Source organism: Burkholderia sp. BCC1644 (assembly GCF_902833225.1).
Taxonomy (GTDB): domain Bacteria; phylum Pseudomonadota; class Gammaproteobacteria; order Burkholderiales; family Burkholderiaceae; genus Burkholderia.
This window is the reverse complement of the sequence record NZ_CADFEI010000025.1, coordinates 1-57671: the sequence shown is the minus strand read 5'-3', so window position 1 is coordinate 57671 and position 57671 is coordinate 1. Positions and strand designations below refer to the sequence as shown.

Below are 57671 nucleotides of genomic sequence, written 5' to 3'. Positions count from 1 at the left end.
CCGGTCACGACGCCGGTCGGCACCGTGCTCGATACGGTCGCCAACGGCCTGACGGCCGCCGGCACGACGATCGGCTCGACGCTGTCGTCGGGTGCCGTCCAGCAGGTCACGCAACCGATCAGCTCGGCGATCACGCCGCTCGTGATCACGGCCGGCCAGGTCACGCAACAGGTCGGCACGACGACCGGTCTCGGCCAGCCCGTCTCCGGCCTGCTCGGCCAGATCGGCGGCGCAATCAGCTCGGCGGGCAAGCAGGTCGGCGGCACGTCGAGCCAGCCGCTCGTCGGCGACGTCGGTCAACTCGTGACCGCGGTCGGCAACACCGTGACCAACGCAGGCGGCCTCGTCAACCCGAACGGCCCGAACGGCGCAGCACCGATCCCCGGCCTGATCACGAGCCTCGTCGGCGGCTCGACGGCGACCGTCCAGAGCGGCACGTCGTCGGGTTCCGGCTCGACGAACCCACTCGGCGGCCTGCTGTCCGGTCTCGGTTCGACGCCGCTCGGCTCGCTCACGGGTGCACTCGGCGGTGCAACGGGCGGCTCGGGCAGCGGCCCGCTCGCTCCGGTCACGGGCCTGGTGTCGACGGTCACGGGCGCACTGAGCGGCGCGGCAGGCGGCAGCGGCGGCCCGCTCGCCCCCGTCACGAATCTCGTGTCGACGGTCACGGGCACGCTCGGTGGCGCAACGGGCGGCGCAGGCAGTGCAAACCCTCTCGCGCCCGTCACCGGTTTGCTGAATACTGTCACCGGAGCAGTGGGCGGTGCAGCGGGATCGGGGGGCGCGAGCCCGCTCGCGCCGGTCACCTCGCTGGTCGGCAGTGTCACGGGTACGGCCTCGTCGGGTAGCGGCTCGTCGGGCCTGCTGGCACCGGTAACCGGGTTGCTGGGCACGCTGGGTAGCGTTGGCAAGTAAGGAGGACGGTCGCACCATCGCAGCCGGAGCGAATGGCGCGGCCGTACAAACACAACCGGCATGGCGGCACGCGACGCGCGACACTTTGGTGTCGCGCGTCGGCATTACAAAGAAGACGAAAAGCAAGGCCTACGAGGAAGAACAATGAAATCCAGACTCGACAGATGGATGATGCTGCTCGCGATCGCGGCAGCAAGCACGGCACATGCACAATCGCGCGTCGGCGGTAACCCGCTCGACTCCCTTCCCCAGATCAACGCACCGAAAACCGGCCCGAACGTTACCGTGCAGGTCGCACCGCAAGCGCCGCAGTTGCAGGAACTGCTGTCGCGACACCTGACACCGTCGACGTTTCAGGTCGAAGGCGTGAAGTCGGTGCCGTTCGAGGAAATCTCGCGCCGCTTCACCCCCCTCGTCGGCAAGGAGATCACGATCGGCGACCTGATCGAAACCGCCAACGGCGTGACGAAGCTGTACCAGGAGCGCGGCTACGCGCTGTCGTTCGCGTTCGTTCCCGCGCAGACGTTCGAGAACGGCGTCGTGCGCATCACGGTTGTCGAAGGCTATGTGTCGGACGTCAAAGTCACCGGCAAGCCCGGTGCGATGGAACCGAAGATCCGCGCGATCGCTGCGCACATCACGGCCGATCGCCCGCTGCGCCGCGCGACGTTCGAACGTTACGTGAACACGTTCGGCCTGCTGCCCGGCCTCACGGTGAAGGCGAATGTCCCGCCGCCGCAAACCACCGACGGCGCCACGACGCTCGAACTTGCGGTCGACCGCAAGGCGTTCAACGTCAGCACCGGCATCGACTTCAACCACCCGGGCGTCCAGGGCCTCATCACCGCGACCGAAAACGGCCTCACGCGGTTCGGCGAGCAGCTGAGCATCTCGGCGCTCGCGCCGCCGGGACGTGACAAGCAGACCTACTTCGCATTCAGCGGCGCGGTGCCCGTCGGCAGCAGCGGCCTGATCACGCGCCTCGACGCAAGCACGTATCGCGGCAAGCCGACCGACAACCCGGGGCTGCCGTCAACCGTTCAGCGCACTGTGAAGAACGAGAAGCTCGGTCTTTCGGCATCCTACCCAATCCTGCTGAACAACCAGCGCAGCTTGCTCGGCACGGTATCGGGCTACGCAGCGCATAACGAAGACCGCTATCAGAGTCAGCTCAACGGCAATACGCTCGACAACCGGTCTCAAGTGCGCGTGCTGCAACTGCAACTCGACTACACCAGTGTCGAACCGAAACAGGTGCGAAAACTGAGCGTCAACGTGGCCAAGGCGTTCGACATCCTCGGCGCATCGAAATCACAGACCGGCCTGGTTAATGGCGTGGGGGTCACCTACGCAGATCCGATTTCGCTCACCTTCGTTCGCACCGGCGCGACTGTCACGCAAACCAACGAGTGGCCGTTCCGGATCGGCACGTCGGTTTCGCTGACCGGCCAATACAGCCCCGACTCGCTGCCGACGTCCGAACAGATCTCGTTCGGCTCGACCCGCTACGCGCTCGGCTACCAGCCTGGCGAGGCATCGGGCGACTCTGGCTGGGGGATGTCGCTTGAGGTCAATCGCGGCTTCACACCGGGCTGGACGTATCTGAAATCGATCACGCCGTACGTCGCGTACGACATGGCGCGCGTCTACCTGCACTCGGGCACGCCGTCACCGAACCGCATGTCGTCGGTCGGCATCGGTGTGCGGTTTACCGACAGCCGCTTCTACAGTCTCGACCTGAACGTCGCGAAGCCGATCGGCGACGCACCCGTCGAAAGCGCATCGCGCAGCCCGCGCATCAACGCCGCATTCTCGTATCAGCTCAACTGATCGGACACCAAACAGCCCGCATCACGCGGGCTGTTTCGATTAGAGTCCCCTCTATCAAACGTGGCGCACGGTTTCACGTATTCTGGCGAAGCTCGCAACATGCCCGCCCCATGCAGACGGTCGTGCGGGCGAATCGAACACGACATGCAAAACAAGGAGGACGACAATGATTCAACTGACCCGCCCGTTGCGTGCAATCGCCGTTGCCGGCGCACTGCTCGCCTGCGCAGCCCCCACGTTCGCACAAGCCGACAATCCCGTCGGCATGTGGCAGACGATCGATGACAACACCCATCAACCGAAGGCACTCGTGCAGATCGCCGAGGACGGCGACGGTGCGCTGACGGGCAAGGTCGTCAAGGGCCTCGGCGCGAACGATACGCCCGACCGCCGCTGCTCCGCCTGCACGGACGAGCGCAAGGATCAGCTCATCAAGGGCATGACGATCATCAAGGCAATGAAGAAGGAAGGCGACCACTGGGACGGCGGCAACATTCTCGACCCGGAGAACGGCAAGGTCTACAAGTGCAAGATGACGCTCGAAGACGGCGGCCAGAAACTCGTGGTGCGCGGTTACATCGGCGTATCGCTGCTCGGCCGGTCGCAGACCTGGGTTCGCCAGCAATAACGCAGCTCGCGCGCCGACGCGCGGCTCAATGAAAAATCGGCCTGCGACGAAGTCGTCAGGCCGATTTTCTTTGGGTGCGGGCGCAACAGAAATGGATCGGCATCACGCTGCATGCTTCAGCGAGTCGGGCGCATAGCCGCCCGGTGTGCGATACGCGGGTACCGCGTTGCTACGCGCCTCCGCCGCCTTCGATTGCGTGTGCTTGCGCATCCGTGCGGACAATTCGTTGCACAGATTCACGCCCGAGTCGCCATAGAGTTCACGCATCACGCTCAACAGCGTGCCCGTCTCGTGCCAGACCTTGAAGCGGCGATGGCAAGTTTGATACGACGGGTAACGGCGCGGCATGGCGGACCACGTTGCGCCGCTGTAGATCACCCAGAGCACGCCGTTCAGGACGGCCCGCGTATTGGCTAACGGACGGCCGCGCAACTCGGTGCGCGGCTGCATTTCGGGCAGAAGTGGCACAACGCTGCGCCACTCGTGGTCGGTCAGATCGCGATACGGTGTCATGGACATCTCCAGCCTTGGTAACCATGACACAACGATATCGGCTCACCTCAACAATGAATATAAGACAAATCCGAAAATACCCCGAGATTGCGCGGATTTGACCGGAATTGACGTTTGAATCTCGTCAATTACCGGACAAGGCAATCAGGTCAGCGACGTATCGACGATGCGGCGCGGCGTTTCGAGGTACTCCTTCGACTGCATCTCGACGATTCGCGACACCGTGCGCGCGAATTCGTTGGCCATCGGGCCTTCGACGTACAACTGCTCCGCCGGCACCGCTGCCGACATCAGCAGCTTGACCTTGTGATCGTACAGCACGTCGATGAGCCACGTGAAGCGGCGCGCCTCGGACGCCATCCGCGGCGACATCTGCGGTACCTCGGACAGCACGATCGCATGGAAGCGGCTCGCCAGCTCGAGGTAGTCGTTCTGCGAACGCGGGCCGCCGCACAGCGTCGCGAAGTCGAACCAGACGACACCGTCCGCCTTGCGCAGCGCCTTCAACTCGCGCTTCTCGATATGCAGGATCGGGCTTTCGTCGGGTACCGCCGCGAGCTTGCCGAACGCATGGCGCAGTTCGCGATCGGCGTCCGCGCCGAGCGGCGTGTGATACATCTTCACCTGCGCGAGCGTGCGCTGGCGATAATCGACGCCCGCGTCGACGTTCAGCACGTCGAGCCTGTCCTTGATCAGCGCGATCGCCGGCAGCATGCGGTCGCGATGCAGACCATCCGGATACAGGTCGTCGGGATCGTAGTTGGACGTCATCACGAACTGCACGCCGTTGTTGAACAGGCGGTCGAGCAGACGGTACAGGATCATCGCGTCCGCAATGTCCGACACGTGGAATTCGTCGAAGCAGATCAGCCGGTAGCGCTTCGCAATCCGCCGCGCGAGTTCGTCGAGCGGATCGGCCTGCCCTTTCAGTTCCTCGAGTTCGCGATGTACTTCGCGCATGAATTCGTGGAAATGCAGGCGCGTCTTGCGCTGCACGGGCACGACCGCATAGAAGCTGTCCATCAGGAAGCTCTTGCCGCGACCGACGCCGCCCCACATGTAGACGCCGCGCGGGAGGTCGGGATGATTGATGAGCTTCTTGAATGCGTTCGAGCGGCGCGCCTTGTACTCGACCCACTCGTCGAAACATTGCTGCAGGCGATCGACGGCCGCGCGCTGCGCGGGATCGGACTGATAGCCGCGCGTGGTCAGTTCGCGCGTGTAGTATTCGGTGACGTTCATCGGGCAAACCGGAAAGAACGAAGGCGAGCGGGAAACCCCGCCCGCCTTCGTCATGAGACGGTTGCGCCGGCCGATTGCCGGCAGGCGCTATACCGTGCTCAGCTGTTCAGCGAGCGCTTGTCGACGGCGAGCGCCGCTTCGCGCATCACTTCCGACATCGACGGGTGCGGATGGCAGATGCGGGCGATGTCTTCCGACGCCGCCTTGAATTCCATCGCCACCACGGCTTCCGCGATCAGGTCCGACGCGTTCGCGGCGATCACGTGCACGCCGAGCAGTTCGTCGGTCTTCGCATCCGCGATCATCTTCACGAAGCCGTCCGGCGCATTCATGCCGAGCGCGCGGCCGTTGATCGAGAACGGGAACTTGCCCGACTTGATCTCGCGGCCTTCCGCCTTCAGCTGCTGCTCCGTCTTGCCGACCCATGCGATTTCCGGGTACGTGTAGATCACCCACGGAATGCAGTTGTAGTCGATGTGCGGCTTCTGGCCGTCGATCACTTCCGCGACCAGCACGCCTTCGTCTTCCGCCTTGTGCGCGAGCATCGGGCCGCGCACCACGTCGCCGATCGCGTACACGTTCGGCACCGCCGTACGGCAATGATCGTCGACGTCGATGAAGCCGCGCTCGTTCGCCTTCAGGCCGATTGCCTCGAGGCCGAGGTTGTCGGTGTTCGGCACGCGGCCGACCGACACGATCAGGCGGTCGGCGTCGAGCGTCTGCGCGTTGCCGTCCTTGTCCGTGTAGGCGATCGACACGCCGTCGGCGGTCGCCTTCACTTCACCGATCTTCACGCCGAGATTGATGTCGAGGCCCTGCTTCTTGAACAGCTTGGCCGCTTCCTTGGCGAGCGCTTCGTCGGCTGCGCCGAGGAATGCCGGCAGCGCTTCGAGCACCGTCACTTCGGCACCCAGGCGGCGCCACACCGAGCCGAGCTCGAGGCCGATCACGCCGGCGCCGATCACGGCGAGCTTCTTCGGCACCGCGTCGAACGTCAGCGCACCTTCGTTGTCCGACACGATCTTGTTGTCGACCGGGATGCCCGGCAGGTGACGCGCCTTCGAGCCCGTCGCGATGATCACGTTCTTCGCGGTGACGACTTCGGTTTCACCTTCGCCGCTCACTTCGATCTGCACGCCGGCGTCGGTCTTGCCGGTGAACTTGCCATGGCCCTTCAGCCAGGTGATCTTGTTCTTCTTGAACAGGAATTCGATCCCGCTCGTCATTTTCTCGACGATCGCATCCTTGCGGCCGAGCATCTTCGCGACGTCGATCTTCACGCCGTCGACCGTGATGCCGTGGTCGGCCAGGTGATGCGACGTGTTCTCGAATTCTTCCGACGACGCGAGCAGCGCCTTCGACGGGATGCAGCCGACGTTCAGGCACGTGCCGCCGAGCTTCAGCGCGCCGGCCGGGTTCTTCCACTTCTCGATACAGGCAACGGTCTTGCCGAGCTGCGCGGCGCGAATCGCGGCGATGTAGCCGCCGGGGCCGGCGCCGATCACGACGACGTCAAATTCCTTGGACATGACAATCCTTTCTACTTGTACGCCCGCGGGTTCGCGCGTGTGCGCGAACCCGCGGAGCGGGTCGATGCAGTGAGACTCGGCTTACAGGTCGAGCAGCAGGCGGGCCGGATCTTCCAGCGCATCCTTCATCGCGACGAGCGACAGCACGGCTTCGCGGCCGTCGATGATGCGGTGGTCGTACGACAGCGCGAGATAGTTGATCGGACGGATCACGATCTGGCCGTTTTCGACAACCGGGCGCTCCTTCGTCGCGTGCACGCCGAGGATGGCCGACTGCGGCGGGTTGATGATCGGGGTCGACAGCATCGAACCGAACACGCCGCCGTTCGAGATCGAGAACGTACCGCCCGTCATTTCCTCGATCGACAGCTTGCCGTCCTTCGCCTTCTGGCCGAATTCGGCGATCTTCTTTTCGATCTCGGCGAGGCTCAGCTGATCCGCGTTGCGCAGGATCGGCACGACGAGGCCGCGCGGCGAGCCGACAGCGATACCGATGTCGAAGTAGCCGTGGTAGACGATGTCGTTACCGTCGATCGACGCATTCACGAGCGGGAACTTCTTCAGCGCGTGCACGGCCGCCTTCACGAAGAACGACATGAAGCCGAGCTTCACGCCGTGTTCCTTCTCGAACTTGTCCTTGTACTTGTTGCGCAGTTCCATGACCGGAGCCATGTTGACTTCGTTGAACGTCGTCAGGATCGCGTTGGTCTGCTGCGATTCGAGCAGACGCTCGGCGATACGCGCACGCAGGCGCGACATCGGCACACGCTGTTCCGGACGATCGTTCAGCCAGGTCGTCGCCGATGCCGGCACCTTCACTTCCGGCAGCGACGGCTTCGCCGCGGTCTTTGCCGGTGCAGCAGCCGGAGCCGCCTTCGGTGCGCTGCCAGCGGCCAGCGCGTCGCCCTTCGTAACGCGGCCGTCGCGGCCCGAACCTGCGACGTCGCCTGCCGACAGGCCCTTCTCGGCCAGCAGCTTCGATGCGGCCGGCGATGCCGTCGCCGAGCTCGATGCCGTTGCAGCGGCCGGCTGTGCAACCGGCGCGGCTGCGGCAGGCGCTGCTGCCGGCTTGACTTCGGCGGCGCCCGCCGCTGCTTCGGCAGCACCTGCCTTCGCTTCGGTGTCGATCGTCGCGATCAGCTGATCGGCAACGACCGTGTCACCGTCGTTCTGCAGCACTTGCGCGAGCACGCCCGCTGCCGGTGCCGGCACTTCGAGCACGACCTTGTCGGTCTCGAGTTCGATCAGGATTTCGTCCTGCGCAACTGCGTCGCCCGGCTTCTTCTTCCACTGCAGCATGGTCGCTTCCGAAACCGACTCCGAAAGCTGGGGGACTTTGACTTCTACGATAGCCATGTGATTTTCCTGGATGCTTAATCTGGGTAATGACGAGGTTCGTGCGATTCCTTCGGCCGGTGCGGCGCGCCACGCGCCAGGCAGGCCAAAAGAGACGGGAAAGCGCCGCGCGCCTTCCCGTTTCGCTTCCGTCGGTTATTTCGCGATCGATCCGCTCTTCAGGCGGCCGAAAGCACCTTCGATCAGGGCCTTCTGCTGCTCGTAGTGCTTCGCGTAGTAGCCAACCGCCGGCGAGGCCGAAGCCGGACGGCCGCTGTATGCCAGCTTCTGCCCTTCCTTCATGCCTTCCTTCAGATGGTGCTCGACGTAGAACCAGGGGCCCTGGTTCTGCGGCTCGTCCTGCACCCAGACCACTTCAGTCGCGTTCTCGTACTTCTTCATTTCGGCTTCGAACTGCTTGTGCGCGAACGGATACAGCTGCTCGATACGGATGATCGCGACGTCGTTCGCCTTCGCTTCGCGGCGATGCGCAACGAGGTCGTAATACACACGGCCCGAGCAGGCCAGCACGCGCTTGACCTTCTTCGCGTCGATGCCGCCGTCGGTTTCGCCCAGCACCGGCTGGAACGAACCCTTCGCCAGTTCCGACAGGTCCGACACCGCTTCCTTGTGACGCAGCAGCGACTTCGGCGTTGCGATGATCAGCGGCTTGCGGAACAGGCGGATCATCTGGCGGCGCAGCAGGTGGAAAATCTGCGCCGGCGTCGTCGGCTGAACGACCTGCATGTTGTGATCTGCACACAGCTGCAGGAAACGCTCGATACGCGTCGACGAGTGTTCCGGACCTTGCCCTTCGTAGCCGTGCGGCAGCAGCATCGTGAGACCCGACACGCGGCCCCACTTCACTTCGCCCGACGAGATGAACTGGTCGATCACGACCTGTGCGCCGTTGACGAAGTCGCCGAACTGCGCTTCCCACAGCACGAGCGTGTTCGGCTCGGCGGTCGAGTAACCGTATTCGAAGCCCAGCACCGCTTCTTCAGACAGCACCGAGTCGATCACCGTGAACTTCGCCTGGCCTTCGGCGATGTTCTGCAGCGGCACGTACGTACCGTCGTTCCAGCGCTCGCGGTTCTGGTCGTGCAGCACCGCGTGGCGGTGCGTGAACGTGCCGCGGCCCGAGTCCTGGCCCGTCAGGCGCACCGAGTAGCCCGATGCGACGAGCGACGCGAATGCGAGGTGTTCGCCCATGCCCCAGTCGAGCGGCTGGTCGCCACGCGCCATGTTGCGGCGGTCGTTGATCACGCGCTCGACGAGCGGGTGGACCTTGAAGTTTTCCGGGACCGTCGTGATGCGTTCGCCGAGGCGCTTCAGTTCGGCGAGCGGCACGGCCGTGTCGGCTGCATCCGTCCACTTGCGGTTCAGGAACGGAACCCAGTCGACCGCGTACTTGCTCTTGTAGTTCGACAGGACCGGGTCGACCGTGTGGTGACCGTCGTCCATCGCCTTGCGGTACGCCTTCACGTAGCCGTCGGCGTCTTCCGCGGTGATCACGCCCTGCTGCACGAGCTTCTCGGCGTACAGCGCACGGGTGCCCGGGTGCTGCGCGATCTTCTTGTACATCAGGGGCTGCGTGACGGCCGGCGTGTCCTGCTCGTTGTGACCCAGCTTGCGGAAGCAGACGATGTCGATCACGACATCCTTGTGGAACTGCATCCGGTAGTCGATCGCGATCTGCGTCGCGAGGATCACGGCTTCCGGATCGTCGCCGTTCACGTGCAGCACCGGCGCCTCGATCATCTTGACGACGTCGGTACAGTACAGCGTCGAGCGCGCGTCGCGCGGGTCGGACGTCGTGAAGCCGATCTGGTTGTTGATGACGATGTGCAGCGTGCCGTGCGTGCCGTAACCGCGCGTCTGCGCAAGGTTCAGCGTTTCCATCACGACGCCCTGGCCAGCGAAGGCCGCGTCGCCGTGGATCTGCACCGGCAGCACTTGCAGGCCGTCTTCGTCGCCGCGACGGTCCATCCGTGCCTTCGCGGAACCTTCGACCACCGGGTTCACGATTTCGAGGTGCGACGGGTTGAACGCGAGCGACAGGTGGACCGGGCCGCCTTCCGTCGACACGTCCGACGAGAAGCCCTTGTGGTACTTCACGTCGCCTGCCGGCAGGTCGTCGACGTGCTTGCCTTCGAATTCGGCGAACAGGTCGGCAGGCATCTTGCCCAGCGTGTTGACCAGCACGTTCAGACGGCCGCGGTGGGCCATGCCGATGATGATTTCCTGCACGCCGCTCTTGCCTGCGTGCTGGACGACTTCGTCCATCGCCGCGATGAAGCTTTCGCCGCCTTCGAGCGAGAAGCGCTTCTGGCCGACGTACTTGGTGTGCAGGTAGCGCTCGAGGCCTTCAGCGGCCGTCAGGCGATTCAGGATGTGCTTCTTCTCGTCCGTCGAGAAGTTCGGCGTCGCGCGAGTCGATTCCAGGCGCTCCTGCCACCAGCGCTTCTGTTCCGGGTCGCTGATGTACATGTATTCGGCGCCGATCGTGCCGCAGTACGTGTCACGCAGGCCCTTGACGATGTCGCGCAGCGAAGCCTGGTCGAAACCGAAATACAGGTTGCTGGCACTGTACGTCTGGTCGAGGTCGCCTTCGGAGAAGTCGTAGAACGCGGGTTCGAGTTCGGGAATGGCGGGACGTTCGCGACGCTTCAGCGGATCGAGATTGGCCCATTGCGAGCCAAGGAAGCGATAAGCGCTGATGAGGGACTGCACGTGAACTTGCTTGCGCGCTGCAGCAAGGTTGGTGCTGCTTTCGCGCGGGATGAAGGCATTGGCCTTCGCACGCTCGGCGAACGATTCGACGATCGGAAAATGAGCGACGTCATTGGCACTCGAGCCGTCCGTTGCAGGCACGTTCTGCAGCGCGTCGAAATACTCTCGCCAGTTCTCCGGCACCGACGCCGGATTGTTGAGGTATGCATCGTACAGTTCTTCAACGTACGAAGCATTGCCGCCGAACAGATAGGAGTTCAGCTGAAACTGCTTCATTACATCTGACATTTTACGCTCACCTTTCTTCGAGCTTCTCGAGAAATAGCGGGTTACTCAACCTTCCGCGACACGGCCTGACCGTTTAGCGGATTGCGAATCAAGTCTTGCTTGGAAGGACCTAAAACTTGCGTGCGCGCAGCATATCACAGAACCGATACCGGAGTTCACGGTGAAATGTGCCTGAAAGCACCGTGCGACGGGGTTTTGCCGGATTGCCACGACCCGCAGGAACAGTGTTTTGCAGGCAATCCGGTTGCGCGTCGCGCAGATGCAAAAAAGGCTGCCCGAAGGCAGCCTTTTCCGTCATGCAGCGAACGGTCGAAATGCTTAGTCGACCGCGCCTTCGCGGCTCGCGCGGCGACGCTCGTGCTCCTTCAGGAAGCGCTTGCGCAGGCGGATCGACTGCGGCGTCACTTCGACGAGCTCGTCGTCGTCGATGAATTCGACCGCGTATTCCAGCGACATCTGGACCGGCGGCACGAGACGCACGGCTTCGTCGGTACCCGATGCACGCACGTTGGTCAGCTGCTTGCCCTTGATCGGGTTCACGACGAGGTCGTTGTCGCGGCTGTGGATGCCGATGATCATGCCCTCATACAGCGCGTCGCCCGGCTTCACGAACATTCGGCCGCGATCCTGCAGCTTCCACAGTGCGTAGGCCACGGCCGCGCCGTCGTCCTGCGAGATCAGCACGCCGTTGCGGCGCTCGAAGACCGAACCGTCCTTGACCGGTGCGTACGAATCGAAGATGTGGCTCATCAGGCCCGTGCCGCGCGTAAGCGTCAGGAATTCGCTCTGGAAGCCGATCAGGCCACGTGCCGAGATCTTGTATTCCAGGCGCGTGCGGCCGCGGCCGTCCGACGCCATGTCGAGCATTTCGCCCTTGCGGCGGCCGAGCTCTTCCATCACGCCGCCCTGGTGTTCGTCTTCGACGTCGACGGTCAGCAGCTCGAACGGCTCGTGACGCACGCCGTCGATTTCCTGCATCACGACGCGCGGACGCGATACGGCCAGCTCGTAACCTTCGCGACGCATGTTCTCGACGAGAATCGTCAGGTGCAGCTCGCCACGGCCCGACACCTCGAACACCGTTTCGTCGCCCGTGTCCTTCACGCGCAGCGCGACGTTGTGGTTCAGTTCCTTCATCAGGCGGTCGCGGATCTGGCGGCTCGTCACGAACTTGCCTTCGCGGCCCGCGAGCGGCGACGAGTTGACGAGGAAGTTCATCGTCAGCGTCGGTTCGTCGACGGTAATCATCGGCAGCGCTTCCGGCGTATCGACCGCGCAGATCGTCGCGCCGATGCCGACGTCTTCAATACCGTTGATCAGCACGATGTCGCCCGCTTCGGCCGACTCGACCTGCACGCGCTCGAGGCCCTTGAACGACAGCACCTGGTTGATCTTGCGGTTCAGCACGTCGCCTTCCGGGCCGAAACGCATCACGACCGGCTGACCCGGCTTGATGCGGCCGCGCGTGATGCGGCCGACGCCGATCCGGCCGACGTACGTCGAATAGTCGAGCGACGTGATCTGGAGCTGCAGCGGCGCTTCCGGATCGGCCGGGCGAACCGGCACGTGCTCGAGGATCGCCTCGAACAGCGGGCGCATGTCGCCTTCGCGCGCAGCCGGGTCGAGCGACGCGTAGCCGTTCAGGCCCGACGCGTAGACGATCGGGAAGTCGAGCTGCTCTTCGGTCGCACCGAGCTTGTCGAACAGGTCGAAGGTCTGATTGATCACCCAGTCGATCCGTGCGCCCGGGCGGTCGATCTTGTTCACGACGACGATCGGCTTCAGGCCGAGCGCCAGCGCCTTCTTCGTGACGAAGCGCGTCTGCGGCATCGGGCCCTCGACCGCGTCGACCAGCAGCAGCACCGAGTCGACCATCGACAGCACGCGCTCGACTTCACCACCGAAGTCTGCGTGCCCCGGGGTGTCGACGATGTTGACGTGCGTGCCTTCGTATTCGACCGCGCAGTTCTTCGCGAGAATCGTGATCCCGCGTTCCTTTTCGATGTCGTTCGAGTCCATCACACGCTCGACGACTTGCTGGTTGTCGCGGAAGGTGCCGGACTGGCGAAGCAGTTGGTCGACGAGCGTCGTCTTGCCGTGGTCGACGTGAGCGATGATGGCGATATTGCGAAGGGCGCGGGTCATAGAAACCTGGAAATCGTTTGAACGCGCAAACGCGCCCGCTCGTTTTCACGGGCGCGCGCTGTTGCAGCTTGGAAAGCCACAAATTATAGCACGTGAGAATGTCGAGAGCTGGCGGACACGTCACGACGCAACAAAACCAGGGCCGCCCCCTCCCCTCGAACCGGCGAAGCGATCGAATGCACCGCCGCCCGGCACACCGAAAAAACCTTATCGCTAAAAGGGATTTTCGCCCTGCGAAGCGCGCCCTTTGCCGTTCGATTAACATTTGCCGCGGCAAGCAATTGTACCTATACTGCTGCCTAGTCAACTATTGCAGCTTCAGGGTTTTATGTCGGATTCTTCTACCCAACCGCCCGTTTCGCCGCTGTCTTCGTATCAGATGAACGACAGCGTCGGCTATCTGATGTCGCGCGTGAAATCGGTGATGACCAACCTCGTCACGCAACGCACGCAGGAAGAGCTCGGCATCACGGGCACGCAGGCGAGCATGCTGTTCATGATCGCGGTCGGCAAGTGCTCGACGGCCGCCGAGCTCGCGCGCGAATACGGGATCGATGCGAGCGCGGTCACGCGCCTGCTCGACCGGGTCGAGAAACGCGGCCTGCTGTCCCGCGTGCGCAGCATCGAGGATCGTCGCGTCGTCCGCCTCGAACTGACCGACGAAGGCCGCACGCTTGCCGAACGGCTGCCGCCCATTTTCCGCAGCGTGCTCGACCAGGTGCTGGACGGGTTTACGCCGGAGGAAGTCGGGTTCCTGAAGAGCATGCTGCGCCGCATTCTCAGCAACTATTGCGAGACGGCCGGCGGTAGCATCGCGTAATAGTTGCCATAACAATTACTTTTGACAGATTAATGTAAGGAAATCCTTGCAGTGTCCATCATTCATTCCGAGTCAGGGGTCAGCGCGATGAAATCCTCCCCGTTGTCCGTGCGCGCCGGGTCGTGCCGCGCCGCCGTTGCCGCCGCGGTCGCCGCATTCGCACTGGCGGGCTGCGCAAACTACATCGGCATCAAGAGCGACAAGCAGATCGCCCCCGCATCGCAATTCGAGTCCGCCCAGAGCCTCCCGGCCCAGGGCGGCCAGTGGCCGGCGCTCGACTGGGCCAACCAGTTCGGCGATCCGCAACTGCCGAAGCTGATCGACGAAGCGCTGCAGGGCAATCCGTCGATCGCACAGGCGCAGGCACGCATCGCGAAAGCATCGTCGTACATCGAATCGTCGCGTTCGAACCTGATGCCGAAGGCCGAAGCCAGCTACTCGTGGACGCGCGAGCTGTACTCGTCGAACGCGCTGTTCCCGCCCCCGTACGGCGGCCAGTGGTACAGCGAGAACAACGCGCTCGCGAGCGCGTCGTGGGAACTCGACCTGTGGGGCAAGAACCGCGAACGCCTGCACACTGCCGTGTCGCAGGAGAAGTCCGCCGAAGCCGACATGCAGCAGGCGCGCATCACGCTCGCGTCGTCGGTCGCACGCACCTACAACTCGCTCGCGCAGCTTTATGCGCTGCGCGACATCGCGAAACGCGAGATCTCCAATCGCGAGACGGTCGGCAAGATCACCGACGGCCGCGTGTCGGCCGGCCTCGATACCAACGTCGAACGCCAGACGGCGCGCGGCAACATCGCGACAACGCAGGCTTCGCTGTCGGACCTCGACGGCCAGATCACGACGGTGCGCTACCAGCTCGCCGCGCTGCTCGGCAAGGGTCCGGATCGCGGGCTGCAGATCGCCGCGCCCGTGATGAACCCGACCGCTGAAATCGCGCTGCCCGGCAACCTGCCGGCCGATCTCGTGTCGCGCCGCCCCGACATCGTCGCCGCGCGCTGGCAGGTCGAGGCCGCGATGCACGACGTCAAGGAAGCGAAGGCCGAGTTCTACCCCGACGTGAACCTTGCGGCCGGCTTCGGTTTCGATGCATTCGGCTGGGGCAAATTCCTGAACTTCGCGAGCCGCCAGGCGCAGTTCGGCCCGGCGATCCACCTGCCGATCTTCGACGCCGGCGCGCTGCGCGCCCAGCTCAAGGGCCGCTATGCGGACTTCGACCTGTCGGTGGCGAACTACAACCAGACGCTGATCAGCGCGCTGAACGACGTCGCGACCCAAGTCGCGTCGATCCGCGCGGTCGACCGCCAGATGGGCGACGCGCAAAACGCACTCGACGCGTCGACGCGCGCCTACGATCTCGCGGTGATCCGATACAAGGCCGGCCTGTCGCCGCAACTGCAGGTGCTGACCGCGGACAGCAACCGTCTCGCATCCGAACAGACGGTGACCAACCTGAAGATGCGCCGTCGCGACATGCAGCTCGCACTGATCAAGGCGCTGGGCGGCGGGTTCGATGCGACCGGTACGCCGCTCGCCGCGCCCGACGCAGCCAAGCCGACCAAACAGGCCGCCAACTGATCCGGCGCCACCACTACGCAGACACTCGAAATAACGGACGGAGAAAATCGCCATGAGCGACCAACAAAACGCCGCCAGCGCGCAGCCGCAGAACAACGGCAAGCGCAAGCGAATGATGACGCTGCTCGTCGCGGTCATCGTGATCGCGGCCATCGCGTACGGCCTGTATTACTTCCTCGTCGCCCGCTTCCATGAAGGCACCGACGATGCGTACGTGAACGGCAACGTCGTACAGATCACGCCGCAGGTCACCGGCACCGTGATCGCCGTGAAGGCGGACGATACGCAGACGGTCAAGTCCGGCGACCCGCTGGTCGTGCTCGACCCGGCCGATTCGCAGGTCGCGCTGCAGCAGGCGGAAGCGAACCTCGCGCAGACGGTGCGCCAGGTGCGCGGCCTGTTCGTCAACGACGACCAGTACCGCGCGCAGGTCGCGCTGCGCCAGTCCGACCTGTCGAAGGCCCAGGACGACCTGCGTCGTCGCATGGCCGTCGCTCAGACGGGCGCCGTGTCGCAGGAAGAAATCTCGCACGCACGCGACGCCGTGAAGGCCGCGCAGGCATCGGTCGACGCCGCGCAGCAGCAGCTCGCGTCGAATCGCGCACTGACCGCGAACACGACGATCGCATCGCACCCGAACGTGATGGCCGCCGCCGCGAAGGTTCGCGACGCCTACCTCGCGAATGCGCGTAACGTGCTGCCGGCGCCGGTCACCGGCTACGTCGCGAAGCGCTCGGTGCAGGTCGGCCAGCGCGTGTCGCCGGGCACGCCGCTGATGTCGGTGGTGCCGCTGAACGCCGTGTGGGTCGACGCGAACTTCAAGGAAGTCCAGCTGAAGCACATGCGCATCGGCCAGCCGGTCGAGATGACGGCCGACATCTACGGCTCGTCGGTCACCTACCACGGCAAGGTCGTCGGCTTCTCGGCCGGGACGGGCTCGGCGTTCTCGCTGCTGCCGGCGCAGAATGCGACCGGCAACTGGATCAAGGTCGTGCAGCGCCTGCCGGTGCGGATCGAGCTCGACCCGAAGGATCTCGACAAGCATCCGCTGCGCATCGGCCTGTCGATGCAGGTCGACGTGGACATCAAGGACGAACGCGGCGACCAGCTCGTCAACGCGCCGAACACCGTCTACGAGACCAACGTGTTCGCGAAGTACGGAGACGAAGCCGATGCCGAAATCGCGCGCGTCATCGCCGAGAACGCAGGCGGCAACGCGTCGGCACCCGTGGCGGCGAAGCCGAACAGCGCCGCGAAAATGATGTAATCGTTCCGACTCCGGAAAAACAACCGACATGGCACAGGCTCCTGTCTCGTACCCGCCCTTGCAGGGCGGGAAACTTCTGCTCGGGACGATCGCGGTATCGCTCGCGGTGTTCATGAACGTGCTCGACACGTCCATCGCGAACGTCGCGATCCCGACCATCTCGGGCGATCTCGGCGTGTCGTCCGACCAGGGCACGTGGGTCATCACGTCGTTCGCGGTCGCGAACGCGATCTCGGTGCCGCTGACGGGCTGGCTGACCGATCGCTTCGGGCAGGTCCGCCTGTTCCTCGCGTCGATCATCCTGTTCGTCATCTCGTCGTGGATGTGCGGCCTCGCGCCGAGCCTGCCGTTCCTGCTCGCGTCGCGCGTGCTGCAGGGCGCGGTCGCCGGCCCGATGATTCCGCTGTCGCAATCGCTGCTGCTGTCGAGCTATCCACGTGCGAAGGCGCCGATGGCGCTTGCGCTGTGGTCGATGACGACGCTGATCGCGCCGGTCGCGGGCCCGATTCTCGGCGGCTGGATTTCGGACAACTACTCGTGGCCGTGGATCTTCTACGTGAACATCCCGGTCGGCATCGCCGCCGCGCTTGCGACGTGGTCGATCTATCGCGCGCGTGAATCGACGGTGCGCCGCGCGCCGATCGACGGCGTCGGCCTGGCACTGCTCGTGCTGTGGGTCGGCTCGCTTCAGATCATGCTCGACAAGGGCAAGGATCTGGACTGGTTCTCGTCGACGACGATCGTCGCGCTCGCGCTGATCGCGATCATCTCGTTCGCGTTCTTCGTGATCTGGGAGCTGACCGCCGAGCACCCCGTCGTCGACCTGTCGCTGTTCCGCCGGCGCAACTTCACGGGTGGTACGGTCGCACTGGCAGTCGGTTACGGGCTCTACTTCGGCAACCTCGTGCTGCTGCCGCTGTGGTTGCAGACCCAGATCGGCTACACGGCGACCGACGCCGGCCTCGTGATGGCACCGGTCGGGCTGTTCGCGATCCTGCTGTCGCCGTTGACCGGCAAGTTCCTGCCGCGCACCGATCCGCGCTACATCGCGACCGCCGCATTCCTGACGTTCGCACTGTGCTTCTGGATGCGCTCACGCTACACGACCGGCGTCGACGAATGGTCGCTGACGCTGCCGACGCTCGTACAGGGCATCGCGATGGCCGGCTTCTTCATCCCGCTCGTGTCGATCACGTTGTCCGGCCTGCCCGGCCACCGCATTCCCGCGGCGTCCGGCCTGTCGAACTTCGTGCGGATCATGTGCGGCGGCATCGGCACGTCGATCTTCCAGACCGCGTGGGATCACCGCAACAACTTCCATCACGCGCAACTGGTCGAACAGACGAACGTGTACAACCCGACGTTCAACCAGGCCGTCACGCAGATGGGCAACCTCGGGCTGACGCAGGACCAGGCACACGGGCTGATCAACAACCTGGCTACCCAACAGGCCGCCCAGCTCGGCGTGAACGACTTGTTCTACATCTCCGCGGCGATCTTCGTGTTGCTGATCGCACTGATCTGGATCACCAAGCCCGAGCGCTCGGGCGGCGGCGATGCCGGGGCGGCCGCGTCGGCGGCGCACTGATCACACGGAGCGCGATGCTGCAACGCTGACGCATCAAACAAAAAAGCCCGGTCGATTCGACCGGGCTTTTTCTTGTGCCGACTGCGGCGTACTCGCGCCGCTGCGTCAGGCCGCCGTCACAACGAGCCGTTCCGGTGCCAGTACGCCATTGGCCTTGCGCGCCACGCCGAGCAGCCGCGTGGCGTCGTAGACGCGCACACGCTCGCCGTCGGCCGCATCGATCGGCCCGAGCTCCGACAGCGGCAGACGCTGGCCGTGCAGGAACCGCTTCGCGGACGCGTCGTCGAGACGAACGAGCGGAAACGTCGACAACAACGCATCGACCGGCTGGAGCCATGCATCGCGCGCCGCTTCGGCTGCATCCGACAACGCATCGAGCGTCACCGCGTGTTCGAGCGTCAGCGCACCGACGCCCGTGCGACGCAGCATCGTCAGATGCGCGCCGCAACCAAGCGCCTCGCCGATGTCTTCCGCAAGCGTACGCACGTACGTGCCCTTGCTGCAGGTCACGCGAAACGTCACGTCGGGCAACTCGCAAGCGAGCAGTTCGAGCACATGAATCGTTACGTTACGACCTTCCCGCTCGACGGTCTGGCCCGCGCGCGCGTATTCGTACAGCGGCTTGCCATCTCGCTTGAGCGCCGAATACATCGGCGGCACCTGCACGATCTCGCCGGTGAAGCGCACGAGCGCGGCTTCTACCGCGGCCCGGTCGCATTCGACGGGCCGCGTGTCGATCACGTCGCCTTCCGCATCGCCGGTGGCCGTGCGCTGGCCAAGACGCATCGTCGCTTCGTAGGTCTTGTCAGCCTCGAGCAAATCCTGCGAAAACTTGGTCGCCTCGCCGAAACACAGCGGCAGCAGGCCCGACGCCAGCGGATCGAGCGTACCGGTGTGACCGGCTTTCTTCGCGAGGAGCAGGCGCTTCGCGCGAATCAGCGCATCGTTGCTCGACAGGCCGACCGGCTTGTCGAGCAGGAGGACGCCGTCCAGCACGCGCCGGGGCACACGCGGACGTTGGGGTGCTGCAGTCGTCATAGGCCGGTCGAGATCAGTCGTCCTTGGAGGGCGCGTCGGCCTCGTCGTCGTCCTTCGCGCGCGTCGCGTTCGCTTCCTTGATCAGGCGCGACATTTCGACGGCCTTCTCGATCGTCTGGTCGTAATGGAAATGCAGCGTCGGCACCGTATGAATGTGCAGGCGCTTGAACAGCAGGTTGTGCAGGTGGCCCGACGCGTGGTTCAGCGCCTCCTGCGTCTTTTCCGGATCGCCGGTGAGCGCAGTGAAGTAGACCTTCGCGTGCGCATAGTCCGGCGTGAGCTCCACGCTCTGGATGGTCACGATGCCGATACGCGGGTCTTTGACCTCGCGCATGATGAGTTCGGACAGATCGCGCTGAATCTGGTCGGCGATCTGAACGTTGCGATTGGGGGAAGTACGCTTCCTGGACATGATCGATCCGTGATCCGTTTATCAGGATAAAGCGGCGGCCATTGTCGGCACGCCACCATGAAAATGGGCGGGACAGGCCCAAGCCTGCCCCGCCCATGAGCCGATGTGCGACGATTACAGCGTACGCGCGACTTCGGTCACTTCGAAGACTTCGAACTGGTCGCCTTCGACGATGTCGTTGAAGTTCTTCACCGACATACCGCACTCGAAGCCTTGCTTCACTTCCTTCACGTCGTCCTTGAAGCGCTTCAGCGATTCGAGTTCGCCGGTGAAGATCACGACGTTGTTGCGCAGCACGCGCACCGACGACGAGCGCTTGACGATACCGTCCGTCACCATACAGCCGGCGACCGCACCGATCTTCGGCACCTTGAAGACCTGGCGCACCTCGACCATGCCGGTGATGACTTCGCGCTTCTCCGGCGCCAGCATGCCCGACATCGCCGCCTTCACCTCATCCACTGCGTCATAGATGATGTTGTAGTAACGGATGTCGATGCCGTTCGCCTCGGCCAGCTTGCGTGCCTGTGCATCCGCACGCGTGTTGAAGCCGATGATGACCGCCTTCGATGCCGTCGCGAGGTTGACGTCGTTTTCGCTGATGCCACCCACCGCGCTGTGCACGATCTGCACGCGCACTTCGTCGGTCGACAGCTTGAGCAGCGACTGCACGAGTGCTTCCTGCGAACCCTGCACGTCTGCCTTGATGATGAGCGGCAGGTTCTGCACTTCGCCTTCGCCCATCTGTTCGAGCATGCTTTCCAGCTTCGCGGCCTGCTGCTTCGCCAGCTTCACGTCGCGGAACTTGCCTTGACGGAACAGGGCGATTTCACGCGCCTTGCGCTCGTCCGGCAGCACGATCACTTCTTCGCCCGCGCCCGGCACTTCCGACAGACCCTGGATTTCGACCGGGATCGACGGGCCGGCTTCCTTCGCCGGCTTGCCGTTCTCGTCGAGCATCGCACGCACGCGGCCGTAGGCCGTACCGGCCAGCACGATGTCGCCGCGATTCAGCGTACCGGACTGCACGAGGATCGTCGCGACCGGGCCTTTGCCCTTGTCGAGCTTCGCTTCGATCACGATGCCCTTGGCCGGTGCTTCGACCGGTGCCTTCAACTCCAGCACTTCGGCTTGCAGCAACACGTTCTCGAGCAGATCGTCGATACCCGCGCCCGTCTTGGCCGACACCGGCACGAACGGCGAATCGCCACCGTACTCTTCCGGCACGACGCCTTCCGCGACCAGCTCCTGCTTGACGCGATCGAGGTTCGCGTCCGGCTTGTCGATCTTGTTGATCGCCACGACGATCGGCACACCACCCGCCTTCGCGTGGGCGATGGCTTCCTTCGTCTGCGGCATCACGCCGTCGTCGGCTGCCACCACCAGCACCACGATGTCGGTCGCCTTCGCGCCGCGTGCACGCATTGCCGTGAACGCTTCGTGACCCGGCGTATCGAGGAACGTGATGACGCCACGCGGCGTGTCGACGTGATAAGCGCCGATGTGCTGCGTAATGCCGCCCGCTTCGCCAGCGGCAACCTTCGCGCGGCGGATGTGGTCCAGCAGCGAGGTCTTGCCGTGGTCGACGTGACCCATGACCGTGACGACCGGCGGACGCGGCAGTTGCTCCGCATCGGTACTCGTTTCGCCTTCGACCAGCAGCGCTTCCGGATCGTCCAGCTTCGCGGCAACCGCGCGATGGCCCAGTTCCTCGACGATGATCATCGCCGTTTCCTGGTCCAGCACCTGGTTGATCGTGACCATCTGGCCCATCTTCATCATCACCTTGATGACTTCGGAGGCCTTGATCGACATCTTGTGCGCGAGATCGGCAACCGACACGGTTTCCGGCACGTGCACTTCACGGACGATCGGTTCGGTCGGCGCCTGGAACGTCGAGCTGTCCTGGTGACGGCCGCGACCCTTCGGGCCGCCGCGCCAGCCGCGGTCGACGCCGCCGCTCGAATCGCCGCGCGTCTTGATGCCGCGGCGCTTCGACGCGTCGTCCTGCCAGCCACCCTTGCCTGCGGGCTTCTTGTTGCGGTCGCCCGCGCCTGCCGGCGCCTGCGTCGTTGCCGGGGTGGCAGCACCGGCCGGCTTCTTCACGGCCGGACGCGCCTGCGCGCCTTCCGGCTTCGCCGGCTTGTGCAGCGTACCCTTCGCTTCGGCCGGCTTCGGCGGCTCGACCGGCTTCGGCGGCTCGACTGCCTTGACCACGGCCTTGCGCGGCGTGTTCATCATTTCGCGGATCGCGCGTGCTTCGGCTTCTGCCGCCGCGCGACGCTTGCTGATCTCTTCCTGCTCGGCGCGCGCCTTGTCCGCCGCCTCGCGGGCTGCGTCCTCGGCCTTCTTCGCTGCTTCGCGCTGGGCCGCACGTTCGGCGGCCGCGCGTGCCTCGTCCTGCGCGGACTGTGCGCTTGCCGTTTCCTGCTCGGCCGCAGCAGCCTGCTGCGCTGCCGCCTGCTGCTGTGCCACAGCGGCTTCGGCCGCGGCACGCTTCGCCGCTTCTTCCTCGGCACGACGGCGCTCGGCTTCAGCCGCTTCCTCGCGGGCGCGGCGTTCGGCTTCGTCGCGCTCCAGGCGTTCCTGGCGCTCGCGCAGTTCCTGCGCCTGCTTCTCGAGCAGCTCGGCCTCGCGGCGCGCCTCTTCCTCGCGACGCTTCAGTTCCGCATCGTCGTCCGCTTCGGCGACCTGCGCCTGACCCTGTTCCGCACCCTCGCTCACGTCGTCGCGCTTGACGAACGTGCGCTTCTTGCGGACCTCGACCTGAATGGTGCGAGCCTTGCCCGTCGCGTCAGATTGCTTGATCTCCGACGTATGCTTGCGGGTCAGCGTGATCTTGCGCTTGTCGCCGTCGGTTGCGCCGTGCGACTTGCGCAAATGATCGAGCAGACGCGCCTTGTCCGTTTCGGACAGCGCATCGTCTTCACTCGCTTTCTGGACGCCCGCTGCCTGCAGCTGTTCGAGCAGCACACCAGCAGGCATTTTCAGTTCCGCGGCAAATTGGGCTACGTTGTTACTCGCCATTCATTCCTCTTAGTGCAAGGACCGATTCCTTGCGGTTAGCATCGGGTCAGGCCATACGGCCGCCATCAAATCAGTGCGCCATGGTCATTTCTCACTGGAACCAGTGTTCACGTGCTTTCATGATCAACGCCTTAGCGGCATCCTCTTCCATCCCGGTCATGTCGACCAGTTCATCCACAGCCAGCTCGGCGAGATCGTCCCGCGTCTGCACACCGTGTTCGGCCAGCTTCGCGAGCAGCTCCGGCGTGATGCCGTCGAGGCTCTTGAGATCCAGCGCTGCGTTCTCGACCTTTTCTTCGTTCGCGATGGCCATCGTCAACAGCGCGTCGCGTGCGCGGTTGCGCAGTTCGTGCACGGTGTCCTCGTCGAACGCTTCGATTTCGAGCATTTCGTTGAGCGGCACGTAGGCAATCTCTTCGAGGCTCGTGAAGCCTTCGTCGATCAGGATGTCGGCAACTTCTTCGTCGACGTCGAGACGCGCCATGAACAGTGCACGCAGCCGGTCGCGCTCTTCACCCTGCTTCAGGGCGGATTCGTCCGGCGTCATGATGTTGATCTGCCAGCCGGTCAGCTCACCGGCAAGGCGAACGTTCTGACCGCTGCGGCCGATCGCGACAGCCAATTCGTTCTCGTCGACGACGACGTCCATCGAATGCTTTTCTTCATCGACGACGATCGACTGGACAGCTGCCGGCGCGAGCGCGCCGATCACGAACTGGGCGGGATCCTCCGACCATAGCACGATGTCGATGTTTTCGCCACCGAGCTCGTTGCGCACGGCCTGCACGCGCGAACCGCGGATGCCGACGCAGGTGCCGATCGGATCGATCCGCTTGTCGTAGGCGATGACGCCGATCTTCGCGCGCACGCCCGGATCACGGGCAGCCGCCTTGATTTCGAGCAGGCCCTGCTCGATTTCCGGCACTTCCATCTCGAACAGCTTCATCAGGAATTCGGGCGCCGTACGCGACAGCTCGATCTGCGGGCCGCGCGCAGTGCGGTCGACCTTCGCGATGTATGCACGCACGCGGTCGCCCACGCGCAGGTTTTCCTTCGGGATCAGCTGATCGCGGCGCAGCAGCGCCTCGACACGGCCCGATTCGACGATGAAGTTGCCTTTGTCGAGGCGCTTCACCGTGCCGGTCATGATCTTTTCGCCACGCTCGAGGTAGTCGTTCAGGATCTGCTCGCGCTCCGCGTCGCGCACCTTCTGCAGGATCACTTGCTTCGCAGCCTGCGCGCCGATGCGGCCGAACTCGATCGACGGAACGGGTTCCTCGACATATTCGCCGACTTCGACGTCGGACTTCTGCTCACGTGCTTCGAACAGCAGGATCTCGCGATCCGGCTCCTGCAAGCCTGCCTCGTCGGGCACGACGAGCCAGCGACGGAAGGTTTCGTGCTCGCCGCTTTCGCGATCGATATGGACGCGGATTTCGGCGCCTTCGTCGAACAGCTTCTTGGAAGCGGACGCGAGCGCAGCCTCGAGGGCGCCCAGCACCACATCCTTGTCGACGTTTTTCTCGCGCGCCAGCGCATCCACCAGCATCAACACTTCGCGACTCATTATTTGCGGCTCCTAAAGTCAACTTGCGGAATCAGGCGGGCTTTGTCGATATCGGCCAGCGTGAAATCCAGCATGGCTGCCTCGCCCTTCTTCCCCTCAAATTCCAAACCGATCGTTTCGCCATTCGGCGCGTGCAGAATGCCCCGGTACGTCTTGCGCCCGTCCAGCGGCTTTTTCAAGGTCACGGAGACTTCGCTGCCAGCGAAGCGCTCGAAGTCGGCCAGCTTCTTCAACGGGCGGTCGAGCCCCGGGGACGAGACTTCGAGCCGTTCGTAATCGATGTTTTCGACCGTCAAGACGTGCTGGAGCTGACGCGTGACCTTTTCGCAATCTTCGAGCGAGATGCCGGCAGGCTGATCGATATAGATGCAAAGCATGCCGCGCCCGGTGCGCTCGAGATCCACCAGCTCGTAGCCGAGCCCGGTGACCGTGGTTTCTATCAGTTCCGTCAGTTGCACTGTGTCCTCTCAGGTGTTCGCGCCCGCCGCTCGCGATTCACCCGCGGGCGCGCGCCTTAGCCGGCGCAGGAAGCGCTACCCGAGATGCCTAACCGTTTCAGCAAAAAAAAATGGGCGGAACGCCCATCTTCTTACTGGTGGTCGCACCTGAGCCGCACATTGAATCCGTACGCCCAGCGACTTCGCGATTATAGCGATTTTTGGCGCAAACGCCAAGCCAGCCGGTAAAAGCAGCGCATCGCCCGCCTTTACCGACCCAAAAATGCGAAATCGGGTTATCCGATCAGCCTGCACGATCCTGCCAGGCCGGAGATCGGTCATGCCGGCTGCGATGCAGCGGCATGCGACATATATATATAGTCGAAAGCGATCAGCGCAATACGCCGTGCCGGCAAGATCGGCGGGATGCCGATCCGGCCAGCACACCGGCGGCTTTGCGCCGCCGTGCGCCAATACGCGTTTAGCGGCTGCGCGTACGGCTGCGCTGCGGACGCTGGCCGCCGCGCGGACCGCCGCCGTTGCCGGCGCCTTCAGCCCGATTGCCGTTCGGGTTGCGATTGCCGCCACCCTTGCTGCCGCCACGCTTGCCGCCCGCGCCTTCGCGCTTGGGGCCTGCGCCATACGATGCGCGATTGCCGTCGACATCACGGCCGCCGCCTGCGCGATTGCCGTCGCGGCCGCCTGCACCCCGGTTGCCATCACGACCACCGCCGGTCCGGTTACCGTAGCCCGACGGCGAAACCGGCAGGCTGCCGTAGCCGCTCAGGCCCGGCAGGCCCGGCGCGCCGCGCCGGCCGCCACCGCGACGCGGCTGGTCGAGCTGACCGTGCGTCGTCAGCACCGGCTCACGGCTGATGAAACCCATCGACGTCTCCATCGGATCGGGCTGGCGGCGCTCGACCTGACCCGCACCGCCGCGCTTGCCCTTCTCCTCGGTCGGCGCCTTCAGGCCAACGGTCGCCATCAGCTTGCGGACTTGCGCGTCGTCGAGCTCTTCCCAGCGACCGCGCTTCAAGCCGCGCGGCAGCGGGATCGGGCCGTGACGCGTACGGATCAGGCGGCTCACCATCAGGCCGACCGCCTCGAACATCCGGCGCACTTCGCGGTTGCGGCCTTCGGCCAGCGCGACGTGATACCAGTGGTTCGTCCCTTCGCCGCCGCCATCGCGGATGCGCAGGAAATTCGCCGGGCCGTCATCGAGCTCGACGCCGTGCAGCAGCTTCTGCCGCATCCCTTCGGGCAGTTCGCCGACGACGCGCACCGCATACTCACGCTCGACGCTGTAGCGCGGGTGCATGAAGCGGTTCGCGAGGTCACCCGAAGTCGTCAGCATCAGCAGACCTTCGGTATTGAAATCGAGGCGGCCGACCGCAAGCCATTTCGCCGTCTTCATCGGCGGCAGGCGATCGAACACCGACGGACGGCCTTCCGGATCCGCGTGGCTGACGATCTCGCCCGTCGGCTTGTGGTACAGCAGCACGCGCGGCGGCTTGTTCGGCAGCTTGCGCTTGACCGGCTTGCCGTTGATCCGCACCTGGTCGGTCGGCATGATGCGCTGGCCGATGTGCGCCGGCTCGCCGTTCACCGACACGCGGCCGGCAACGATCAATTCTTCCATTTCGCGGCGCGAGCCCATGCCCGCCTCCGCCAGCACCTTGTGAAGCTTCGGCGCGTCGTCGTCGGGCGACAGCACGCGCTTGTTCGCCGGCTGGCTGCGGCCGCGGCGCAGCATCGGCGCACGCACGCCACTGCCGCCCGCGGAGTTGTCCGCGTCGAATGCGGGGGACGTCACGTACTCGAACAGTTCGTCGTGGGACGCATCGCTTTCCGCCTTCACCGGGGCGCCTTCAGCCTTCGGCGCACCGCGGCGGCCCTGACCGCCCTGGCCAGCCTTGGCCGCGCCTTCGCGCTTCGCGGCCGGCTTGCGGCCACCCTTGGGAGCACCTTCCTTGTTGCGCGGCGCACGCGCCGGCTGCGCTTCGGCAGCCTCGGCCGGCGGCGCATCCGCGCCTTCGGCGCCCGGCTGCTCGCCTTCGGCGCCCTTCGACTTGGCTGCCGCGCGACGCCGCGCGATCAGGCTGCGCGGGCCGCGCCGCAAACCGCGGCGGGGACGCTCGTCGCCACCGGCCGAAGCGTCCTGCTCCGGCGCATCGTCGGCGCGCGCTGCCTGCACGGCAGGCGCGGACGATTCAATATCGTGGATATCTGTCAAAACAACCTCAAAATGTCAGGTCTCGCGCCCGGCGCGGGCGCGGCAAGATGTTGGCCGCGATCAGGCGCGACGCTGTTCAGGTTCTGCTTCGTCGTCCGGCAACGCGTCGGCGCCGATGGGCGCGCTGGCGCTTCGTACGGCATCCGCGAGACTGTCGGACGTGTCGTCCAGCATCTCGTCGTCCGCGGGACGGGAACGGGACGCGTTGGCCTGCTCAGCCTCGCCGGGCATGACGCCGGCCGCTTCCGCTCCGTCTCCGGCAGCCGCTTCGGCGGCCGGCTTGCGATCTTCCTCGCTCCAATCCGCGCGCAGCGGCTCGGGCTGCACACCGGTCGGCACTGCTTCGGCGCCAACCTGTTCCATTTGTTCCGCGTGCCCGCGATCAGCCTCGAGCGTATCGCGACCCGGAATTTCCTGCGTCGACGCGACGTCGGCCACGGGATCACCCGGCAATTCGACCGACTGGCCGACCGATGCGTCATCCGTCAGCGCCTGCGGCAGATCGCCCGCTGCGTCGTCGGCAACCGGCACGCCGTCGTCGAAATCCATCGCCTGCTGCGCAAGCAGCGCGGCCTCGATGTTCGCGGCCGGCTCTTCGAGCGCAGGCAGGTCGTCGAGCGCCTTCAGGCCGAGGTCGTCGAGAAACTGCTTGGTCGTCGCATACAGCGCCGGGCGGCCCGGCACGTCACGATGGCCGATCACCTCGATCCAGCCGCGATCCTCGAGTTGCTTGACCACCTGCGTATTGACCGTGACGCCGCGAATCTCTTCGATGTCGCCGCGCGTGACGGGCTGCCGGTACGCGATGATCGCCAGCGTTTCGAGCACCGCGCGCGAATACTTCGGCGGCTTCTCGGGATGCAGGCGATCCAGATAATGACGCATCGCCGGCTTGCTCTGAAAGCGCCATCCGGTCGCCAGCGCCACCAGTTCGACACCGCGGCCGGACCAATCCTGTTTCAGATCTTCGAGCAACGTGCGGACCGTGTCAGCCGACACGCCGTCGGCAAAGAGCTTGCGCAAATCGCCGAGTTTCAGCGGTTCCTGCGCGCAGATCAAAGCAGTCTCGAGGACGATCTTCGCCTCTTGGGTATTCATGCAGCTAGGCCAGACCCTGTGGTCAAACGAACCGGATCAACAAACAGACGAAAGGAACGGAAGACGCGCTCGCCCGATTCTGATCGGTCATATTGATGGGAGCACGAACCGGGGGCGGCGAACCAACTTCAGGCCAGGCCCAAACCGGACGGAACAGCACGGCTCAACGACGGAACCGCGTGACTGAGCGCCATATTACGCAAAATTGCCCGGTGCGTAAAGATGAGCCGAGCGGGTCGCCGCCAGTCCGGCCCGCGTGCTCCGGCCCTGCTTCAGCGGGCGGCCGAACCGCGCTCAAGGAACCGGCGCAGCCGCTCGACGCCCGCATCGAGCCGGGCCGGATCGCACGCGTAGCACCACCGTACGAATCCCTCGCCCTCCGGGCCGAACGCACGCCCCGGCGCCAAGCCGATGCCCGCCTCGCGCACGAGCCTCTTGCAGAACGCCAGACTGTCGGCCGCGCCGGGCAGGCGCAGGAACAGGTACATCGCACCCGGCGGAGGCGGCACCTCGACATCCGGCAACGTCCGCAGCGCGGCGACCAGGTGATCGCGCGCGTCGCGCAGTGACGCGACGAACGACCGCACGAACGGCTCGCCGTCGCGCAGCGCAACTTCGCCCGCGGCCTGCACGAAGCCTGGCGCGCACGACGTGTTGTATTCGACGAGCTTCGACAGGTCGCCCGTCACCGATGCCGGTGCGACGAGCCAGCCGAGCCGCCAGCCCGTCATCGCCCACGCCTTCGAGAACGAATTCACGACGACGACCCGCTCGTCGCGCGTGGCGATATCGAGAAACGACGACGCGCCGCCCGCATCGAACGCGAGCCGTTCGTACACTTCATCGGCAACCAGCCAGATGCCGTAGCGACGGCAATGGGCAAGCACGGCCTGCTGGTCGTCGCGCGACATCGTCCAGCCGGTCGGGTTGTTCGGCGAATTGATCAGGAGCATCCGCGTGTCAGGCGTCAGCGCAGCGAGCAGCCGCCCGACATCGAGCCGCCAGCCTGCGTCGCCATAACCGAGCGGTACGCATTCGACGTGCGCGCCGAGGATCTTCGGAATTTCGACGAGATTCGGCCACAACGGCGTGACCGCGACGACGCGCTCCCCCGGACCGACCAGCATCTGCGCGGCCAGCATCAGCGCGCTCACCCCGGAACTCGTCACGGCTACCGTGTCGGCCGCCGTCGCGCCATGGCGCGCGCTGACATAGGCCGCGATCGCCGCGCGCAGCGGCGCGGTGCCGAGGTTGTGCGTGTAGAAGGTCGCGCCGTCGCGCAGCGACGCCGCAGCGGCGTCGCGGATGAAATCCGGCGTTACGCGATCGGATTCGCCGAACCAGAACGGCAGCATGTCGGGCACGCCGAAGCCGGCGTTCGCCACTTCCCGGATCAGCGACGGACGCAACGCATGCACCGCGGCGCGCGCCGCCGGCCGGCCGGTCACCGGAAGGAAATCATCGGAATGCACCATCGAGTACCACCGTCGAGGAACACGATCCGCGTAGTGTACCGGCCCGCAAGCCCGGCCGGCGCAAGCCGGCGCACGTCAGTCGAGGTCCTCTGCCCGCGCCGGCATTTGCCGCACGAGTTCCCAGATCGCCTGCGCCGCGGGCGACAACGACCGGTCGCGGCGGCGCACCAACTCGACCGTCCGCTCGGTGCGCGGCGTGAGCGGCCGCGCGACCAGCGTCGAACCGGCCGGGAGCGGCAGCGACAGCCACGGCTGCACGCTCACGCCGACGCCCGCCTCGACCAGCCCGAACACCGTCGCCGAATGCCCGAGCTCCTGCATGACCGTCGCATTGACGTGATGGGCGGCCAGCGCGGCATCGATCAGCGGCCGGCTGCCCGACGCGTGATCGAGCAACACGAGACGCTCACCGTCCAGCGCCGTCCAAGGCACCTCGGCCCGCGCCGCGAGCGGATGGTCGGCACGCGCGACGAGACAGAACGAATCGGTCATCAACGGCTCGCACACGAGATCGGCGACCGTCAGCGGCCCGATCACGACGCCAAAGTCGACTTCACTCGACTTCACCTTGCGCAAGACGTCGCTCTGTACGTCGTCGCGCAGACCCAGCGTCACAAACGGGAACTGGCGCTCACACGACGCGACCACACGCGGCATCAGCCGGCAGGCGATCGTCGGGCTCGCCGCGACGATCACGCGCCCGCGGCGCTGCTCGCCAATCTCGCGAATCTCGCGCAGCGTGTCGTCGAGATCGTCGATCAGGCGCGACACGCTCGCGATCAGGTTCGCGCCGACGTCGGTCAGTTGCACGTCGCGCGTCGTGCGGTCGATCAGCTTCAGCCCGAGCTCGGCCTCGAGTTCGCGCACGCAGCGGCTGACCGCGGACTGCGTGAGCCCGATCTCGTCGCCCGCGCGACTGAAGCTCCTGAGCCGCGCGACCTCGATGAATACGCGAAGCTGGCGCAGCGTGACGTTCATCCCCAGACCTCATCAATCGTCGATATCGATGCGCGATTTTAATGCGCGAATCCGGCCTCGATGTGCGAATCCGGCACCCGCCGCGAATGTTTCGCTGCGGTGCAATACATCGCCAAACGCACGTGGTGCGGGCGAACTGCACAAGATTGGTGATTGTCCCGATTTGCTGGCGGGTTATTTTGGCGTCTTATACGCCCCTAGCTGACTTAGCCGTTAGCTCGCTGCCAAGCGGCTCTCGAGGGATTCACCTCCGACATGGCACGCTTCGTGCATTACCTGGCGCACAGGGCGCAGGTTTCGTCGGACGGAAGAGCAGAAACGCCGCTGCCGGCCAACCGGACGCCCCCACCCGGCACTCGACGATCGAGTGCTTGAAGAGTGCGCGGCGCAGGGCAGCGCACCGGAGTTAGCTTCGCTGAGGTGAGGACATGATGCTGTTCGACGATTTGAGAGATAACGAGTGGGCGCTGGTCGAGGGTCTGTTTTGCTCGGAACCCGCACGGAGTGAACGGCGCGGCCGTCCCCGCGTGGAAGCCCGCTCGGTGGTCAACGCCGTGCTGTGGGTGCTGTCGACGGGTGAAGGCTGGTCGAAGCTGCCGGGCCGCTACCCGTCGCCGCCGACCTGCCGCCGTCGCTTCGACGAATGGCAGGCGGACGGCACGCTCGCCGAAATCGTGAAGCGACTCGGCACGAGCGGCCGGCAGATCTCGCTGCGCGGGCGCATCGGCGCAAGCGCTGCGAAGCCGCCTGCACCGCCGAGCCGCGATCGGCTGCGCGGCGCCTTCTGGACCAACCCGGAATCCTGGCGCGCGCCCGTCAAGATGGCGTAACGTATGCTCGATCGGGCGGCTTCGGCCGCCCGGTTTCTTTCTGCGACGCGACCTTTTCGCGGCGCCTGCATTGCCGTCGATTACCGTTGTCGTGCCGAGATACATCTATTTACCAATATTTACAGCAAGCCTGCACTCCCGCGCTTACCTTAGCGACATATCAACAGGCCGCGTCGACGGCTTGAAGGGAGCCCCGCCATGAAACCAATGTCACTGCTCGTTGCATGCGGCATTGTCATTTCCCTGGCACTGACCGCTCCAGCCCATGCCGACGATCGCACGAAGCCGCCTCATCGCCAGCAGGATCACCGGAATACCCTCCGCCAGCCGCCGTCCGCCAACGCGTCCGGCCGGCAGACCGTACCGCGCGGCGACCTGCGCGGCGACATTGCCAGCAACGCGCGGGCGCGCATCGGCTCGCAGCCGTCCGACGTGCCGCGTCATCCGTAGTCCTGCCGATTTCAGGAATTCGCCAAAGAAAATGACCGCTTTCGGGAACTGCGCCGCAAGCGACGAGTCACATCGTTGCCATGAGCACAGCGTGGCAACAGCAAAAGTATCCGGTACGCCCGTATCCTCGTGATACGGGCTTTTTTTTGGCATGACCGACCCGCGCGGCGACGCACGAGCCGGGATGATCCGCCGCTACAGGCGGCTTTCGAGAATCGCCACGGCGCTCGCTTCGCTCAACGCGTAGTCGTCCATGCGGCGATCGGTCCAGGAAAGTAATTTCTCGTCATGCTCGAGGCGCGAGAATTCGGCTCGACCGCTGTCGGTCAGCACGGCGATGTCGACCGGGGCGTGGAAGCCCGGCGCGGGGGCAACGGTCTTCTGCCTGACCGTGTCCATCAGCCCGAGCGAACGGAGATACTCGAACACGCCCGGGCGGCGTGCCCACGGTACCTGGCGGTACTGCACTCGTCTCAATGCGTCGAGCACCGCTTCGTTGGAATACGTGGCCATCTCGATTCTTTCTTAAAGTGCAGCGACAATGCGAAGCGGCGCGCCGGGCGGGGTCTCCGCCCGCCGATACCGCCACCGATTCTGGAGGCCGACGTTCGGCGTCGCGTCAGGGCCGGATCGTCAGCCGTCCATAAAAAGACACCATACCCCAATCAAATTGATTCTGTTCGATTCATTTGTACTTCTCTTCATCTGTTTCATGCTCTGCCGCAAGCGGCGGAGAATCATCTCGATCGCCGCCGTTGCGCTGTTCTGGCTGCTCGCGACGGGCTGGCTCGCCGCGCCGCTGATCGCCTGGACCGAGGCTGGCGTCACGCCGGTCGAGCACCCGGACATGCATGGGCGGACCACGCTGATTCTCATCGGCGCCGGCACGCACCGCACCGACAACGGGCTGCGCCCGCCACCCGACGGCGCCGCGCGCATCCACAAGACTGCGGTGCTCTATCGCACGTGCCGGCAGCAGGCCGAACGCTGCACCGTGGTGATGTCGGGCGGCGACCCGCAGCGTCACGGAGAAACCGAAGCAGCCGTATACGGGCGCCAACTCGTCGCGGAAGGCGTTGCTCCTGCCGACCTCGTTCTCGAACCGGACAGCCGCACGACCTACGAAAATGCGAAATTCACTGCGTCTATACTACGCTCACAGTATGACGACGCGCGCATTCTCGTCACCTCGTCGTACCAGATGCGCCGCGCGCTGCTCGATTTCCGCCGTTTCGGCATCGACCCGCAGCCCGTTTATGCGAATCGCCGGCTTGCCCAGACAGGCTGGCTGCCGCGCTGGCGCAATGTGGTCAATACCGAGCAGGCGCTGCACGAGCTGGTCGGCATCGCGCAATTCCACGTGTACCGGTGGCTCGGCTGGTTTTGAAAAATGCGGGAAAACGGGCGCGGAAATGGCGATTCCGCCCAGGATGGCATGCGCGTGACGAAGTACGCGAAGTGTTGCGCGACTTCAACGGGGCCTTGCGTCGCACCGTGATCCGATGCACATTGATCCGTCACTTTTGTTACACTCGACACGCACTCGATTGCAGTCGCCAGACAAAACGGCAACACTCGGGTTCATCACCACTTAGCGGAGGTAAAGCAATGAAGAAGACGTCCCTGGCTATCCTGGTAGCGATGTCGGCGCTGACTGGCGCAGCGTATGCGCAAGAGAGCACGCAGATCCAGACCATCACCGATCCGGCCAAGATCGCCGAGATCGAGCAGCGCGCACAAGCGCTGCAGCAGCAGCAAGCGGCTGAAGCCGCTCAGCCGGCGATGCAGGAAGAGCATCACCACGGCAAGAAGGCTGCTCATCACAAGGCAGCAGCGAAGAAGGCCGGCAAGAAGGCGGCCAAGGCCGCAGACGCTGCCAGCCAGTAAGTTCGGCGGCACCGCACAAGCGAAAAGCCGAATCCGGGCAACCGGGTTCGGCTTTTTTGGTTGCGGCGCCTGCGCGCTGTGCTAAAGTCGCGCACCGAAATTTTCCACCCGTGCGCACCCCGGTGCGGAGGACAGCATGAGCAACATTCAACTCGACATCGAGTGGACCGAAGCCGCCACTCGCCAGATCAAGCAACTGATGCCCCGTGGCTCAACCGACGCATTCCTCGCGCTGCCGCCGATCGAGTGCCTGCCGATGGAGGGCGACGTGCTGTTTCTCGGCCCGCAAGGCAAGCAGCAGCCGTTCATCGTGGCCGAGCGCCAGTATCACCATGACGGCGACGCCGACTGGACGATCATCCTGATCCTCGACGTCCCCAGCACGTCGCACTGACGCGCCGCTGCGACCGGATGCGTCCGGTCGCCCTGCCCGGCTCAGACGAGCTTCGACAGCACGCGGATTTCGGAGCTTTCGATCCAGTCCGCGGCCGCTTCCCGATAAGCGAGAATATGCGCGGAACGCGCATGGGCAGCCAGCGCCTCCTCGCTCCCCCAACGCTCGACGAATACGAAGCGCGCAGGCTCCTTCAGATCCCGGTGCAGGTCGTACTGCAATGCGCCGGCTTCGTTGCGGGTCGGCCCGACGATCCCTTCGAGCGCGGTGCGCAGTTTTTCCTCGGCACCCGGCTTCGCCACGATCAGCGCCACGACTGCAATTTCCGCCATTCCCGACTCCTTCATCGATAAAAGTCCGAGAATACGCGAATCACACGTCGCGCATCGGCCACGCCGATGCGACACGAACCGACGGCCCCAAAAAAATAGCCCGCGCTTCAGAGAAGCGCGGGCGAAACCGTCGCCCTACGAGGATAGGCGACGGGGCCATCGAGATCCGCACGCTGGCGCGGATCGTCATCGGTTGCACCGGCGCATGTCGCGCCGGCATTCGAAGACGCCGATACCGATGATCCGGCGCTCGCGGCGCCCGCCCGGCATCTGACGTCATCCTCCCTGTTTCAACAATTCCAACATATAAAGCAGGTTGCATGCCAGCCTTCTCACGCCGATCATTTCATTGATTTAAAAGGACATTTTTTTATGTCCGAGACAATGTGACACGTGTTCTGCCGCCGTAACGCGCGGATGTTACGTAACGTCACGAGGAGGGACCGAACCGCTCGCACATGCGCACACCGGAGCAAGCAGCCATGAAAAAAGCCCGCCGAATGGCGGGCTTTTCGGTGACGCAGGGAGGTATCGCGATCAGCGCAGCTGATTCACGAGCAGCCCCATGATCTGGCGTGCCGCGGACGTCGTGTCGATCGCCCCCGCATCGTCGACGATCGCAACGCGCGTCTGGTCGGCCGTGACCGCCTTCACGTTGACGCGGTACTGCTTCGCCTGCTTTTCCTTCTTGCCGTGGAACAGCTGGCTCCAGAAGCCCTGCTCGGCCGAGGTCAGATCCTTCGGATCGACGTAGCGCACGAAATACAGACCCTTCGTGCGATCGCGATCGTCGACCGTGAAGTTCGCGCGATCGAGCGCGAGGCCGACGTGCAGCCACGACCGGTCGTACGGCTCGCCGAGTGTGACTTCGGACGGCACAGCCGCGTCGGCCGCGTCGTTGCCTTGTGCCGACGTGCGCGTGACGTTCTGCGCGGCGACCGCCGCGGCAGCCTTGGACGATGCGTCGGCGTCGGCCTTCTTCTCCGCCGGTACCGTGTTGTCCTTGATGTTCGCGATAGGCGGCTCGCCGTTCTTCGCGCGCTGCGCATTCTGCGCGAGCACGGCCATCAACCGCTTCAGGTATTCAGTCTCGAGCGCCGGATCGTTCGGCTTCGGCTCCCACTTGCTCGAATCGTTGTTCGCACCCGTGATCGCCTCGCGCATGCCCTTCTGGCTGATGAACACGTAGGTGCCGCCGTTCGGCGCCGAATCGAGGCGCGTGCGGTACTTGTTGCGTTCGGCCGTCACGTACGAGTTGCCCATCGCCTTCGAGATCACGCTGCGGATCAGGCCGTCGTTGATCTGCGGATGGGTTTCGTTCCAGTCGGTTTCCATCACGCCCTTGTCGCGCTGGTCGACCACGAGCAGGAAGCCCTGCTCCTGCCAGAACCGGCGGACCTGCGGCCAGATGTCGGCCGGCTGCTTGGCGTCGATCACGAGCCAGCTCTCGGTGCCGTCGCGCTGGATATGCATGCCGGTCACGGTCGGTGCGACGGTGTCCAGCGCGGGCGCTGCCTGCTGGACCTGCTGAAGCGCAGACAGGGAAGTCGCGCCGCCCTGGGGCGGCAGCGAACGCTGATCGGCCGTCTCGTCGAGCATGTTGGGCGGCACTGCGAGCGACGCTTCCTTCGATTTCGAATCGCTCTTGTAGTCCACTTTCGTGGGCGACGACGTACCGCAACCGGCGACGAGCGCGCCGGTGGCGAGCACTGCAGCGAACCGCATGGTAAGACGAAGATCAGTCATGTTCGGGGAATCCTCTTCCGCTAAATCACGGCGCTTTCCGTGGATCAACCTTGCATTTTACCGGGGCCGCGCCGCGATGTGCAAAAAAGCGACGGGCAAGAAAAAACCCGCGCCAGCCTGAGCTGACGCGGGTTCTTTGTCTGGTCGGGGCGAGAGGATTTGAACCTCCGACCACCTGCACCCCATGCAGGTACGCTACCAGGCTGCGCTACGCCCCGAAAGAGGAAAAGTATAACAGACACTGTTCCGATTTAGAATCGGGTCGCATGCATTTTGTGAATGTTCTTGTGAAATTTTTTGGCCTGACGGCACGGCTGCACGTGCCCGTGCGCATGGCGGCACGCCTTGCGCACCGACCTCACGGCCCTTGCGTCGCATTCACCGCTTGCGCGCCACACAGATGACCGTCAATCCGGCGACGCGATTGAAGCGGAACATCGGCAACTCGATGCGACAGATCGTCTTGAGCAAGCCGTTGACGAGCGGATGGTGACGGCGCAGTTGCGATGCCGGCTCGCGCGGCTGCCGACGCGCCCGCTCGCCGAGCCGCAACGCGGCCGCCAGCGGAAACGTGAGACCGAAATAATAAGCGCCGTGCTCGACGTCGAGCTCCGCGCGACGCACCACCTCCTCGAGACTGCCTAGCGTATAGCGGCGCTTGTGCTCGAGAAAATCATCATGGCCGCTCCAGAGAAACTGGAACGCGGGCACCGTGATCAGGAACCGGCTGCCCGAAGGCGCGCCCCTCACGTACTGCGTCAGCAGACCGACGTCGTCGTCGACATGCTCGAGCACGTCCATCAGCAACACGAGATCGGCATCGAAGCGTTCGACGGATCGCCGAAAGTGAATGGGCTTGCCGGCCGTCTCCTCGTCGGTATCGTCGGCGTAGCTTGTGTCGACACACCATGCTTCCGATGCCTGCGTGCGCTCCAGCAGGTGCTTCGAGAAAAAGCCGGAGCCCGCTCCGACGTCGAGGATCCGGTTCGCGCCCGCCCCGCCCAGAAACCGTCGGACCGCGCTCGCCTTCGACGCGTAGTACCAGTGATCGCCTACCCCCGCACCCAGTACGTCGACTTCCTTCAGGTCCATGGCGCTTCCCCGTGATGGCTACCTGTTGTGATCGAACCAGCCACTGATGCCGATCTTACCTCGCCGTCGACGCCGATCGTATCCGTTGATGCACGGCCCGCGTCGACCAAGTCTCTCATCAAAAAGGACGATGGCCGATTCTCCTTAAATCGCTACCGTGCGGTTAGCCGGCGCGAGATCGACGCGCCCGGCGAACCGTCCGACTGCATGCCGATCGATCCGGCCCGCCCGGCTTTGCCGCGTTGCGCGAGACAGGAGGCGGCTTCGGTCACCCGCAGTCGCGACGTCTTGTAACCGTCTTCGACAAAGGGCATTGAATGCATCAGAAAAACGAAATCTCCCGTCGACAATTTCTCCGGCTGAGCGCCGGCACGATAGGCGTGGCGCTGGGGAGCGCGTCGCTGCTGTCGGCATGCGGCGGCGACTCGATCTCGGTCGCACCGGTCACGACGCCGCGGCTGGCTTCGGCATCGAACTTTCGCGACACGGCCGGGCCGGACGGCACCGGCTATGCAACGACCGGCGGCACGAAGATGAAGAAAGGCGTGATCTATCGCTCGTCTGCGCTCGCACTGTCCAGCGCCGACGTCGCGACCGTCGGCACGCTCGGCATCAAGCAGATCTGCGACCTGCGCACACCCGCCGAAATCAAGACGCAACCGGATGTGACGCTCGCCGGCGCCGCCTGGCAAAACCTCAACGTGCTCGGCGCCGCCAGCATCGATCCGCTCCCGACCAGCGGAGCAACCGCGACCGCTTTCATGCTGAGCATGTACCGCGCGTTCGTGACGTCGGACACCGCGCATGCGAGCTATCACGCGCTGTTCACCGGCTTCGCCGGCACGGGTGAAAACCTGGTGTTCCATTGCACGGCCGGCAAGGATCGCACCGGCTGGGCAACCGCCATCCTGCACACGATCGTCGGCGTCCCGCAGCAAACGATCGTCGACGACTACCTGCTGACCAACACGTACAGCGCAGCCGAAATCGCCGCCTCCGTCGCCCAGGCCCAAAAAGCCGGTGGGCAGAATGCAGCGGACATGATGACCGCATTGCAAGGCGCACACGCCGACTATCTGCAAGCGGCATTCGATCAGGTCACGGCTTCGTACGGCTCGATGGCGTCGTATATCGAGAACGGCCTGCAACTCGACCAGGCCACGCAGAACGCGATCCGGCAGCGCCTGCTGGTCTGACCGGCCGGCGCATCGCCCATCCGGGCAAACCCGCGCCAGCCAAGGCTCGCGACGGATTTGCCCGGTCGCCGCAAAAGGCCCCGGCCGACGCCCGGCAAAAACCAAACGACCGTTTGATCCGGCCGCCCGACCACCTCGAATCCATTGTCCCGCAGTCCGCCGGCGCACCACGCCCGCGCGCCCGTTGTTTGGTAACGCCGCTCTAGCACGCTATGACACACTGCACGGCATCGACGCTCGCGCCGTGCAGTGGCACGCGCCGCCGTCGATCACGACAAGACATGGAGACAGACGATGCGGAATGCGGTCCGGCGCGGCCATCGCTCGCCTTTGGCAATTTTCGACTGGATGTCCGGCCTGCGACGCACGGCCGCCCCGGCGTCGCACACCGCGACCCGCGTATTCGGCTGCGGCGCACTTGCGCTCGCGCTGCTCTGCGCCGGCTGCGCTGAATCGGCCGCGCAGCGCGACGGCAACCCTTCGGTCGCGTCGACGAAGATCGAACGCACCAAAGCCGAGCGCCTCGCGCGCGAGCAGCAGATTGCACGCACCGTACCGTCGGTCGCGTCGCTCAGCCTCACGCAACCGCGCCCGTTCACGCTGCGCGACTCGGGTCAGAGCGGCGCGATGACGTTCCTGCGCGACGTCGATTTCCGCATCGTCAACAACCTCGGTTTCTTCATTCATCAGCTGTCGGCCACGCTCGTGCCGACGCAGGCCGGCGCGCCGATCGTGTTCGACGATCCGACGAGCTTCCAGATCGACGTGCACGAAGGCACGGTCACGCTCGACAACGCGAAGCTGACCGCCCTCTTCAACACCTACATCTTCGGCTACCGCAACGCGCCGCTGCGCAAGCTGGCCGTATCGGCCGGCGACGGCGTGATCCATCTTCAAGGCGAGATGCAGCGCGACAGTTGGGTCCCGTTCTCGCTGACCGGCACGCTTGCGATACGCGACGGCAGCCAGCTCGTGTTCCACCCGACCGGCGTACGCGTGTCGGGCATCAACGCGCAACCGGTGATGCGCGCGGCCAACGTGAAGATGGCCGATCTGCTGAAAGTCCAGACGCCGATCGCGCAGCTCGCCGGCGACGATCTCGTGATGGCGGTCGACAAGCTGATGCCGCCGCCGCGCCTGAAGCTCACGATCACCGCGCTGCGCGTGACGCCGGCCGGCCTCGACCTGAAGCTCGATGACGGCACGCATGCCGGCTTCGCGATGCCCGCGAGCGCACCTCAGCAGGCGATGTATATCCGCGGCGGCGACGTGAAGTTCATGCGCTCGATGCCGATGAACGCGGACATCCTGATCGGTCCGGTCGATCCGTCGAAGCGCGACCAGACGTTCGTGTTCGACCTGTATCACTATCGCGACCAGGTGTCGGCCGGCTACTTCAATTTCGACGAGAGCGGTGCAATGGCGATCCGGATGCCCTCGTACACGGGCCCGGCCAGCGGCGCGCTGCTCGGCAACGCGACCGCGCGCCTGAACGACAGCTTCCTCGCGACGCAGCAGTCTGCGCTGCGCGACGTGCGCCAGCATTGGGAAGCCTATGCGCTCGTGGCGGACACCCTGCATCCCGGCATGCAGAAGGTGGCGATGCGGCGCACGTCGACCACGCCGTTCAACGAACGGCACGTGTCGAACCGCAACCCGACGATCCATCTGCACAACGTCGACTTCAACCTGTCCGGCGATATCGGCTTCCATGTCGAGGATCTCGACGTCGAGCTCGTGTCGAAGCGGCCCGGTGAGCCCGTCGATCTCGACGATCCGAACCAGTACGACATCCGCATTCTCGGCGGCACGGTCGTCGAGTCGTGGAAGGCGATGTCCGCGCTGTTCAACAACTACCTGCTCGACTACTCGCCGCGTTCGCTGAACGACCTGCAACTGAGCGCGGACGGCCAGAACCTGCGCGTCCAGGGCGGCATCAAGCTGTGGAATCACGTGCCGGGCGTCTGGCTGCCGACCGACATGAAGGGCTCGCTGACGGTGCTCGACGACCGGCACCTCGCGTTCAAGCCCGCGCAGGTGTCGGTGCTCGGCATTCCGCAGGCGAAGCTTCTGCGCTCGCTCGGCATCGAGCTCGCGTCGCTGACGCCGCTGCAGCGGCGCGGCGCGGAGTTGCGCGGCGACACGCTCGTGCTCGACCAGTACACCGTGTTCCCGCCGCCGATGCTGAACGGCAAGCTCGGGCAGGCCACGGTCGAGCGCGACGGACTGCGCCTCACGTTCCGGCGCGCGGCCGGCGCACCCGCGCCGAAGCGGCCGCAGATCGACGCGCCGAGCTACATGTGGATGGAAGGCGGCGACATGAAGATGTTCAACGTGCTCGAGCTGAACGTGCGCGCGCTGATCCGCAATTCGGCCGAGGCCGGCCCGATGCGTTTCGACCTGTACGGCTACCGCAGCCAGGTCGCACAGGGCTCGGTGCGGATGCTGCCGGACGGTACGCTGGTCGTCGACATGGGCCAGAAGAATCCGCTCGCGTCGCGCTGATGCGCATGTGCGGTGCCCATGAAAAAAGCCCGGTGGCGCATCGCCAACCGGGCTTTCCCTTTGATCTCGTTCGCGCTACGCGCTCAGTCGTGCTTCAGTCCGTCGATCACGTCGAGCAGCGCCTGCCGCAATGCGATGACGTCGACGGTTCCACCCGGCTTGCCCGATACACGCACGTCGGCGGCCTGCGACTCGGGTTCGACCGGTTCCGCCGCGCGCCGCTCGCTACCCGGCGAATCGAGCCGGTTGCGTGCACCGTTGATCGTGAATCCCTGCTCGTAGAGCAACTCGCGAATCCGCCGGATCAGCAGCACTTCGTGATGCTGGTAATACCGACGATTGCCGCGCCGCTTCACCGGCCGCAGTTGAGTGAATTCCTGTTCCCAATAACGCAGCACATGCGGCTTGACCCCACACAGTTCGCTGACTTCACCGATCGTGAAGTAGCGCTTCGCGGGAATCGGAGGCAAGACGACTTTCTCAACCGTAGTGGTCATCGTCGGTTAACCGTCGGTAAAGGGTGCGCGGCGGCCGCGCGGAGACTGCTGCGTGCGGCGCTTATTCCGCGCCGTTTTCGACCAGCGCCTTCAGCTTCTGGCTCGCGTGGAAGGTTACCACCCGGCGCGCCGCGATCGGAATCGCCTCGCCCGTCTTCGGATTGCGGCCCGGACGCTGCGGCTTGTCGCGCAACTGGAAATTGCCGAATCCCGACAGCTTGACGCTCTCGCCGTTTTCGAGCGCGTCGCGGATCACCTCGAAAAACGCCTCGACCATGTCCTTCGCTTCACGCTTGTTCAGCCCGACGCTGTCGAACAGCAGCTCCGCCAGCTCCGCCTTCGTCAGCGTGGGCGTCTCGGGGGACGCCGCCGCCGAAGCGTCGCGGTTCATGGCGCTGCGTTGCGCCGTCAGGAGGGCTTCGAATTCACTCGAGGTCATGTCGTTCATATCTGCCATACAGCGCGTTAAATCAAAACTTACGATGGGAAAAAGCCGCCCGCGAACGGGCGGACCCTCTCCTTAGCCGCGCAGGCGGGCACCGGTACGAGCCATCCGCTCGACCAGCGTCTGGATCGCCTGGTCGACGACCTCGTCCTGTAGCGTGCCAGCCGCGTCCTGCAGCGTCACGCGGAAGGCAAGGCTCTTCTCGTGCGCGGCAAGACCACCGGAAGTATTTGATTTTGCACGAAATTCGTCGAAGAGTACAACCTTCTGAACGAATCGGCAGGCCTCTTCGGCAAGCGCCTTCTTCATTTCGTCGAAAAGTGCCTGAACCTCGACCGCCTGATCGACGACAACGGCGATATCGCGACGGACCGGCGGGAATTTCGACACGTCGGTCGGCGCCGGCAGCGCACGCGCAATCAGCGCGTCCGCATCGATCTCGAACATCACCGGCGCGTGCGGCAGCTCGTACTTCTGCATCAGGCGCGGGTGCAGCTCGCCGATCCAGCCGACCGCACGGCCATCGACCTCGATGCGTGCGCTGCGGCCCGGATGGAGGGCCGGATGCTCTGCCTTCACGAAGCGTGCGGCCGCCGGCGCCAGCAGCGCCTCGAGGTCGCCCTTCACGTCGAAGAAATCGACCGCGCGGGTAGCGACGCCCCACTGCTCGTCGACTGCCGGACCGTACGCCAGCGCACCGACACGCTTCGGTTGCGCATGACCTTCGACCGCCAGCTCGCCGGCCTTCACCGACGAATCGGCGAGGAACACGCGGCCCGACTCGAACACGCGCACGCGATCGGCACGGCGGTTCAGGTTGTGACGCAGCACGGCGATCAGGCTGCCGAACAGCGTCGTGCGCATCACCGAAAGCTGGCTCGCGATCGGGTTCAGCAACCGGATCGGGTTGTCGTTGCCGGCGAAATCGTGCTCCCACTCCGCATCGACGAAGCTGAAGTTGACGGTTTCCGCATAGTCGCGCGCGGCAAGCGCGTGACGGATGTCGTGGATCGAGCGCCGCGTCTCGTTGGTCGCGCGCATTTCGCTCGTCGCGACCGGCGGACGCGCCGGAATCTTTTCGAAACCGTAGATGCGCGCCACTTCCTCGATCAGGTCTTCCTCGATCTCGATGTCGAAGCGGTGCGACGGCGGCGTGACGAGGAATGCGTCGTCTTCACGCTCGAACGGCAACGCGAGGCGCGTGAAGATGCTGGCGATCTCGTCGGCGCCGATCTTCACGCCGATGATGCGGTTCGCGCGCGACACGCGCATCTTCACCGGCGCGCGCTGCGGCAGGTTCACCGACTGATCGTCGACCGGGCCGGCCTTGCCGCCGCAGATCTCGAGAATCAGTTGCGTGATGCGCTCGACGTGCTCGACGGTCGTCGCGTAGTCGACACCGCGCTCGAAGCGATGCGCCGCATCGGTCGAGAAGTTGTACTTGCGCGCGCGGCCGCGGATGCTGTCCGGCCACCAGAACGCGGCTTCGAGATAGATGTTGGTCGTGTCGAGCGTGACGGCCGTGCTGTCGCCGCCCATGATGCCGGCCAGGCTTTCGACCTGGCGATCATCCGAAATCACGCCGACCGTTTCGTCGAGTTCGACGGTGTTGCCGTTGAGCAGCTTCAGCGATTCGCCGCGCTTGCCCCAGCGCACGTCGATGCCGCCATGGATCTTGTCGAGATCGAACACGTGCGACGGGCGGCCGAGCTCGAACATCACATAGTTCGAGATGTCGACGAGCGCGGACACGCTGCGCTGGCCCGAACGCTCGAGGCGCTCGACCATCCACTGCGGCGTCTTCGCGTGCGCGTTCACGCCGCGGATCACGCGACCCGAGAAACGGCCGCACAGATCGGGCGCGGCGATACGCACCGGCAGCGTTTCGTCGAGCTCGACGCGCACCGGGCGGATGTCGACCGGCGTCAGCGGCGCGCCGGTGATCGCGGCCGTCTCGCGCGCGATACCGAACACGGACAGGCAGTCGGCCTTGTTCGGCGTCAGCTTGATTTCGAAGATCGTGTCGTCGAGATTGAGCGTCTCGCGAATGTCCTGGCCGACCGGCGTATCTTCCGGCAGGATCAGCAGGCCGCTGTGGTCCTCGGACAGCTTGAGTTCGCGTGCCGAGCACAGCATCCCCTGGCTCTCCACGCCGCGCAGCTTCGACAGCTTGATCGCGAACGGCTTGCCGCCCTCTTCCGACGGCGGCAGTTCCGCGCCGACCAATGCAACCGGCACCTTGATGCCGGGCGCGACGTTCGGCGCGCCGCAGACGATGTTCAGCGTCGCGCCGGTGCCGGCGTCGACCTGGCAGACATTGAGCTTGTCCGCATCCGGATGCTTGACGACTTCGAGCACGCGGCCGACGACGATCTTCGACGTCGGCGGCGCAGCCTTGCTCAGCGATTCGACTTCGAGCCCCGCCATCGTCAGCGCGTGCGACAGTTCGTCGGTCGTCAGCTGCGGGTCGACAAAGGTTCTCAACCAGGATTCAGGGAATTGCATGGATGTCTACGTTCGAAACAGGTTAGATCGACGCCCGGGCCCCGTCGGATCGTCCGTCGGGGCGTGCGCGGGCACAGGTCGGCGCGGCGAGCGGCGTTATGCGAACTGGCGCAGGAAACGCAGGTCGTTCTCGAAGAACAGCCGGAGATCCTGGACGCCATAGCGCAGCATCGTCAGGCGCTCGAGGCCGCTGCCGAACGCGAAGCCGATGTAGCGCTCGGGATCGAGGCCCATGTTGCGAATCACGGTCGGATGCACTTGCCCCGAGCCGGAAATCTCGAGCCACTTGCCGGCATTCTTGCCTTGCTCGAACATCATGTCGATCTCGGCCGACGGTTCCGTGAACGGGAAATACGACGGACGGAAGCGCACGAGGATGTCGTCGCGCTCGAAGAATTTTTTCAGGAAGTCGGTGTAGACGCCCTTGAGGTCGGCGAAGCTGATGTTCTCGTCGATCCACAGCCCCTCGACCTGATTGAACATCGGCGAGTGGGTCGCATCGCTGTCGACGCGATACGTGCGGCCCGGCGCGATCACCTTGATCGGCGGACGGTTCATGCGCGCATAACGCACCTGCATCGGGCTCGTGTGCGTGCGCAGCAGCAGCTGACGGCCGTCGGCATCCTTGCCTTCGACGTAGAAGGTGTCCTGCATCGAACGCGCCGGATGGTTCTCCGGGCTGTTCAGCGACGTGAAGTTGTACCAGTCGGTCTCGATTTCGGGGCCGTCGGCCACATCGAAACCGATCGAGCCGAAAATCTGTTCGACCCGCTCCCACGTGCGCATCACGGGGTGCAGGCTACCCGCGCCGGCGCCACGGCCCGGCAGCGTCACGTCGATCGCTTCGGCAGTGAGGCGCTGATTCAGCAGCGCGTCGGCCAGTGCCTGACGACGGGCGGTCAGCGCGGCTTCAACCTGCTGCTTCACGACGTTGATGCGTGCGCCTTCGGTCTTGCGTGTTTCGGGATCGAGCTTGCCGAGGCCCTTCAGCAACTCGGTCAGCGCACCCGACTTGCCGAGAAATCGTGCTTTCTCGTTTTCGAGCGTGGTGATGTCGGCAGCCTGTTCGAAGGACTGCTGCGCGTCGGCGACAATCTGGTCCAGATCCATAGATCCCATCATTTCCAACGTCATTCGGTCTTGGCGAGCGAAACTGCTCCACCAAACAAAAAAGGGGCTCGGAAGAGCCCCGTTTTCGCTGCAGCGGCCGAAACTACCGGAACATCGCTGCAACTAACCACGCAGTGCTAATTTTGCAATTAGGCTGCAACGGCGGCTTTCACCTGCTTGACGATCGCAGCAAAAGCAGCCTTGTCGAACACCGCCATGTCGGCCAGGACCTTACGGTCGAGTTCGATCGACGCCTTCTTCAGGCCGTTGATGAACACGCTGTAGGTCATGTCGTGCTGGCGAACTGCCGCGTTGATACGCGTGATCCACAGTGCGCGGAACACACGCTTCTTGTTGCGACGGTCGCGGTACGCGTACTGACCAGCGCGCATCACCGCCTGCTTGGCGATGCGGTAGACGTTATTGCGGCGGCCGCGATAACCCTTGGCCAGGTTGATGATCTTCTTGTGGCGGGCCCGTGCGGTTACCCCACGTTTGACTCGAGGCATGTTTCTCTCCTTGGAGTATCAGTTGAGGGGTTACGCGAACGGCAGCATTGCGCGGACGGAGTTCAGATCGGAATCATGAACTGCCGTTGCGCCGCGCAGGTGGCGCTTGTTCTTCGTGGTTTTCTTGGTCAGGATGTGACGCTTGAAGGCTTGACCGCGCTTGACGGTACCGCCCGGACGCACCACGAAGCGCTTTGCAGCGCTCTTCTTGGTCTTCATCTTAGGCATGACGAACAACTCCAGTTTATTAGATGGCGATGGGTGTGCGGTTGGCTTGCGCCCTTGACCCGCCCTTCGAAACCCAGTCCACTTGTGTACGGCGTACCGCTTGCGCGGCCACCGTCATCGCTGGCACGCCGCCCTGACCGGGCAACGCGCCGAACCACTGTCGAACCAGCGCGCGAAGCGCGCGGGCCCGTTACTTCTTTTTCTTCGGCGAGAGCACCATGATCATCTGGCGCCCTTCCATCTTCGGCATCTGCTCGACCTGGCCGACTTCCTCGAGATCCGTGCGCAGACGCTCAAGCATCCGCATACCGATTTCCTGGTGAGCCATTTCACGGCCGCGGAAACGCAACGTGATCTTCGTCTTGTCGCCCTCTTCGAGGAAGCGCACGAGATTGCGGAGCTTGACGTTGTAGTCACCGTCATCGGTACCCGGGCGGAACTTGACTTCCTTGACCTGGATGACCTTCTGCTTCAGCTTCGCTTCGTGCTGCTTCTTCGATTCCTGGTACTTGAACTTGCCGTAATCCATCAGACGGCAAACCGGGGGAACCGCTTGCGGCGCGATTTCCACCAGGTCAACATCCAGTTCTTCCGATTTACGGAAAGCATCAGCGAGTTTTACGATACCGAGCGGTTCGTTCTCGATCCCGACCAGACGCACTTCCGGCGCAGTGATTTCACCGTTGATGCGGTGCGACGACTTATCAGTAGCGATGTTACGTTTCCTCTAAAAATTAAAAAAACGAGCCGCGCTGCCAGGGCGGTTACTTGAACGAGCGCAGGTCTTCCTGCAGACGCTCAACGAAGGCTTCGATCGGCATTACGCCAAGATCGACGCCGCCACGGGCACGCACGGCTACCGTTTGCGCATCACGCTCCTTATCACCCACGACGAGGAGATAAGGCACCTTTTCCAGCGTGTGCTCGCGTATTTTATAGCTAATCTTCTCGTTGCGCAAATCGGCCGCCACTCTAACCCCTTGTTTTTGCAACGTTTGGGTCAGGGACTGCGCATATTCGGCCTGACTTTCGGCGATATTGAGCACAATTGCCTGGAACGGCGCGAGCCAGACAGGCATTGCACCGGCATGGTGCTCGATCAAAATGCCGAGGAAACGCTCCATCGAACCGACGATCGCGCGGTGCAGCATCACCGGCCGGCGGCGGCTGTTGTCTTCCGCCACGTACTCGGCGCCGAGGCGCTCCGGCAGCACCATGTCGAGCTGCAGCGTGCCGCACTGCCACGAACGGCCGAGCGCATCCTTGATGTGGTACTCGATCTTCGGGCCGTAGAACGCGCCTTCACCCGGCAACTCTTCCCACGTGAGGCCGCAGGCCGTCAGCGCGTCGCGCAGGCCCTGCTCGGCGCGATCCCAGGTCTCGTCCGTGCCCGCACGCTGCTCGGGGCGCAGCGACAGCTTGATGTCGATGTGATCGAAGCCGAAATCCTTGTACACGCTCATGGCCAGCGTGTTGAACGCGATCGATTCCGAAATGAACTGGTCTTCCGTACAGAAGATGTGCGCATCGTCCTGCACGAAGCCGCGCACGCGCATCAGGCCGTGCAGCGCGCCCGACGCCTCGTTGCGGTGGCACGAACCGAATTCCGCGTAACGCAACGGCAGATCGCGGTACGAGCGCAGGCCGTGCTTGAACACCTGGACGTGGCCCGGGCAGTTCATCGGCTTGATCGCGTAGTCGCGCTTCTCCGACTCCGTCGTGAACATGTTCTCGCGGTAGTTCTGCCAGTGGCCCGACGCCTCCCACAGCGAGCGGTCCATGATCATCGGCGTCTTGATCTCGAGGTACCCGGCGTCGTTCACGCGGCGGCGCATGTACTGCTCGACCTGCTGCCACAGCGCCCAGCCCTTCGGATGCCAGAACACCATGCCCGGCGACTCTTCCTGCATGTGGAACAGGTCGAGCTGCTTGCCGAGCTTGCGGTGGTCGCGCTTTTCCGCTTCCTCGAGCATGTGCAGGTACTGGTCCTGGTCTTCCTTCTTGGTCCAGGCCGTACCGTAGATGCGCTGCAGCTGCTCGTTCTTCGAATCGCCGCGCCAGTACGCGCCCGCGACCTTCATCAGCTTGAAGACCTTCATCTTGCCGGTGGACGGCACGTGCGGGCCGCGGCACAGATCGGTGAAGCCGCCGTGCGAATACAGCTTGATTTCGTCGCTTTGCGGGATCGATTCGATGATCTCGGCCTTGTACTTCTCGCCGATGCTGCGGAAGTAACCGGCCGCCTCGTCACGCGACACGACGCGGCGCGTCACGGGCTCGTCCTTCTTCGCGAGCTCCTGCATGCGCTTTTCGATCTTTTCCAGATCTTCCGGCGTAAACGGACGGTTGTACGAGAAGTCGTAATAGAAGCCGTTGTCGATCACCGGGCCGATCGTCACCTGCGCATCCGGATACAGATCCTTCACCGCATACGCGAGCAAGTGCGCGGTCGAGTGGCGAATGATGTCGAGACCGTCGGCATCCTTGTCCGTGACGATCGCGAGCGACGCGTCGCGGTCGATCACCGTGGACGTATCAACGAGCTCGCCATCGAGCTTGCCACCAAGCGCAGCCTTCGCAAGGCCGGGACCGATCGAGGCTGCAACCTCGGCAACTGTCACCGGATGCTCGTATTGTCGAACTGAGCCGTCAGGCAAGCGTATCGAAACCATAGCAATCTCCGTGATGCCGACAGTGGGCGGCAGACCAGGTACGCGCGATCAAGAATCACGCGCGAAAATTTCGCGACAAAAAAAATGCGGCCCCGCTTTCGAGGGGCCGCATTCGATACTTCACTCAAACTGAAAGGGCGAAAACGTTCCTCGACTAGCGTCGCTCCGAAGTAGTTTCGGTCAACGTTCGCGGTGTCATAACCGTATTCGCCTTGTTCGCGTTGAGTTCTTTACTGCATCGAACACCCGGAGGCCGGGCATTCTCAATTCGTTGGTAGGCTCGATTGGACTCGAACCAACGACCCCCACCATGTCAAGGTGGTGCTCTAACCAGCTGAGCTACGAGCCTAGAGAAGCTAAGATTATATGGAGCTGCCACCGGCTTGGCAAGTGTTTTTATGCGGTCGCAGCAAAATAATGGTGCTCCAACCCCACATCACGCCTTCCGCCCCGCCCGCACGACGCCTTGCACTTCGCCGAGCAGCGTGCACGCGCGCTGCACCTGCGCCGAATTCGACACCTCGACCGTGAACTGCATGAATGCGGCATTGCGGCGACTCTGCGTCTTCACGCCCACCACGTTGATCTTCTCGCGCGCGAACACTTCGGAGATGTCGCGCAGCAATCCTTGCCGGTCGCTCGCCTCGATCATCAGGTCGACCGGATAGACGGACGCGCCGCGCCCGCCCAGCACGTCGGCCGACCAGGTCGTCTGCAGCACGCGCTCCGGAGCGCGCTCGACCATCCGGCGGAACGTCGGACAGTCGGTACGGTGGATCGACATGCCCTTGCCGCGCGTGACGAACCCGCTGATCGGATCGGGCGGCGCCGGACGGCAGCAGCGCGCCAGCTGGGTCAGCAACGCATCGACGCCCACTACCAGCACGCCGGTCGACGCACCGTGCGCGACGCTCGCGCCGCTGCTGCGCTTCTCGAAATCGGCCGGCGTCTCGGGTGCCGGCTCCGGCGGCGGCGCATCGGAGAGCGCGTGCTCGACATTGCGCAGGCTGAACTCTTCCTTGCCGACGACCGAGAACAGCTCCTCGGGCGACTTGAAGCCGAGCTTCGCGGCAAGGTGGTCCAGGTTGACCGACGTCTTGCCTTCGCGCTGCAGCGTCTTTTCGACGAGCGCACGGCCATGCGCGACGTTTTCTTCCTGCTCGATCGAGTTGAACCACGCACGTACCTTCTGGCGCGCACGCGGACTCTTCAGGTAGCCGAGCTGCAGGTTCAGCCAGTCGCGCGACGGCCCGCCCTCCTTCACCGCGACGATCTCGACCGTCTGGCCGTTCGCGAGCGACGTGTTCAGCGGCACCATCACGCCGTCGACGCGCGCGCCGCGGCAGCGATGACCCAGCTCGCTGTGCAGGTGGTATGCGAAATCGACCGGCGTCGCGCCCTGCGGCAACGCGATGACGCGCGCCTGCGGCGTCAGCACGTAGATGTGGTCGTCGTCGAGCGACGTCTCGCGCAATTGCGCCCACGCCTGGTCGCCCGACACCTCGGTGCCGTCCTCGACGTCGTCCTTCCACGCCAGCAACTGGCGCAGCCACGCGATCTTCTCGTCGTACTTGTCGCTCGCCGAGAACTGGCCGCCATAACCGCGCGTGCCGGCCTCCTTGTAGCGCCAGTGCGCGGCCACGCCGTACTCGGCGAAACGGTGCATCTCCTGCGTGCGGATCTGCACCTCGAACGCGCGGCCGTCGTCGCCGATCACGACCGTATGCAGCGACTTGTAGCCGTTCGGCTTCGGCCGCGAGATGTAGTCGTCGAATTCCTTCGGCACCGGCTGCCACAGGTGATGCACGATGCCGAGCACCGCGTAGCAATCCTTGATGTCCGGCACGATCACGCGAAACGCGCGCACGTCGTACAGCTCGGAGAAATCGAGCTCCTTGCCGCGCATCTTGCGCCAGATGCTGTAGATATGTTTCGGCCGGCCGCTCACGTCGGCCTGGATGCCCGCTTCCGCGAGCTCGTGCTGCAGCCGCTCGATCGCCTGCGTGACGTACGCCTCGCGCTCGATGCGCTTCTCGTCGAGCAGCTTGGCGATCCGCTTGTAGGTGACGGGATCCTCGAAGCGGAACGCGAGATCCTCGAGCTCCCACTTCAGTTGCCAGATGCCGAGACGGTTCGCGAGCGGCGCATAGATCTCGAGCGTCTCGCGCGCGACGTCGGGCGGCGGCTCGATCTTCGCGGCCGCGTAATAGCGCAACGACTGCAACCGCGACGCGAGCCGGATCAGCACGACGCGAATATCCTGCGCGAACGCGAGCAGCATCTTGCGCAGCGCCTCGATCTGCGTGCGCCGCTCTTCCGCCGCGTCGCGCCCCGTGTCGGGCATCGCGTTCTGCGCGGCGCGCAGGCTGACGGTGCCGAGCCGCAACAGCTTGCGCACGTCGGACACGAGCCGCGCCACCTCTTCGCCGAAGCGCTCGGTAAGCTCGCGCTCGGGGTCGCTCAGATGCGGCGTCAGCACGAACAACGCAGCGGCCTGCATCGCAGACGGGTCGACGTTCAGCGTGCGCATGATCGCCGCCGTGCCGGCCGAGTGATCGGCAAGCAGTTCGCCCGACGACAGGCGTGCATCTCCGGCCCGTTCGCGCACGAACGCCAGCACGTCGTCGAACGACGGTGCCGCGACGGGAGAAGCGGAAACGGACTCGGTCATTGCACGGCCTGCGGGAATGCGGTCATCGTCGGATAACGCTCAGCTCCGCTGCGCGGCGACGACCACGATCTCGACGAGCAGCGCGGGATCCGCGAGCTTCGCCTCGACGGTGGCACGCGGCGGCGTATTGCCCTGTGCGACCCATGCATCCCACTCGGCATTCATGCCGTCGAAGTTCGCGAGATCCGAGATGTAGATCTGCACCGACAGCAGATGCGCCTTGTCGCTGTTCGCTTCGGCGAGCAGGCGGTCGATGTGGCCGAGCACTTCGCGCGTCTGGCCCTTGATGTCCTGCGTGGTGTCTTCGGCGATCTGGCCGGCCAGATACACGGTACCGTTGTGGATCGCGGTTTCGGAGAGACGGGCCCCGACGTGGTGACGAATGACTGCCATGGAGTGTTCCGGTCGTGAGTGGGTAGAGAATCGGGCGACGACACGGCCCGCGTGCCGCCGAACCGCATATTATGACGCGTTTATGCGTCGCCTTCGACGAAAAACCGCCGCGCAAGCGCAATCTGGTCGGCGCTGATGAACGCCGGCGCGTGGCCCGCACCCGGAATCTCGGCATGCGTCACATGCCGGCCGCGACGCACCATGTCGGCCACCGTCTCGCGCGACAGCAGGTCGGACGTCTCGCCACGCACGACGAGCAGCGACGCATCCGTCGTCTCGATCGCGCGCCACAGCGCAGCTTCGCCGAGCGCGGCCAGTTCGGGCGTCGTTGCCTTGAACGGCTCGGCGATGCGCGGATCGTAGCGCATCGTCCAGCCGCCCTCGGGCAGCTCGTGCAGCAGCGGCCCGTTGATCTCGCGCCATTCGTCGGCAGTCAGCGCGCCGAACGGCAGCGACAGCGACGTCAGATAGTCGATGGCCTCCTGCTCGGTGTCGAAGCGCGGCTGCACGCCGAGGTATTCGCCGATGCGCGTCAGCGAATCGGGCTCGATGCGCGGCCCGACGTCGTTGATGATCATCCGGCGCAGCGGCGAACCGGGCAGCCCCGCGAGCGCCATGCCGATCAGGCCGCCCATCGACGTACCGAACCAGTCGACCGATTCGACGTCGAGCCGCGCGATCAGCGTCACCATGTCGGCCACGTACTGCGGAATCGCATAGAGCCGCGGGTCGGCCAGCCGGTCCGACCGGCCGCGCCCGACGATGTCGGGGCAGACGACGCGATACGTATCGGACAGCGCGGCGGCGAGCCGGTCGAAATCGCGCCCGGAACGCGTCAGGCCGTGCACGCAGACGAGCACGCGCGGGTTGGCGGGATCGCCCCACTCCGTATAGGCGATGTGATGCAGGCCTGCAGCGCTCGCACACTGCACGCGCCGCTGGCGAGGAACCTGGGGATTCGCTGGGGTCGTTGGCATCGTTGGCATCCTGTCGAACGGGGGCGACGCGCGGGGCAACGCTTGCGGCGCCCGATGCGAACGATTGTAAACCGCTTCCGGCGCGCGGGTCGGCTCATCGGGCACCGAACAGGCGGCCCGCCGATGCGCAATGACAAACGCCCCGCATGCCGTCGTCCGGCATGCGGGGCGTCGAGACCGCGCGGGTGCGCAGTTGATTTACGCGACGGCGCTGACGTCGAGCGGCGCGCCCGTCTTCGCCTGGATCTCGTCGGCGCTCACGCTGTCGGCGAGCTCGAGCACCTTCAGGCCGGCCGGCGTCACTTCGATCACGCCGAGATCGGTGATGATCAGGTCGACCACGCCGACACCCGTCAGCGGCAGGTTGCACGCGTCGAGGATCTTGTGCTGGTCGCCCTTCGCGACATGCTCCATCAGCACGACGACACGCCCCACACCCGCGACGAGGTCCATCGCGCCGCCCATCCCCTTGATCATCTTGCCGGGGATCATCCAGTTCGCGAGATCGCCCTGCTTGCTGACCTGCATCGCACCGAGGATCGCGAGGTTGATATGGCCGCCGCGGATCATCGCGAACGAGTCGGCCGACGAGAAGATCGACGAGCCCGGCAGCGTCGTGACGGTCTGCTTGCCGGCGTTGATGAGATCGGCGTCGACTTCGTCTTCGGTCGGCGACGGGCCGATACCGAGCAGGCCGTTTTCCGACTGCAGCCACACTTCGACGCCTTCCGGCACGTGGTTGGCAACGAGCGTCGGCAGGCCGATACCGAGGTTCACGTAGAAGCCGTCCTGCAGCTCCTTCGCCGCGCGCGCGGCCATCTGGTCACGATTCCAGGCCATGTCAGTCTCCTTTCGCGCGTACGACGCGTTGTTCGATGCGTTTTTCAGGCGTCGCGTTCAGCACGATGCGCTGCACGAAAATCCCCGGCGTGTGGACCTGGTCCGGATCGAGCGTGCCGTTCTCGACGATCTCCTCGACTTCCACCACGGTGATCTTGCCGGCCATCGCGCACATCGGGTTGAAGTTGCGCGCCGTGCGGCGATAGATCAGGTTGCCGGACTTGTCGGCCTTCCACGCCTTCACGAGCGCGACGTCGGCCGTCAGCGACGGCTCGAGCACGTAGTGGCGGTCGCCGAACTGACGCGTTTCCTTGCCTTCCGCGATCACGGTGCCGTAGCCGGTATTCGTGAAGAAGGCAGGGATGCCTGCGCCGCCCGCGCGCAGCTTCTCGGCGAGCGTGCCTTGCGGCGTGAATTCGAGCTCGAGTTCGCCGGCCAGGTACTGGCGCTCGAACTCCTTGTTCTCGCCGACGTACGACGAGATCATCTTCTTGATCTGGCGCGTTTCCAGCAGCAGGCCGAGGCCGAAGCCGTCGACGCCCGCGTTGTTGCTGATGCAGGTGATGCCCTTGACCGCCGAATCGCGCAACGCCGCGATCAGCGCTTCCGGAATCCCGCACAGGCCGAAGCCGCCCACCGCGAAGGTCTGTCCGTCGCGGACGATCCCTTCCAGCGCGGCAGCCGCGCTTGGATAGACTTTGTTCATCAGTTGTCCCTTCCTCTATGGAAACCAGCGAAACCGGTTCACGCGCCCAGCTGGGCCGCAAGCCCGCCGCATCATTCTATGCATGCGCGGCAATGCCTGCGTCGAAGCGCGCTGTTTTTATGTCGCGGCAAACCACCGCGAGATGCCTGAAAGGGTACGATGCGGCGCGGATGCGGCACAATACGCAAAAATACATAAGCGTTTGCCTCCGCTTGCCCGCGCCATGCCAGCTCTCGATTACCAGACTGCCTTCCACCTCGCGCCGCTCGGCCTCGTGCTGTCTCGCGACCGCGTGATCGAGGATTGCAACGACGCGCTCGCGTCGATCTTCCGCTGCGCGCGAGCCGACCTGATAGGGAAATCGTACGAGGTGCTCTACCCGTCGACGGACGAATTCCAGCGCATCGGCGAGCGTATCGCGCGCGTGATGGCCGCGAACGGCATCTACTCGGATGACAGAATCATGAAGCGCGCGGATGGCGAGTTGTTCTGGTGCCACGTGACGGGCCGCGCGCTCGACCGTACCGCGCCGCTCGCGGCCGGCGTGTGGACCTTCGAGGATCTGAGTGCGACCCGCCGGGTCGCCGTCGAGCTGACCCCGCGCGAGCGCGAGATCGCCGCGCAGCTCGCGACCGGCAAGACCAGCAAGCAGATCGGGCGCGTGCTCGACATCAGTTCGCGCACGGTCGACATCTACCGCGCTCGGCTGATGCGCAAATACGGCACGAACAACACGCCGGAGCTTCTGCAGCGTCTGCTCGGGCAGTGAACGCCTGCCGCGTGACGGCGCCCGAATGACGATCGGCCGCGCAAGGCGGCCGATTCGGGCAACGACAGGCAGGGCAAATCACCGGCGCGCCGGCGCCGGCCTCGCCGATCCGGCGCTCAGTCGATTTTCGTCGCGAGTGCGCGCTCGATCGTGTCGCGCAGCAGTTGCGGCAGTTCCACCGACTTGCCCAGCGCGTAGTCGACCCACACGCAGCGCGCCTTGCCGCGCGCATAGACGTGCTGCGGATCGTCCGCGCGCGTGAGTTCGAAACCGGTGTCGAAGCTGCTCCGGCCGGGTTTCGCGGCCGACATCTTCGCGATCACGTCGCCCGGATAGTGCAGTTGCTTGAGGAATTCCATCGACGCCGTGACGATGACGGGCCCCTGCCCTTCGCCATTGCCGCCGGCAATGCCGAGTTCCTCGAACCACGAGATCCGCGCCTGCTCCATGTAGCGGAAATAGACCGTGTTGTTCACATGGCCGAATGCGTCCATGTCGCCCCAGCGGATCGGCATCGACATCTCAAATACGGGGGAGTAATCGCTTGTTGCGCTCATTGCAGTCTTCTTTGTTGCTGAGTGTCGTCCGCTCAGGCGAGGCCGAAGCCATCGTCGGCGGAGATAATCGAGCCATTGATGAACTGCGACTCGTCGGCCGCGAGCAGCAACAACAGCCCGTCGAGATCCTGCGGCTTGCCGACGCGCCGGCGCGGCAGCATCGACTGCAGCTTCTGGCCCTGCTCGGTTTCCCACAGGTAATGATTGATTTCGGTATCGATATAGCCCGGACAGATCGCGTTGACGTTGATCCCGTGGCGCCCCCACTCGAGCGCCATCGCACGCGTCATCTGCACGACCGCGGCCTTGCTCATCGCGTACAGCCCGATCTGCGGGAACACGCGCAGCCCGGCCACCGACGCGATGTTGATGATCCGGCACGGCGGCTTGCCGTTGCCGCTGCCGTTCGCGCGCATGATCATCCGCTTCGCGACTTCCTGCGCGACGAAAAATGCGCCGCGCGTGTTGGTGTCGAACACGAACTCGAAATCGGCCGGCGTGACGTCGACGAGCTTCTGCATCGTCGAGACACCCGAATTGTTCACGAGGATGTCGATCGTGCCGGCTTCCGTTTCCGCATGCGCGACCGCTGCCTTGATGCTCTGGACGTCGGTGACGTCGAGCGACACGACGTGCGCGGCGCCGCCCGCCGCCTCGATCTCCGCGCGCAGCTCCTTCAGGCGCTCGACACGGCGGCTCGCAAGCACGACCTTCGCGCCGGCCTGCGACAGCACCTGCGCAAAGCGCTGCCCGAGGCCGCTCGACGCGCCCGTGACCAGCGCAACCTTGCCTTCCAGATTGATCGATCGACCCATTTGCACATCCCCTTTCGATGTCGTTTCGCCAGCCCGGGCGGCACAGCCCGGGCAGCATTACCCTAGCACAAAAAATAGAACGATCGTGCTAATCTAGCCGCATGTTGTTGCGGCAAGCGTTTCGTTTCGCAGACAATACGCTCCCGAATAAAAGCATTCTAACGGTTAGAGGAACGCCAATGACCCCCGCAAGCCTCATCGAGCAATACGGCCCGCGCGAATCGATGGAATACGACGTCGTGATCGTCGGCGGCGGCCCCGCCGGGCTGTCGGCGGCGATCCGGCTCAAGCAGCTGGCCGCCGAGAAAGGCACCGAGATCGGCGTGTGCGTGCTCGAGAAGGGTTCCGAGATCGGCGCGCACATCCTGTCGGGCGCGGTGATGGATCCGCGCGCGATCAACGAACTGTTCCCCGACTGGAAGGAACGAGGCGCCCCGCTCGACGTCGAGGTGACGGAAGACCGCTTCCTGTTCCTGTCCGAGAAGAGCGCGGTCACCACGCCCAACTGGGCGCTGCCCGCCAACTTCCAGAACCACGGCAACTACGTCATTTCGCTGGGCAACGTCACGCGCTGGCTGGGCCAGCAGGCCGAGGCGCTGGGCGTCGAGATCTTCCCCGGCTTCCCCGCAGCCGAGATCCTCTACAACGACGACGGCTCGGTCAAAGGCGTCGCGACCGGCAACATGGGCGTGGGCAAGGACGGCGAGCCGACCGAGAACTTCCAGCTCGGCATGGAGCTGCACGCGAAGTACACGCTGTTCGCCGAAGGCTGCCGCGGCCACCTCGGCCGCCAGCTGATCTCGAAGTTCAAGCTGGACGCGAACGCCGAGCCGCAGGCGTACGGGATCGGCATCAAGGAACTG

At 64.6% G+C, this 57671-nt stretch carries 49 protein-coding genes, 2 tRNA genes and 1 pseudogene (1 of these 52 running past the window's edge); 16 read left to right on the top strand and 36 right to left on the bottom strand.

Going from position 1 to position 57671, the window contains the following annotated elements; translation table 11 throughout:
• From HWX87_RS33980 to HWX87_RS33970, 3 genes are all read left to right on the top strand, one after another.
• Window positions 1-915, top strand: the 3' portion of a protein-coding gene (locus HWX87_RS33980; RefSeq protein ID WP_176051247.1) for a collagen-like triple helix repeat-containing protein. 507 nt of this gene lie to the left of the window's left edge; 915 of the gene's 1422 nt are visible here — the last part of the coding sequence; its start codon lies beyond the left edge, outside the window; the stop codon is at window positions 913-915.
• A gap of 144 nt (window positions 916-1059) precedes the next feature.
• Window positions 1060-2745: a ShlB/FhaC/HecB family hemolysin secretion/activation protein gene (locus tag HWX87_RS33975; RefSeq protein WP_176051246.1), complete on the top strand. Its 1686-nt coding sequence runs from the start codon at window positions 1060-1062 to the stop codon at window positions 2743-2745.
• Between the two features lie 166 nt (window positions 2746-2911).
• Window positions 2912-3373 carry a DUF2147 domain-containing protein gene (locus HWX87_RS33970; protein ID WP_176051245.1) on the top strand — a complete coding sequence of 154 codons (462 nt, stop codon included), beginning with the start codon at window positions 2912-2914 and terminating at the stop codon, window positions 3371-3373.
• Between the two features lie 102 nt (window positions 3374-3475).
• Here the strand turns inward: HWX87_RS33970 and HWX87_RS33965 are convergent, their stop codons facing one another.
• The 6 genes from HWX87_RS33965 to typA all read right to left on the bottom strand — a co-directional run bounded on the left by HWX87_RS33965 (window position 3476) and on the right by typA (window position 13158).
• Entirely contained in the window at window positions 3476-3886 is a 411-nt protein-coding gene (locus tag HWX87_RS33965) for a transposase (protein WP_176051244.1), read from the bottom strand.
• A gap of 144 nt (window positions 3887-4030) precedes the next feature.
• Window positions 4031-5128 (bottom strand): cell division protein ZapE, encoded by a 1098-nt coding sequence (zapE, locus tag HWX87_RS33960; RefSeq protein ID WP_176051243.1) that lies wholly within the window; start codon window positions 5126-5128, stop codon window positions 4031-4033.
• 98 nt (window positions 5129-5226) lie between these two features.
• Window positions 5227-6657 (bottom strand): dihydrolipoyl dehydrogenase, encoded by a 1431-nt coding sequence (lpdA, locus tag HWX87_RS33955; protein WP_176051242.1) that lies wholly within the window; start codon window positions 6655-6657, stop codon window positions 5227-5229.
• 81 nt (window positions 6658-6738) lie between these two features.
• On the bottom strand, window positions 6739-8013 hold the full coding sequence (odhB, locus tag HWX87_RS33950) for a 2-oxoglutarate dehydrogenase complex dihydrolipoyllysine-residue succinyltransferase (RefSeq protein ID WP_176051241.1): 1275 nt from the start codon (window positions 8011-8013) through the stop codon (window positions 6739-6741).
• A 135-nt stretch (window positions 8014-8148) separates the two neighbouring features.
• Window positions 8149-11013, bottom strand: a complete 2865-nt coding sequence (locus HWX87_RS33945; protein WP_176051240.1) for a 2-oxoglutarate dehydrogenase E1 component — start codon at window positions 11011-11013, stop codon at window positions 8149-8151.
• Window positions 11014-11331: 318 nt separating this feature from the next.
• Complete coding sequence (gene typA, locus HWX87_RS33940; protein ID WP_176051239.1) at window positions 11332-13158, bottom strand: translational GTPase TypA; 1827 nt, start codon at window positions 13156-13158, stop codon at window positions 11332-11334.
• A 328-nt stretch (window positions 13159-13486) separates the two neighbouring features.
• Here typA and HWX87_RS33935 point away from each other — a divergent pair, with 328 nt between their 5' ends.
• The 4 genes from HWX87_RS33935 (at window position 13487) to HWX87_RS33920 (ending at window position 18417) form a co-directional block, all read left to right on the top strand.
• Window positions 13487-13978: a MarR family transcriptional regulator gene (locus HWX87_RS33935; protein ID WP_176051238.1), complete on the top strand. Its 492-nt coding sequence runs from the start codon at window positions 13487-13489 to the stop codon at window positions 13976-13978.
• A gap of 87 nt (window positions 13979-14065) precedes the next feature.
• On the top strand, window positions 14066-15562 hold the full coding sequence (locus HWX87_RS33930) for an efflux transporter outer membrane subunit (protein ID WP_176051237.1): 1497 nt from the start codon (window positions 14066-14068) through the stop codon (window positions 15560-15562).
• Between the two features lie 52 nt (window positions 15563-15614).
• Entirely contained in the window at window positions 15615-16829 is a 1215-nt protein-coding gene (locus tag HWX87_RS33925) for an efflux RND transporter periplasmic adaptor subunit (RefSeq protein WP_176051236.1), read from the top strand.
• 28 nt (window positions 16830-16857) lie between these two features.
• Window positions 16858-18417, top strand: a complete 1560-nt coding sequence (locus HWX87_RS33920) for a DHA2 family efflux MFS transporter permease subunit (protein ID WP_176051235.1) — start codon at window positions 16858-16860, stop codon at window positions 18415-18417.
• A gap of 105 nt (window positions 18418-18522) precedes the next feature.
• Here the strand turns inward: HWX87_RS33920 and truB are convergent, their stop codons facing one another.
• The 9 genes from truB to HWX87_RS33875 all read right to left on the bottom strand — a co-directional run bounded on the left by truB (window position 18523) and on the right by HWX87_RS33875 (window position 30682).
• Window positions 18523-19455, bottom strand: coding sequence for a tRNA pseudouridine(55) synthase TruB (truB, locus tag HWX87_RS33915; RefSeq protein ID WP_176051234.1), 933 nt, complete (start codon window positions 19453-19455; stop codon window positions 18523-18525).
• 13 nt (window positions 19456-19468) lie between these two features.
• Complete coding sequence (gene rbfA / locus HWX87_RS33910) at window positions 19469-19867, bottom strand: 30S ribosome-binding factor RbfA (RefSeq protein ID WP_176051233.1); 399 nt, start codon at window positions 19865-19867, stop codon at window positions 19469-19471.
• A 114-nt stretch (window positions 19868-19981) separates the two neighbouring features.
• Window positions 19982-22894 carry a translation initiation factor IF-2 gene (infB, locus tag HWX87_RS33905; protein WP_176051232.1) on the bottom strand — a complete coding sequence of 971 codons (2913 nt, stop codon included), beginning with the start codon at window positions 22892-22894 and terminating at the stop codon, window positions 19982-19984.
• A 91-nt stretch (window positions 22895-22985) separates the two neighbouring features.
• The gene (nusA, locus tag HWX87_RS33900) at window positions 22986-24461 is read right to left on the bottom strand and encodes a transcription termination factor NusA (protein WP_176051231.1); all 1476 of its coding nucleotides are present in this window, start codon (window positions 24459-24461) and stop codon (window positions 22986-22988) included.
• On the bottom strand, window positions 24461-24919 hold the full coding sequence (gene rimP, locus HWX87_RS33895) for a ribosome maturation factor RimP (RefSeq protein WP_011351796.1): 459 nt from the start codon (window positions 24917-24919) through the stop codon (window positions 24461-24463). The genes nusA and rimP overlap by 1 nt, the downstream gene beginning before the upstream one ends.
• Window positions 24920-25379: 460 nt before the next feature.
• Entirely contained in the window at window positions 25380-27131 is a 1752-nt protein-coding gene (gene rluB / locus HWX87_RS33890; protein WP_176051230.1) for a 23S rRNA pseudouridine(2605) synthase RluB, read from the bottom strand.
• 60 nt (window positions 27132-27191) lie between these two features.
• Window positions 27192-28229 carry an SMC-Scp complex subunit ScpB gene (gene scpB, locus HWX87_RS33885; RefSeq protein ID WP_176051229.1) on the bottom strand — a complete coding sequence of 346 codons (1038 nt, stop codon included), beginning with the start codon at window positions 28227-28229 and terminating at the stop codon, window positions 27192-27194.
• Between the two features lie 272 nt (window positions 28230-28501).
• Entirely contained in the window at window positions 28502-29704 is a 1203-nt protein-coding gene (locus HWX87_RS33880; protein ID WP_176051228.1) for a pyridoxal phosphate-dependent aminotransferase, read from the bottom strand.
• A gap of 75 nt (window positions 29705-29779) precedes the next feature.
• Complete coding sequence (locus HWX87_RS33875; protein ID WP_124454817.1) at window positions 29780-30682, bottom strand: LysR family transcriptional regulator; 903 nt, start codon at window positions 30680-30682, stop codon at window positions 29780-29782.
• 431 nt (window positions 30683-31113) lie between these two features.
• On the opposite strand from HWX87_RS33875, the pseudogene HWX87_RS33870 reads away from it, so the two are divergent.
• Both HWX87_RS33870 and HWX87_RS38155 read left to right on the top strand, forming a co-directional pair.
• Window positions 31114-31500: pseudogene (locus HWX87_RS33870) on the top strand (transposase); the annotation flags it as partial.
• A gap of 210 nt (window positions 31501-31710) precedes the next feature.
• Window positions 31711-31962: a hypothetical protein gene (locus tag HWX87_RS38155; protein WP_244137808.1), complete on the top strand. Its 252-nt coding sequence runs from the start codon at window positions 31711-31713 to the stop codon at window positions 31960-31962.
• Between the two features lie 195 nt (window positions 31963-32157).
• Here the strand turns inward: HWX87_RS38155 and HWX87_RS33860 are convergent, their stop codons facing one another.
• Entirely contained in the window at window positions 32158-32475 is a 318-nt protein-coding gene (locus tag HWX87_RS33860) for a hypothetical protein (RefSeq protein WP_176051226.1), read from the bottom strand.
• Window positions 32476-32632: 157 nt separating this feature from the next.
• On the opposite strand from HWX87_RS33860, the gene HWX87_RS33855 reads away from it, so the two are divergent.
• The 3 genes from HWX87_RS33855 to HWX87_RS33845 all read left to right on the top strand — a co-directional run bounded on the left by HWX87_RS33855 (window position 32633) and on the right by HWX87_RS33845 (window position 34243).
• Entirely contained in the window at window positions 32633-33349 is a 717-nt protein-coding gene (locus HWX87_RS33855) for a YdcF family protein (RefSeq protein ID WP_176051225.1), read from the top strand.
• Between the two features lie 221 nt (window positions 33350-33570).
• Window positions 33571-33849 (top strand): hypothetical protein, encoded by a 279-nt coding sequence (locus HWX87_RS33850; RefSeq protein WP_175844316.1) that lies wholly within the window; start codon window positions 33571-33573, stop codon window positions 33847-33849.
• Between the two features lie 136 nt (window positions 33850-33985).
• Complete coding sequence (locus HWX87_RS33845; RefSeq protein ID WP_128842225.1) at window positions 33986-34243, top strand: DNA-binding protein; 258 nt, start codon at window positions 33986-33988, stop codon at window positions 34241-34243.
• A gap of 41 nt (window positions 34244-34284) precedes the next feature.
• On the opposite strand, the gene HWX87_RS33840 is transcribed toward HWX87_RS33845, so the two are convergent.
• From HWX87_RS33840 to HWX87_RS33825, 4 genes are all read right to left on the bottom strand, one after another.
• Window positions 34285-34575 carry a putative quinol monooxygenase gene (locus tag HWX87_RS33840; protein ID WP_176051224.1) on the bottom strand — a complete coding sequence of 97 codons (291 nt, stop codon included), beginning with the start codon at window positions 34573-34575 and terminating at the stop codon, window positions 34285-34287.
• Between the two features lie 537 nt (window positions 34576-35112).
• Window positions 35113-36321 (bottom strand): outer membrane protein assembly factor BamC, encoded by a 1209-nt coding sequence (gene bamC / locus HWX87_RS33835; protein WP_176051223.1) that lies wholly within the window; start codon window positions 36319-36321, stop codon window positions 35113-35115.
• 141 nt (window positions 36322-36462) lie between these two features.
• A tRNA-Pro gene (locus HWX87_RS33830) sits at window positions 36463-36539 on the bottom strand.
• Between the two features lie 160 nt (window positions 36540-36699).
• Window positions 36700-37413 (bottom strand): methyltransferase domain-containing protein, encoded by a 714-nt coding sequence (locus tag HWX87_RS33825; RefSeq protein ID WP_176051222.1) that lies wholly within the window; start codon window positions 37411-37413, stop codon window positions 36700-36702.
• 380 nt (window positions 37414-37793) lie between these two features.
• Between HWX87_RS33825 and HWX87_RS33820 the strand changes: the two genes are divergently transcribed.
• Both HWX87_RS33820 and HWX87_RS33815 read left to right on the top strand, forming a co-directional pair.
• Window positions 37794-38609 carry a tyrosine-protein phosphatase gene (locus HWX87_RS33820; protein WP_244137807.1) on the top strand — a complete coding sequence of 272 codons (816 nt, stop codon included), beginning with the start codon at window positions 37794-37796 and terminating at the stop codon, window positions 38607-38609.
• A gap of 294 nt (window positions 38610-38903) precedes the next feature.
• Window positions 38904-41114, top strand: coding sequence for a hypothetical protein (locus HWX87_RS33815; RefSeq protein WP_176051220.1), 2211 nt, complete (start codon window positions 38904-38906; stop codon window positions 41112-41114).
• Between the two features lie 83 nt (window positions 41115-41197).
• Here the strand turns inward: HWX87_RS33815 and HWX87_RS33810 are convergent, their stop codons facing one another.
• The 14 genes from HWX87_RS33810 to HWX87_RS33745 form a co-directional block, all read right to left on the bottom strand.
• Window positions 41198-41611 (bottom strand): MerR family transcriptional regulator, encoded by a 414-nt coding sequence (locus tag HWX87_RS33810; protein ID WP_176051219.1) that lies wholly within the window; start codon window positions 41609-41611, stop codon window positions 41198-41200.
• A 61-nt stretch (window positions 41612-41672) separates the two neighbouring features.
• The gene (locus HWX87_RS33805; RefSeq protein WP_176051218.1) at window positions 41673-42059 is read right to left on the bottom strand and encodes an integration host factor subunit alpha; all 387 of its coding nucleotides are present in this window, start codon (window positions 42057-42059) and stop codon (window positions 41673-41675) included.
• Between the two features lie 72 nt (window positions 42060-42131).
• Entirely contained in the window at window positions 42132-44561 is a 2430-nt protein-coding gene (gene pheT / locus HWX87_RS33800; RefSeq protein ID WP_176051217.1) for a phenylalanine--tRNA ligase subunit beta, read from the bottom strand.
• 96 nt (window positions 44562-44657) lie between these two features.
• Complete coding sequence (gene pheS, locus HWX87_RS33795) at window positions 44658-45671, bottom strand: phenylalanine--tRNA ligase subunit alpha (protein WP_059234715.1); 1014 nt, start codon at window positions 45669-45671, stop codon at window positions 44658-44660.
• A gap of 149 nt (window positions 45672-45820) precedes the next feature.
• The gene (gene rplT / locus HWX87_RS33790; protein ID WP_004192938.1) at window positions 45821-46180 is read right to left on the bottom strand and encodes a 50S ribosomal protein L20; all 360 of its coding nucleotides are present in this window, start codon (window positions 46178-46180) and stop codon (window positions 45821-45823) included.
• Between the two features lie 30 nt (window positions 46181-46210).
• Complete coding sequence (gene rpmI, locus HWX87_RS33785; RefSeq protein WP_004191477.1) at window positions 46211-46408, bottom strand: 50S ribosomal protein L35; 198 nt, start codon at window positions 46406-46408, stop codon at window positions 46211-46213.
• Window positions 46409-46598: 190 nt separating this feature from the next.
• Window positions 46599-47123, bottom strand: coding sequence for a translation initiation factor IF-3 (gene infC / locus HWX87_RS33780; protein WP_071734130.1), 525 nt, complete (start codon window positions 47121-47123; stop codon window positions 46599-46601).
• A 49-nt stretch (window positions 47124-47172) separates the two neighbouring features.
• Window positions 47173-49080, bottom strand: coding sequence for a threonine--tRNA ligase (gene thrS / locus HWX87_RS33775; RefSeq protein ID WP_176051216.1), 1908 nt, complete (start codon window positions 49078-49080; stop codon window positions 47173-47175).
• Between the two features lie 272 nt (window positions 49081-49352).
• A tRNA-Val gene (locus HWX87_RS33770) sits at window positions 49353-49429 on the bottom strand.
• Between the two features lie 87 nt (window positions 49430-49516).
• A complete protein-coding gene (locus HWX87_RS33765; RefSeq protein WP_176051215.1) occupies window positions 49517-51751 on the bottom strand; it encodes a bifunctional (p)ppGpp synthetase/guanosine-3',5'-bis(diphosphate) 3'-pyrophosphohydrolase in 2235 nt (744 codons plus the stop codon).
• Window positions 51752-51790: 39 nt separating this feature from the next.
• Window positions 51791-52144, bottom strand: a complete 354-nt coding sequence (locus tag HWX87_RS33760; RefSeq protein ID WP_021162422.1) for a RidA family protein — start codon at window positions 52142-52144, stop codon at window positions 51791-51793.
• Between the two features lie 80 nt (window positions 52145-52224).
• Window positions 52225-53121, bottom strand: coding sequence for an alpha/beta hydrolase (locus HWX87_RS33755; RefSeq protein ID WP_176051214.1), 897 nt, complete (start codon window positions 53119-53121; stop codon window positions 52225-52227).
• Between the two features lie 198 nt (window positions 53122-53319).
• Window positions 53320-53961, bottom strand: a complete 642-nt coding sequence (locus HWX87_RS33750) for a CoA transferase subunit B (RefSeq protein WP_176051213.1) — start codon at window positions 53959-53961, stop codon at window positions 53320-53322.
• A 1-nt stretch (window position 53962) separates the two neighbouring features.
• Window positions 53963-54667, bottom strand: a complete 705-nt coding sequence (locus HWX87_RS33745; protein WP_011545238.1) for a CoA transferase subunit A — start codon at window positions 54665-54667, stop codon at window positions 53963-53965.
• A gap of 223 nt (window positions 54668-54890) precedes the next feature.
• Between HWX87_RS33745 and HWX87_RS33740 the strand changes: the two genes are divergently transcribed.
• A complete protein-coding gene (locus tag HWX87_RS33740) occupies window positions 54891-55436 on the top strand; it encodes a LuxR C-terminal-related transcriptional regulator (RefSeq protein ID WP_039371401.1) in 546 nt (181 codons plus the stop codon).
• Window positions 55437-55552: 116 nt separating this feature from the next.
• On the opposite strand, the gene HWX87_RS33735 is transcribed toward HWX87_RS33740, so the two are convergent.
• Entirely contained in the window at window positions 55553-55993 is a 441-nt protein-coding gene (locus HWX87_RS33735; protein ID WP_124454777.1) for an acyl-CoA thioesterase, read from the bottom strand.
• A gap of 32 nt (window positions 55994-56025) precedes the next feature.
• A complete protein-coding gene (locus HWX87_RS33730) occupies window positions 56026-56808 on the bottom strand; it encodes an SDR family oxidoreductase (protein ID WP_011351770.1) in 783 nt (260 codons plus the stop codon).
• A 179-nt stretch (window positions 56809-56987) separates the two neighbouring features.
• Here HWX87_RS33730 and HWX87_RS33725 point away from each other — a divergent pair.
• A partial coding sequence (locus HWX87_RS33725) for an NAD(P)/FAD-dependent oxidoreductase (RefSeq protein WP_176051212.1) occupies window positions 56988-57671 on the top strand: 684 nt, incomplete at its 3' end.

What these genes read in the sequence shown, in the direction of transcription:
- rbfA (WP_176051233.1), bottom strand. Translation starts at nt 19,867, where the DNA reads ATGTCCAGGAAGCGTACTTCCCCCAATCGCAACGTTCAGATCGCCGAC.
- HWX87_RS33760 (WP_021162422.1), bottom strand. Translation starts at nt 52,144, where the DNA reads ATGGCAGTCATTCGTCACCACGTCGGGGCCCGTCTCTCCGAAACCGCG.
- HWX87_RS33975 (WP_176051246.1), top strand. Translation starts at nt 1,060, where the DNA reads ATGAAATCCAGACTCGACAGATGGATGATGCTGCTCGCGATCGCGGCA.
- HWX87_RS33850 (WP_175844316.1), top strand. Translation starts at nt 33,571, where the DNA reads ATGAAGAAGACGTCCCTGGCTATCCTGGTAGCGATGTCGGCGCTGACT.
- HWX87_RS33750 (WP_176051213.1), bottom strand. Translation starts at nt 53,961, where the DNA reads ATGGCCTGGAATCGTGACCAGATGGCCGCGCGCGCGGCGAAGGAGCTG.
- truB (WP_176051234.1), bottom strand. Translation starts at nt 19,455, where the DNA reads ATGACGACTGCAGCACCCCAACGTCCGCGTGTGCCCCGGCGCGTGCTG.
- HWX87_RS33920 (WP_176051235.1), top strand. Translation starts at nt 16,858, where the DNA reads ATGGCACAGGCTCCTGTCTCGTACCCGCCCTTGCAGGGCGGGAAACTT.
- rpmI (WP_004191477.1), bottom strand. Translation starts at nt 46,408, where the DNA reads ATGCCTAAGATGAAGACCAAGAAGAGCGCTGCAAAGCGCTTCGTGGTG.
- infB (WP_176051232.1), bottom strand. Translation starts at nt 22,894, where the DNA reads ATGGCGAGTAACAACGTAGCCCAATTTGCCGCGGAACTGAAAATGCCT.
- HWX87_RS33730 (WP_011351770.1), bottom strand. Translation starts at nt 56,808, where the DNA reads ATGGGTCGATCGATCAATCTGGAAGGCAAGGTTGCGCTGGTCACGGGC.
- HWX87_RS33765 (WP_176051215.1), bottom strand. Translation starts at nt 51,751, where the DNA reads ATGACCGAGTCCGTTTCCGCTTCTCCCGTCGCGGCACCGTCGTTCGAC.
- rplT (WP_004192938.1), bottom strand. Translation starts at nt 46,180, where the DNA reads ATGCCTCGAGTCAAACGTGGGGTAACCGCACGGGCCCGCCACAAGAAG.
- HWX87_RS33840 (WP_176051224.1), bottom strand. Translation starts at nt 34,575, where the DNA reads ATGGCGGAAATTGCAGTCGTGGCGCTGATCGTGGCGAAGCCGGGTGCC.
- lpdA (WP_176051242.1), bottom strand. Translation starts at nt 6,657, where the DNA reads ATGTCCAAGGAATTTGACGTCGTCGTGATCGGCGCCGGCCCCGGCGGC.
- HWX87_RS33880 (WP_176051228.1), bottom strand. Translation starts at nt 29,704, where the DNA reads ATGGTGCATTCCGATGATTTCCTTCCGGTGACCGGCCGGCCGGCGGCG.
- HWX87_RS38155 (WP_244137808.1), top strand. Translation starts at nt 31,711, where the DNA reads ATGAAACCAATGTCACTGCTCGTTGCATGCGGCATTGTCATTTCCCTG.
- pheT (WP_176051217.1), bottom strand. Translation starts at nt 44,561, where the DNA reads ATGCAATTCCCTGAATCCTGGTTGAGAACCTTTGTCGACCCGCAGCTG.
- pheS (WP_059234715.1), bottom strand. Translation starts at nt 45,671, where the DNA reads ATGGATCTGGACCAGATTGTCGCCGACGCGCAGCAGTCCTTCGAACAG.
- HWX87_RS33875 (WP_124454817.1), bottom strand. Translation starts at nt 30,682, where the DNA reads ATGAACGTCACGCTGCGCCAGCTTCGCGTATTCATCGAGGTCGCGCGG.
- HWX87_RS33930 (WP_176051237.1), top strand. Translation starts at nt 14,066, where the DNA reads ATGAAATCCTCCCCGTTGTCCGTGCGCGCCGGGTCGTGCCGCGCCGCC.
- HWX87_RS33970 (WP_176051245.1), top strand. Translation starts at nt 2,912, where the DNA reads ATGATTCAACTGACCCGCCCGTTGCGTGCAATCGCCGTTGCCGGCGCA.
- HWX87_RS33745 (WP_011545238.1), bottom strand. Translation starts at nt 54,667, where the DNA reads ATGAACAAAGTCTATCCAAGCGCGGCTGCCGCGCTGGAAGGGATCGTC.
- HWX87_RS33740 (WP_039371401.1), top strand. Translation starts at nt 54,891, where the DNA reads ATGCCAGCTCTCGATTACCAGACTGCCTTCCACCTCGCGCCGCTCGGC.
- HWX87_RS33815 (WP_176051220.1), top strand. Translation starts at nt 38,904, where the DNA reads ATGCGGAATGCGGTCCGGCGCGGCCATCGCTCGCCTTTGGCAATTTTC.
- HWX87_RS33805 (WP_176051218.1), bottom strand. Translation starts at nt 42,059, where the DNA reads ATGAACGACATGACCTCGAGTGAATTCGAAGCCCTCCTGACGGCGCAA.
- HWX87_RS33945 (WP_176051240.1), bottom strand. Translation starts at nt 11,013, where the DNA reads ATGTCAGATGTAATGAAGCAGTTTCAGCTGAACTCCTATCTGTTCGGC.
- nusA (WP_176051231.1), bottom strand. Translation starts at nt 24,461, where the DNA reads ATGAGTCGCGAAGTGTTGATGCTGGTGGATGCGCTGGCGCGCGAGAAA.
- HWX87_RS33810 (WP_176051219.1), bottom strand. Translation starts at nt 41,611, where the DNA reads ATGACCACTACGGTTGAGAAAGTCGTCTTGCCTCCGATTCCCGCGAAG.
- zapE (WP_176051243.1), bottom strand. Translation starts at nt 5,128, where the DNA reads ATGAACGTCACCGAATACTACACGCGCGAACTGACCACGCGCGGCTAT.
- HWX87_RS33935 (WP_176051238.1), top strand. Translation starts at nt 13,487, where the DNA reads ATGTCGGATTCTTCTACCCAACCGCCCGTTTCGCCGCTGTCTTCGTAT.
- HWX87_RS33755 (WP_176051214.1), bottom strand. Translation starts at nt 53,121, where the DNA reads ATGCCAACGACCCCAGCGAATCCCCAGGTTCCTCGCCAGCGGCGCGTG.
- HWX87_RS33825 (WP_176051222.1), bottom strand. Translation starts at nt 37,413, where the DNA reads ATGGACCTGAAGGAAGTCGACGTACTGGGTGCGGGGGTAGGCGATCAC.
- HWX87_RS33965 (WP_176051244.1), bottom strand. Translation starts at nt 3,886, where the DNA reads ATGACACCGTATCGCGATCTGACCGACCACGAGTGGCGCAGCGTTGTG.
- thrS (WP_176051216.1), bottom strand. Translation starts at nt 49,080, where the DNA reads ATGGTTTCGATACGCTTGCCTGACGGCTCAGTTCGACAATACGAGCAT.
- HWX87_RS33735 (WP_124454777.1), bottom strand. Translation starts at nt 55,993, where the DNA reads ATGAGCGCAACAAGCGATTACTCCCCCGTATTTGAGATGTCGATGCCG.
- odhB (WP_176051241.1), bottom strand. Translation starts at nt 8,013, where the DNA reads ATGGCTATCGTAGAAGTCAAAGTCCCCCAGCTTTCGGAGTCGGTTTCG.
- typA (WP_176051239.1), bottom strand. Translation starts at nt 13,158, where the DNA reads ATGACCCGCGCCCTTCGCAATATCGCCATCATCGCTCACGTCGACCAC.
- HWX87_RS33925 (WP_176051236.1), top strand. Translation starts at nt 15,615, where the DNA reads ATGAGCGACCAACAAAACGCCGCCAGCGCGCAGCCGCAGAACAACGGC.
- HWX87_RS33845 (WP_128842225.1), top strand. Translation starts at nt 33,986, where the DNA reads ATGAGCAACATTCAACTCGACATCGAGTGGACCGAAGCCGCCACTCGC.
- scpB (WP_176051229.1), bottom strand. Translation starts at nt 28,229, where the DNA reads ATGAATACCCAAGAGGCGAAGATCGTCCTCGAGACTGCTTTGATCTGC.
- bamC (WP_176051223.1), bottom strand. Translation starts at nt 36,321, where the DNA reads ATGACTGATCTTCGTCTTACCATGCGGTTCGCTGCAGTGCTCGCCACC.
- HWX87_RS33860 (WP_176051226.1), bottom strand. Translation starts at nt 32,475, where the DNA reads ATGGCCACGTATTCCAACGAAGCGGTGCTCGACGCATTGAGACGAGTG.